The 46,484-nt window shown below is 74.2% G+C and carries 36 protein-coding genes and 1 pseudogene; 13 read left to right on the top strand and 24 right to left on the bottom strand.

Annotated elements, in window-relative coordinates:
* Positions 1-540 precede the first annotated feature (540 nt).
* Positions 541-990 carry a PTS sugar transporter subunit IIA gene (locus ACWCSV_RS13900; protein WP_451141781.1) on the top strand — a complete coding sequence of 150 codons (450 nt, stop codon included), beginning with the start codon at positions 541-543 and terminating at the stop codon, positions 988-990.
* 73 nt (positions 991-1,063) lie between these two features.
* Entirely contained in the window at positions 1,064-2,734 is a 1,671-nt protein-coding gene (gene ptsP / locus ACWCSV_RS13895; protein ID WP_451141779.1) for a phosphoenolpyruvate--protein phosphotransferase, read from the top strand.
* Between the two features lie 102 nt (positions 2,735-2,836).
* Here the strand turns inward: ptsP and ACWCSV_RS13890 are convergent, their stop codons facing one another.
* Together ACWCSV_RS13890 and ACWCSV_RS13885 are read right to left on the bottom strand one after the other, a co-directional pair.
* A complete protein-coding gene (locus ACWCSV_RS13890; RefSeq protein ID WP_451141777.1) occupies positions 2,837-3,799 on the bottom strand; it encodes a hypothetical protein in 963 nt (320 codons plus the stop codon).
* A 136-nt stretch (positions 3,800-3,935) separates the two neighbouring features.
* Positions 3,936-5,912 (bottom strand): acetoacetate--CoA ligase, encoded by a 1,977-nt coding sequence (locus tag ACWCSV_RS13885; protein WP_451141775.1) that lies wholly within the window; start codon positions 5,910-5,912, stop codon positions 3,936-3,938.
* Between the two features lie 253 nt (positions 5,913-6,165).
* Between ACWCSV_RS13885 and ACWCSV_RS13880 the strand changes: the two genes are divergently transcribed.
* Complete coding sequence (locus ACWCSV_RS13880; RefSeq protein WP_451141773.1) at positions 6,166-7,887, top strand: TIM-barrel domain-containing protein; 1,722 nt, start codon at positions 6,166-6,168, stop codon at positions 7,885-7,887.
* A 46-nt stretch (positions 7,888-7,933) separates the two neighbouring features.
* On the opposite strand, the gene ACWCSV_RS13875 is transcribed toward ACWCSV_RS13880, so the two are convergent.
* Entirely contained in the window at positions 7,934-8,470 is a 537-nt protein-coding gene (locus tag ACWCSV_RS13875) for an NUDIX domain-containing protein (protein ID WP_451141771.1), read from the bottom strand.
* A 60-nt stretch (positions 8,471-8,530) separates the two neighbouring features.
* Between ACWCSV_RS13875 and ACWCSV_RS13870 the strand changes: the two genes are divergently transcribed.
* Entirely contained in the window at positions 8,531-9,346 is an 816-nt protein-coding gene (locus ACWCSV_RS13870) for a M15 family metallopeptidase (RefSeq protein ID WP_451141769.1), read from the top strand.
* A 101-nt stretch (positions 9,347-9,447) separates the two neighbouring features.
* Positions 9,448-9,813, top strand: a complete 366-nt coding sequence (locus tag ACWCSV_RS13865) for an Mpo1-like protein (RefSeq protein WP_451141767.1) — start codon at positions 9,448-9,450, stop codon at positions 9,811-9,813.
* An 18-nt stretch (positions 9,814-9,831) separates the two neighbouring features.
* Here the strand turns inward: ACWCSV_RS13865 and ACWCSV_RS13860 are convergent, their stop codons facing one another.
* Genes ACWCSV_RS13860 through ACWCSV_RS13845 form a run of 4 tightly spaced genes read right to left on the bottom strand, consistent with a single transcriptional unit; the run spans position 9,832 to position 14,043 of the window.
* The gene (locus tag ACWCSV_RS13860; RefSeq protein WP_451141765.1) at positions 9,832-10,437 is read right to left on the bottom strand and encodes a GTP-binding protein; all 606 of its coding nucleotides are present in this window, start codon (positions 10,435-10,437) and stop codon (positions 9,832-9,834) included.
* A complete protein-coding gene (locus ACWCSV_RS13855) occupies positions 10,418-10,855 on the bottom strand; it encodes a DUF742 domain-containing protein (RefSeq protein WP_451141763.1) in 438 nt (145 codons plus the stop codon). The genes ACWCSV_RS13860 and ACWCSV_RS13855 overlap by 20 nt, the downstream gene beginning before the upstream one ends.
* Before the next feature lie 9 nt (positions 10,856-10,864).
* Positions 10,865-11,308 carry a roadblock/LC7 domain-containing protein gene (locus ACWCSV_RS13850; protein ID WP_327174612.1) on the bottom strand — a complete coding sequence of 148 codons (444 nt, stop codon included), beginning with the start codon at positions 11,306-11,308 and terminating at the stop codon, positions 10,865-10,867.
* Positions 11,305-14,043 carry a sensor histidine kinase gene (locus ACWCSV_RS13845; protein ID WP_451141761.1) on the bottom strand — a complete coding sequence of 913 codons (2,739 nt, stop codon included), beginning with the start codon at positions 14,041-14,043 and terminating at the stop codon, positions 11,305-11,307. Before ACWCSV_RS13845 ends, ACWCSV_RS13850 begins: the two co-directional genes overlap by 4 nt.
* Before the next feature lie 498 nt (positions 14,044-14,541).
* On the opposite strand from ACWCSV_RS13845, the gene ACWCSV_RS13840 reads away from it, so the two are divergent.
* On the top strand, positions 14,542-14,970 hold the full coding sequence (locus tag ACWCSV_RS13840; RefSeq protein ID WP_451141799.1) for a hypothetical protein: 429 nt from the start codon (positions 14,542-14,544) through the stop codon (positions 14,968-14,970).
* Between the two features lie 79 nt (positions 14,971-15,049).
* Here the strand turns inward: ACWCSV_RS13840 and ACWCSV_RS13835 are convergent, their stop codons facing one another.
* The 8 genes from ACWCSV_RS13835 to ACWCSV_RS13800 form a co-directional block, all read right to left on the bottom strand.
* Positions 15,050-19,765: a hypothetical protein gene (locus ACWCSV_RS13835; RefSeq protein WP_451141759.1), complete on the bottom strand. Its 4,716-nt coding sequence runs from the start codon at positions 19,763-19,765 to the stop codon at positions 15,050-15,052.
* A gap of 75 nt (positions 19,766-19,840) precedes the next feature.
* On the bottom strand, positions 19,841-20,752 hold the full coding sequence (locus ACWCSV_RS13830) for a hypothetical protein (protein ID WP_451141757.1): 912 nt from the start codon (positions 20,750-20,752) through the stop codon (positions 19,841-19,843).
* 112 nt (positions 20,753-20,864) lie between these two features.
* Entirely contained in the window at positions 20,865-22,400 is a 1,536-nt protein-coding gene (locus ACWCSV_RS13825; protein ID WP_451141755.1) for a hypothetical protein, read from the bottom strand.
* Between the two features lie 263 nt (positions 22,401-22,663).
* The gene (locus ACWCSV_RS13820; protein WP_451141753.1) at positions 22,664-23,569 is read right to left on the bottom strand and encodes an SGNH/GDSL hydrolase family protein; all 906 of its coding nucleotides are present in this window, start codon (positions 23,567-23,569) and stop codon (positions 22,664-22,666) included.
* Complete coding sequence (locus ACWCSV_RS13815; RefSeq protein WP_451141751.1) at positions 23,566-24,720, bottom strand: glycosyltransferase; 1,155 nt, start codon at positions 24,718-24,720, stop codon at positions 23,566-23,568. Before ACWCSV_RS13815 ends, ACWCSV_RS13820 begins: the two co-directional genes overlap by 4 nt.
* Entirely contained in the window at positions 24,717-25,853 is a 1,137-nt protein-coding gene (locus tag ACWCSV_RS13810) for a glycosyltransferase family 4 protein (RefSeq protein ID WP_451141749.1), read from the bottom strand. The genes ACWCSV_RS13815 and ACWCSV_RS13810 overlap by 4 nt, the downstream gene beginning before the upstream one ends.
* A gap of 178 nt (positions 25,854-26,031) precedes the next feature.
* Positions 26,032-27,450 carry a HEAT repeat domain-containing protein gene (locus ACWCSV_RS13805; protein ID WP_451141747.1) on the bottom strand — a complete coding sequence of 473 codons (1,419 nt, stop codon included), beginning with the start codon at positions 27,448-27,450 and terminating at the stop codon, positions 26,032-26,034.
* Between the two features lie 317 nt (positions 27,451-27,767).
* The gene (locus ACWCSV_RS13800) at positions 27,768-28,160 is read right to left on the bottom strand and encodes an ankyrin repeat domain-containing protein (protein ID WP_451141746.1); all 393 of its coding nucleotides are present in this window, start codon (positions 28,158-28,160) and stop codon (positions 27,768-27,770) included.
* Between the two features lie 383 nt (positions 28,161-28,543).
* Here ACWCSV_RS13800 and ACWCSV_RS13795 point away from each other — a divergent pair, with 383 nt between their 5' ends.
* Positions 28,544-28,738, top strand: coding sequence for a hypothetical protein (locus tag ACWCSV_RS13795; RefSeq protein ID WP_073722514.1), 195 nt, complete (start codon positions 28,544-28,546; stop codon positions 28,736-28,738).
* A gap of 42 nt (positions 28,739-28,780) precedes the next feature.
* The gene (locus ACWCSV_RS13790) at positions 28,781-30,385 is read left to right on the top strand and encodes a hypothetical protein (RefSeq protein WP_451141744.1); all 1,605 of its coding nucleotides are present in this window, start codon (positions 28,781-28,783) and stop codon (positions 30,383-30,385) included.
* An 82-nt stretch (positions 30,386-30,467) separates the two neighbouring features.
* Here ACWCSV_RS13790 and ACWCSV_RS13785 read toward each other — a convergent pair whose 3' ends face one another.
* Complete coding sequence (locus ACWCSV_RS13785; RefSeq protein ID WP_451141742.1) at positions 30,468-31,967, bottom strand: SCO1417 family MocR-like transcription factor; 1,500 nt, start codon at positions 31,965-31,967, stop codon at positions 30,468-30,470.
* A 100-nt stretch (positions 31,968-32,067) separates the two neighbouring features.
* Between ACWCSV_RS13785 and yczE the strand changes: the two genes are divergently transcribed.
* The 4 genes from yczE (at position 32,068) to ACWCSV_RS13765 (ending at position 35,569) form a co-directional block, all read left to right on the top strand.
* Entirely contained in the window at positions 32,068-32,736 is a 669-nt protein-coding gene (gene yczE, locus ACWCSV_RS13780) for a membrane protein YczE (RefSeq protein WP_451141740.1), read from the top strand.
* Positions 32,733-33,497 (top strand): glycerophosphodiester phosphodiesterase, encoded by a 765-nt coding sequence (locus ACWCSV_RS13775; RefSeq protein ID WP_451141738.1) that lies wholly within the window; start codon positions 32,733-32,735, stop codon positions 33,495-33,497. The genes yczE and ACWCSV_RS13775 overlap by 4 nt, the downstream gene beginning before the upstream one ends.
* Before the next feature lie 49 nt (positions 33,498-33,546).
* Positions 33,547-34,929, top strand: a complete 1,383-nt coding sequence (locus ACWCSV_RS13770; RefSeq protein ID WP_451141736.1) for an MFS transporter — start codon at positions 33,547-33,549, stop codon at positions 34,927-34,929.
* A 265-nt stretch (positions 34,930-35,194) separates the two neighbouring features.
* Positions 35,195-35,569, top strand: a complete 375-nt coding sequence (locus ACWCSV_RS13765; protein ID WP_007262928.1) for an RNA polymerase-binding protein RbpA — start codon at positions 35,195-35,197, stop codon at positions 35,567-35,569.
* Between the two features lie 118 nt (positions 35,570-35,687).
* On the opposite strand, the gene fxsA is transcribed toward ACWCSV_RS13765, so the two are convergent.
* The 4 genes from fxsA to ACWCSV_RS13745 form a co-directional block, all read right to left on the bottom strand.
* A complete protein-coding gene (gene fxsA / locus ACWCSV_RS13760; RefSeq protein ID WP_451141734.1) occupies positions 35,688-36,287 on the bottom strand; it encodes an FxsA family membrane protein in 600 nt (199 codons plus the stop codon).
* Positions 36,288-36,427: 140 nt separating this feature from the next.
* On the bottom strand, positions 36,428-37,327 hold the full coding sequence (locus ACWCSV_RS13755; RefSeq protein WP_451141732.1) for a polyprenol monophosphomannose synthase: 900 nt from the start codon (positions 37,325-37,327) through the stop codon (positions 36,428-36,430).
* A gap of 608 nt (positions 37,328-37,935) precedes the next feature.
* Complete coding sequence (locus ACWCSV_RS13750) at positions 37,936-39,582, bottom strand: amidohydrolase (RefSeq protein WP_451141730.1); 1,647 nt, start codon at positions 39,580-39,582, stop codon at positions 37,936-37,938.
* A gap of 145 nt (positions 39,583-39,727) precedes the next feature.
* A complete protein-coding gene (locus tag ACWCSV_RS13745; protein WP_327174629.1) occupies positions 39,728-40,168 on the bottom strand; it encodes an Lrp/AsnC family transcriptional regulator in 441 nt (146 codons plus the stop codon).
* Between the two features lie 377 nt (positions 40,169-40,545).
* Between ACWCSV_RS13745 and ACWCSV_RS13740 the strand changes: the two genes are divergently transcribed.
* Positions 40,546-40,941: a hypothetical protein gene (locus ACWCSV_RS13740; protein WP_328722830.1), complete on the top strand. Its 396-nt coding sequence runs from the start codon at positions 40,546-40,548 to the stop codon at positions 40,939-40,941.
* Positions 40,942-41,408: 467 nt separating this feature from the next.
* Here ACWCSV_RS13740 and ACWCSV_RS13735 read toward each other — a convergent pair whose 3' ends face one another.
* The 4 genes and pseudogenes from ACWCSV_RS13735 to ACWCSV_RS13720 form a co-directional block, all read right to left on the bottom strand.
* A complete protein-coding gene (locus ACWCSV_RS13735; RefSeq protein ID WP_451141728.1) occupies positions 41,409-42,581 on the bottom strand; it encodes an acyl-CoA dehydrogenase family protein in 1,173 nt (390 codons plus the stop codon).
* Positions 42,582-42,943: 362 nt separating this feature from the next.
* Positions 42,944-43,117, bottom strand: coding sequence for an SCO1431 family membrane protein (locus ACWCSV_RS13730; RefSeq protein WP_451141726.1), 174 nt, complete (start codon positions 43,115-43,117; stop codon positions 42,944-42,946).
* Between the two features lie 436 nt (positions 43,118-43,553).
* Positions 43,554-44,174, bottom strand: a pseudogene (locus tag ACWCSV_RS13725) (TetR/AcrR family transcriptional regulator); the annotation flags it as partial.
* A gap of 75 nt (positions 44,175-44,249) precedes the next feature.
* On the bottom strand, positions 44,250-46,268 hold the full coding sequence (locus tag ACWCSV_RS13720; protein ID WP_451141724.1) for a CASTOR/POLLUX-related putative ion channel: 2,019 nt from the start codon (positions 46,266-46,268) through the stop codon (positions 44,250-44,252).
* Positions 46,269-46,484 lie beyond the last annotated feature (216 nt).

Below are 46,484 nucleotides of genomic sequence, written 5' to 3'. Positions count from 1 at the left end.
AACATATCTGGCGTTGACTTTTGGCACGCTGTTGAGTTCTCAAGGAACGGACGCTTCCTTCGGTCCCGTTTCACCGGGGCCCTCCGGGCGCTTCCTTCGTTCTTGCGTTTCCGACTCTATCAGACTCTTATCTGTCCGATTCCCGGTCGAAGCGGGTCGAGCAGTTTTCGCTTTCCAGTTCTTCGCTTTCGCGTTTCCCTTTCCGGCGAGTCCGACTCTATCAGGCAATCCCTTTCCCTCCGACCAGGCCCCCGCAGGCATGCGGAAGCCCTTATCGGGCAAGGTTTCGCTGGAGAGTCGCCACCGACCCCAGGACCAGAAGTCACGGTGGGGCCAGGCAGATCTACGACAGTACAGCCTCGTCGGGAGACGAGGCAAATCGTTCGCGGTGCACTTCTACGTCAGCCAAACGGGACATCTCGGGCAGAATCGCGACTTGCCATGACTTACTCTGCTGAGGAACGCGCCGCCCTGTGACACCAGGGGACGGCCATCGAGCAACCAGGCCAGGCGCCCCAGCTCCACCTCCCGGAGGCATCCATGACCCACGTGACGTCCCCCCTCAACGGACAGGCCATCGGACTGGCCGCGGTCCCCGACCCGGTCTTCTCGGGCGCGATGGTGGGGCCCGGCACGGCCATCGACCCCGTCCGGGAGCCCGGCGAGGCGGTCTCGCCGGTCGACGGCGTCGTGGTCTCCCTCCACCCGCACGCGTTCGTGGTGGTCGACAGCGAGGGGCACGGTGTACTGACACACCTGGGGATCGACACCGTCCAGCTCAACGGCGAAGGGTTCGAGCTCCTCATCAACAAGGGGGACACCGTCACCCGCGGGCAGGGCATCGTGCGGTGGAACCCGGTCGAGGTCGAGGCGGCGGGGAAGTCCCCGATCTGTCCCGTCGTGGCGCTGGAGGCCACGGCCGACTCCCTCTCGGACGTCCGGGAGTCCGGTGACGTGGAAGCGGGAGGCACCCTCTTCGACTGGCAGTGACCCTGCCCTTCCGTGACGAGCCAGTCGGACATCCACCGCGGGGGTTCCCGCCGCACGAACGGAGACGGGTGACATGGAGACAACGCTGCGAGGCGTCGGTGTGAGCCACGGGGTGGCCATCGGCGAGGTCCGGCACATGGGGACGGCGGTCCTGGAGCCGCCCGTCAGGAAGATTCCACCGGAGGAGGCGGCGCGGGAACAGGGACGCGCCAGGCAGGCCGTGGAGGCCGTCGCCGCCGACCTCGTCGCGCGCGGCAATCTCGCCGGCGGTGAGGCGCAGGGGGTGCTGGAAGCGCAGGCCATGATGGCGCAGGACCCGGAGCTGATGACCGACGTGGAGCGGCGCATCGCCGAGGGGAGCACGGCCGAGCGCGGTCTCTACGACGCCTTCGCCGCCTACCGCGCGCTGCTGGCCAACGCCGGGGAGTACCTCGCGGGGCGGGTCGCCGATCTCGACGACGTACGCAACCGGATCGTGGCCCGGTTGCTCGGGGTGCCGATGCCGGGGGTGCCGGACAGCGACCATCCGTACGTGCTGATCGCTCGGGATCTGGCTCCCGCGGACACCGCGCTGCTCGATCCCACGCTGGTGCTCGGGTTCGTCACCGAGGAGGGCGGGCCGACCAGTCACAGCGCGATCCTGGCGCGGGCGCTCGGGGTGCCGGCCGTGGTCGCGCTGCCCGGCGCCGGTGAGCTGGCCGAGGGCGTGGTGGTGGCGGTCGACGGCGGCACCGGCGAGGTGTTCGTCGAACCCGGCGCGGAGAAGCGGGCCGCGCTGGAGGGGGCTGCTGCGGCGCGCGAGGCGGCGCTCGCCGCCTCCAGCGGGCCGGGTGCCACCTCCGACGGGCACAGGATGCCGCTGCTGGCCAACATCGGCGGTCCGGGGGACGTGCAGGCTGCGGTGGAGGCGGGCGCGGAGGGCATCGGGCTCTTCCGAACGGAGTTCCTGTTCCTGGACGACAGTGAGCGGGCACCCTCCGAGGAGAAGCAGGTCGCGGCGTACCGCGCCGTGCTGGAGGCCTTTCCCGAGGGCCGGGTCGTCGTCCGGGTGCTCGATGCCGGAGCGGACAAGCCGCTGGCGTTCCTCACCCCGGCCGACGAGCCGAACCCCGCGCTCGGGGTGCGGGGTCTGCGCAGCCTTCTGGACCACCCGGACGTCCTGCGCACCCAGCTGACCGCTCTGGCCAAGGCCGCCGAAGGGCAGTCGGCGCAGTTGGAGGTCATGGCGCCGATGGTCGCCGACCGGAGCGACGCGAAGGACTTCGCCGACGCGTGCCGCGAGGCGGGGCTGCGGGCGAAGGTCGGGGCGATGGTGGAGATCCCGTCGGCCGCGCTGCGGGCACGCTCGGTGCTCCAGGAGGTGGAGTTCCTCTCGCTCGGTACCAACGACCTGGCGCAGTACACCTTCGCCGCCGACCGGCAGGTGGGCGCGGTGTCACGGTTGCAGGACCCGTGGCAGCCGGCGCTCCTGGACCTGGTGGCGCTGTCGGCGGACGGGGCGCGCGCCGAGGGCAGGAGCTGCGGGGTCTGCGGTGAGGCGGCGGCCGATCCGCTGCTCGCCTGTGTGCTGACCGGGCTCGGGGTCACCTCGCTGTCGATGGGCGCGGCTTCGCTCCCCTACGTACGGGCGACGCTCGCGCGGTACACGCTGGCGCAGTGCGAGCGGGCCGCGGCGGCGGCGCGGGCCGCGGACTCCGCGGAGGACGCGCGGAGCGCGGCCCGGGCGGTGCTGGAGGGCGCGTAGCCGCGCCCGAGTTCCGGGCGACCGGACGCAGGGGCTTTCCGCCGTGGTGGCGGGGAGCCCCTGCGCGTCGGGGCCTGCTCGTCGTGGCCTGTGCTGGGCGGATCAGTGGTGGGGCCGGGGGTCCTCCGCTCCGATGTCGAAGCCGGCGCGGTAGTCCACGCCCGGTTCCGGACCGACCGGTTCGCCGGTCCCGGCGTCGGTGCAGTAGGCGGAGAACACCTCTCCCGCGGTCAGGGGCAGCAGGCTGCCCCGGTCGAGCCGCCAGCCGTGGACCCGGTCCGGGGCGTCGGGGGCCGTGGTGCGCAGGACGACGCCTCCGGGGGCCTCCAGCGCGACGCCCACCGCGAGTACGGTCGCGAGCTCCGTGCCTTCGGCGGGTGAGAGGACGGGCGGGCGTCCCCCTTCCTGGCGGGTGTGGAGAACGGCGAGGAGCCGGTCGTCGGTGGAGCGGATGGAGCAGACGATGTGGTGAGTGCCTGGACCGGCGGCCTCCAGGAGCCGGAGCAGCAGGTGCGAGGCACGGTCGAAAGCGGCCCCGCCGATGTCCTGGCCGCAGTCCGCGCAGGCCCCGAGGTCCGCCAGGAGCACGGTGGCGTACTCCCAGGTCGCGCGGCGTACGACGCGGGAGACGAGGAGCGGGAGAATCCGGTCGAGCGGCTGCCCGGTGTAGGGGACCGTGGCGCCGGCGGCCGCGATCTCGGCCGTGAAACGGGTGCGGGCGTCGGCGCTGTCGGGGTCGAGCCGGTGCTCCGCGCAGAATTCACCGAACTCCGACGGGTCGAAGAGCGCGAGGCTGGTGTGGAGTCCCTCGGCCTCGAAGCCTTTCAGCAGGCCCTCGACCTCGTGGAGATAGGCGGCGTGGTCGTCGAAGGGGAAGGTGCGGTAGGCGCGCATCGCCGCGAAGTCCTGGGGGTCGACCAGGACGCCGACGGTGCCGGGCACTTCGCGGCGCAGGGCGCGGCGGGTGGACCGGGGCCGCCGGTCCGGCGGGGCCCCGGTGCGGCGGGTGCGGCGGGTCGTGTCGGTCGCGCGGTCGGTGCGTCCGTTGCGTCCGGTGCGGTTCATGAGCGGTGCTCCCCCTGAGTGAGACGGTCCGAGTACGACGGTCCGGGCCGTACGGTCTGCGTGCGTGCCGCGTGTGCAGACGTACGGTCGACTGGCGCTCACTCAGCGTAACCGGGGGGACTGACAACGGGCCGTCTCAGTGGCGGGTGCGAGCCAGTCCGGCGTAGAAGCGGAGGAGGCCGACGTCATCGATGGAGCCGACGTTGACCGCCTTGTCCAGGGGGGTTCCCTGGAGGAGACGCTTGACCGGGACTTCGATGCGCTTGCCGGTGAGGGTGTGCGGGATGCCGGGGACCTGGATGACCTCGTCGGGTACGTGGCGCGGGGAGAGGTTCTCGCGGAGCGTGCGGGCGATCGCGGTGCGCAGGTCGTCGTCGAGCACGGCTCCGTCGGCGAGGTGGACGAAGAGCGGCATCCAGTAGCCGCCGTCGGGCTCTTCGATGCCCACGACGAGGGATTCGCGGATCTGCGGCAGCCGCTCCACGGCCTCGTAGATGTCGGCGGAGCCCATGCGTACGCCCTGGCGGTTGAGGGTGGAGTCGGAGCGGCCGTGGATGATCACCGAGCCGCGTCCGGTGAGGGTGATCCAGTCGCCGTGGCGCCAGACGCCGGGATACGTGGCGAAGTAGCTGTCGTGGTAGCGGCTGCCGTCCGGGTCGTTCCAGAACCGCAGCGGCATGGAGGGCATGGGCGCGGTGACGACGAGTTCGCCGACCTCCCCCAGGTGCGGTTCGCCGTCGGCGTCCCAGGACTGGAGGTCGGTGCCCAGGCAGGGGGCCTGGAGCTCCCCGATGTGGACGGGGAGGGTGGCCACGGCGCCCGCGAAGCAGCTGCAGACGTCGGTGCCGCCGCTGACCGAGGCGATCCAGAGGTCGTCGGTGATCTCTCCGTGCAGCCAGCGGAACCCGTCCGGGGGCAGGGGCGAGCCGGTGGTGGCCACGCACTGCACGCGGCTGAGGTCGAAGTCGCGTCCGGGGTGGGCGCCGGCCTTGCGGCAGGCCATGACGTAGGCGGCCGAGGTGCCGAAGAAGGTGGCTCCGGTCTGTTCGGCGACGCGCCACTGGGCGCTGATGTCGGGGTGTCCGGGGCTGCCGTCGTACAGCACGACGGTGGTGCCGGTGAGGAGGCCGGAGACGAGGAAGTTCCACATCATCCAGCCGGTGGAGGTGTACCAGAAGAAGCGGTCCTCCGGGCCGAGGTCGCAGTGGAGCCCGAGCTGCTTGTAGTGCTCCAGCAGGATGCCGCCCTGGGACTGCACGATCGCCTTGGGCAGTCCGGTGGTGCCGGAGGAGTAGAGGACCCAGAGCGGGTGGGCGAAAGGTACCTGCTCGAAGCGGGGTTCGGTGTCGGCGCCGGTGAGGTCGGCCCAGGCGAGGGTGCCTTCCGGGGCCGGGGTGCCGAGCAGGGGGACGTGGACGACGGCGCGCAGGGTGGGGAGTTCGCGGCGGAGTTCGGTGACGGTGGCGGTCCGGTCGTGCTCCTTGCCGCCGTACCGGTATCCGTCGACCGTGAACAGGACGACGGGTTCGACCTGCTGGAAGCGGTCGAGGACGCTGCGGGCACCGAAGTCGGGGGCGCAGGAGGTCCAGACCCCGCCGACGGCGGCGGTGGCGAGGAAGGCGACGACGGCCTGCGGGATGTTCGGGAGGTAGCCGCTGACCCGGTCGCCGGGGGTGACGCCGAGAGCGCGCAGTTCCGCGGCGAGGGAGCCGACCTGGCGGCGGAGTTCGGACCAGCTCATGACCGCCTGGGCCTGCGTCTCGTCGACGTGGAAGAGCGCGGGCGCGTCGGCGCGGAGCGGGTCCTCGGCGGTGCGCAGGGCGTGTTCGGCGTAGTTGAGGGTGGCGCCGGGGAACCACTCGGCGCCGGGCATGGCGCGGCTCGCGAGGACGGTCTCGTACGGGGTGGAGAACCGGACGTCGAACCATTCGGCGACCGCCTGCCAGAAGGTGTCGAGCTCCTCGACGGACCAGCGGTGCAGGGCCGGGTATCCCCCCTCGGCGGGGGCCCCGTGGTGTTCGGCCGCCCAGCTCTGGAAGCGGGTGACGGCTGCGGCGGCGACGCGCTCGGGGCCGGGCTGCCAGAGGGGTGCTTCGTCGGCTGCTGCGGTCATGGGGCGGCTCCTGGCTGACGGGTGCGCGGGGTGGGCGCCGGCGCGCACGGGCAGGGGTGGTGCGCGCGAGCACTGAGGACGATGCCATGTGATCGTCCCCGGCACCAGGGCCGGCAGGAGGGCACCGGGGCGTGGCGGGCGGCGGGCGGTCGCGGCGCACGGTGCGGGGTGTTCATGTACGACCGCCGGGCCTCGGGTGAACGGAAGTTGAACGAAACGCTCGCCGGGTTCGGCTGGTGGCAAGGTGTGCGCCATGGACGGTCATGGCCTGGTGCGCTCGGTGAAGTTGATGGGTTCGGTCGATGGCATGCGGACGGCCTGGCGGTCGTGGCGCGGGGACTCCTGGGCGCCGCGGCAGAGCGGTCCGGAGCTGGCCAGGGTGCCCGGACCCCTGCTGGGAGCGGATCCCGGGCCCGGGGGCGGCGTGGTGCGGTTCGCCCGTTCGGAGCTGAGCATCCGGGTGGCCGCGGGCGGGGCGGTGTTCTGGGCGTGGGACGGGGCCGGGTGGCTTCCCTCGTACGGTCTGCCGGGGACGGAACCGGTGCCCGATCCGCGGGCGCGGCTGGAGCCCGGTACGGACGGTGGCTGGCAGGTGGTGTCGGAGCGTCTGACGGTGTCGGTGTCGCGCGTCGGGGCGGTGGAGCTGCGGACCCCGGGCGGTGTCCGGCTGCGGCGGGAGCTGCCGCCGCGCTGGTGGGAGGCGGCCGGCGGGGGTCCCGCGCGGTGGGTGCAGCGGGCGGAACTCCCTGCCGACGCGCGGTTCTTCGGGCTGGGCGGGCCGCCGTCGGGCCCCCGGTTGCGGAGCGGCGCGTACCCGCTGGGCGCCCCGGGCACGGGTCGGGCGGGCCGGGGGGACGGGGCGGACGGTCCGTCGGCGCCGGGGCTGCCGGCGCAGTTCGTGGTCTCGGACGCGGGGACGCATCTGGCGTTCTACGACAGCACCGGGACGGGGCGGATGACCATCCGCGAGGGTGAGGAGGGTGCGGGCTCGGGGCACGACCGGCCGGGCGGCAGCGAGGTCCGGATGGACGGCGGACCGTTGCGGTGCTGGGCGGTGGCGGGGACGCCGGCCCGGGTGCTGCGCGGCTGGACCGGGCTCACGGGTGCTCCGGCGCTCCCGTCGCCGGGGGCGCCCGAGACGTGGCCCGCCGTGGAGGGCGGGGCGGGCGGGGAAGGCGAACGGCATGTGCGGCGGACCGTGTCCGGGGGTGCGGCGGACGGCTGGCCGGGGTTGCGCGCGGCGCTGGCCACGGTCGTCGGGCTCGGGCTTTGCGGGGTGCCGTACTCGGGGCCGGACCTGGGTGCGTTCGAGGACGCGGACTCGCCCGAGCTGTATCTGCGCCGGCTCCAACTGGGCGCACGCCTGCCCTTGTTCCGCGCGGGGGCCGGGCCCCGGGAGTTCGGGGAGGAGGTGCTGGGGCATGCGCGAGCGGCGTTGCTGGAGCGGGAGCGGCTGGGCCCGTACTTCCTGACGCTGGCGCACGTGGCGCGGCTGACGGGCGCACCGTACGTACGACCCCTCTGGTGGGACGCTCCCCGTGACCGGGCGCTGCGGGACTGCGAGGACGCGTTCCTGCTGGGCGACGCGCTGCTGGTGGCGCCGGTGCTGGAGCCGGGCATGGTCCGGCGGACCGTACGGCTGCCGCGCGGGCGCTGGTACGACACGGGGACGGGCCGGTCGTACGAGGGGCCGGGACGGGTGACGGTGGAGGCGCCGTTGTCGCGGATTCCGGTGCTGGCGCGGGCGGGGGTGGTGATTCCGGTGCGGGGCGACGACGGGGGGACGGAGCTGGAGGCGTGGGCGCCGCGGCCGGGGCGGCGCGGTGGCGGGGTGCTGGTGCGGGGCGCCGGCACGGGGCGGGGGAAGCCGGTGGTGGAGCGTTTCCGCACCCGGTGGGAGGACGGCCGGGTGGTGGTGGAGCGGGACGGCCACGCGGGGCCGGTGCCGTATCCGGTGCGGGTGCGGGGGGTGTGACCAGGCGGTGCGGTGGTGGCCGTGGCGCGTCGACCCGCCGGGGTCCTCAGGCGTAACGGCCCGCGAACCAGGCGCGGGTGGCCTCGGTGTGCAGCGGGAACGCCAGCTCCCGGGGCGCGCGCAGCACGTCGTACCCGGCCGTCTCGTCGGTCGGTACGGACGGTGGGAGCCGGTCGGCGGCACGGGCGGGGAGGAGGCCGAAGAGGAGGAGGTGGCCGTCCGGGGAGCTGAGCGCGTCGGCGAGGGTCACCTCGTCGGCTCCGGCCTCGATGCCGGTCTCCTCGCGGAGTTCGCGGACGACGGCGTGCCGCCAGTCCTCCCCGTGGTCGATGAACCCGCCGGGCAGGGCGAGTCCGCCGCGCCGGGGTGCGATGGTCCGGGTGATGACGACCAGGCCGTCGCCCGCGTGGCCGGTGACCGGAAGCAGGGCGACCGCGACGGGAAGCGGGTTGCGGTAGGCGGTCGTACCGCAGGCGGCGCAGGGGCGGGGCCAGGCGTCGGCGCGGAGTACGGACGCGGCGTACGGGGCTCCGCAGGCGGCGCAGTGGGAGTCGCGTACGGGCGGTGCGGTGGGCTCGGACACGGGCCGGACTGTATCCGATCACGCTTCCCCGGGGGGCCGGAACCTGATAGCGATGTGCACATGACAACAACGACCGCATCCGGTTCCGTGCTCCGCACGCTCACCGTCGTCGCCGCCATCCTGCTCGCCGCGACCATGTCCACCCCTCCGGCGCGGGCGCGGCCCGAGCCGAAGGCGCCGGACGGTTTCGTCGCGCTGCGCTCCGTGGACCCCAGCATCATCGAGGAGATCCGGTACGCCACGCCGCACACCTTCCTGGGCGTCCCGGTGGACGGCTACCGGAAGCCGGTGTGCCTCGTGACCCGCCCCGCCGCCGAAGCCCTGCACCGGGCGCAGACCGCGCTGCGACGCCAGGGCTACTCCCTGAAGGTGTACGACTGTTACCGGCCGCAGCGGGCGGTGGACCACTTCGTCCGCTGGGCGAAGGACCTCGACGACCAGACCATGAAGGACGAGTTCTATCCCCGCGTCGACAAGACGCGGCTGTTCGAGGACGGTTACATCGCCGAGAAGTCCGGGCACAGCCGGGGCAGCACGGTCGACCTGACCCTGGTGAGGCTGCCCGCCGTACCGACGAGGGCGTACCGGCCGGGCGAGCCGCTCGCTCCCTGCTACGGGCCCCGGGACGCGCGGTTCCCCGACAACTCGGTGGACATGGGCACGGGTTACGACTGCTTCGACACCCTCGCGCACACCGACGATCCGCGCGTCCAGGGCGCCCAGCGGGCCAACCGGCAGCTGCTCAAGGGGACGCTCACCGGTCTCGGGTTCGTCAACCTGGCCGAGGAGTGGTGGCACTACACCTTCGCCCCGGAGCTCTTCCCGGACACGTATTTCGACTTCCCGGTGGACGGGCGCTCGGTGCGCGGCCGCTGACGGCGTCGGGCGGACGGCACAGGACGGTCCCGCCGGTCACTCCCCCGCGTCTGGCCGACGGGACCGTTTCCCGGCGGGGCGGGAGCCGATACCTTGCCCCCATGACGCAGCAGACGTTCGATTCGTACGAGGAGTTCTGGCCCTACTACGTCGCGATGCACTCCAGGGCCGCGACCCGCTGGGTCCATCTGACCGGGACCCTGACCGGGCTCGCGATCACCGCCTACGGGCTGGCGCGCGGCCGGAAGCGGTACGCGGCGGCGCTGCCGCTGATCGGGTACGGGACGGCCTGGCCCGCGCACTTCCTGATCGAGGGGAACAACCCGGCCACCTTCGGCCACCCCGCCTGGTCGCTGCGCGGGGACGCGCAGATGATCCTGACGATGCTCGCCGGACGGGACGCCGAGCTGGCGGAGACCGCCGCCAAGTGGCTCGCGGAGAACGCGGACCGGCCCGCCGCGAGGTGACCGGCGCGGACGGACCCCTCAGGTGCCGGCCGGTTCCCTGAGCCGCCCGGTCCGGGCCAGCGCGTGTTCGACGAGCTCGACCAGCACGTCCCGGACCGAGGACCGTTCGCGGGCGTCGCAGAGCAGGACCGGGGTGTCCGGCCCGAGGTCGAGGGCGGCCCGCACGATGCCGGTGGGGTAGGTCTCCGCGCCCTCGAAACAGTTGACGGCGACCGCGAACGGGATCGCCCGGCGCTCGAAGTAGTCGACGGCCGCGAAGCACTCCTCCAGGCGGCGGGTGTCGGCGAGGACGACCGCGCCGAGGGAGCCCTGGGCCAGTTCGTCCCAGAGGAACCAGAAACGTTCCTGCCCGGGGGTGCCGAAGAGGTAGAGCACCAGCTCCTCGCGGAGGGTGATGCGCCCGAAGTCCATCGCCACGGTGGTGGTCCGCTTGGTCTCCACGCCGGAGACGTCGTCGACGGGCCGCCCGGCCTCGGTGAGGTGCTCCTCGGTGCGCAGCGGCCTGATCTCGCTGACCGCGCCCACCAGCGTCGTCTTGCCCACGCCGAAACCGCCCGCCACCAGGATCTTCAGGGTGACGGGCGCGACGGCCCGCTTGCGGCGGTTAGAGCGCCCGAAGGCCATTGATCACCTCGCGCAGAAGGTTCACGTCCGGCAGTTCGGCCGGCGGAACGGGTCGGGTCACCTGCACCAGCTCCTCCTCGACGAGATCGGCCACCAGGACCCGTACCACTCCCACCGGGAGGTCCAGGCCGGCGGCGAGCTCGGCGATCGACTGGGGTACGGCGCAGCAGAGTTCGACGATCTCCACGTGCTCCGGGGAGAGGGCCGCGTCCCTGTCGGGGTCGTCGGCGGCGGGCTCGGGGACGACGACCGCTATCAGGTCGAGCCGGAGGCTGACCGCGCCGCCGGTGCGTCCGCGGGTCATCGCGTACGGGCGTACGACCGGCCCCGCGTCCGCGTCGAACCAGGGCAGGGACCGGACGCCGGGGGCGGCGGCCGGTGATCCGGGGACGGTGTCGCGGGCCGGTTCTGCGCTCATGCCATCCCCTCACCCTCCGGCGGACGTACCGGACGTACGGGGTGCGTTGACCAGGTGGGCCCCCACGCGCTTGACCATGAGCGTCATCTCGTACGCCACCTGGCCCACGTCGGAGTCCGCGTCGGCCAGTACGGCGAGACAGCTCCCGTCCCCTGCCGCGGTGACGAAGAGGAACGCCTCGTCGAGCTCCACGACGGTCTGGCGCACCTGGCCGGCGTCGAAGTGGCGGCCCACGCCCTTGGCGAGGCTATGGAAGCCGGAGGCGACGGCGGCGAGGTGTTCGCCGTCCTCGCGGCTCAGGTCCCGGGAGGTGCCGGTGGCGAGGCCGTCCCGGGACAGGACCAGGGCCTGGCGGATGCTGGACACCCGGTCCACGAGTTCGTCGAGCAGCCAGTTGAGTTCGCCGGACCCCCTGCGTTCGGAGTCGTGTGCGGCGGCGTGCGGTGCGGTCATCGACCGTCCCCTCCCGGTGGTGTTCCTGGGTCTGAGTCGCCCGTGTCGGTCGTCTCGCCTGCGTTCTGCCGGCGCCCGCGCTGCCAGCCGCGCTGGAGCGAGGCCATGCGGTCGCGGACGTGTTCGGCCTCGCGCTGGATGTCGTCGCGTTCGAGGGCGGGGGCCTCAGGCTCGGTGCGGGCCTCCGTCTCCTCGCGGAGCTGCGGTACGAGGCTCGCCTGGCGGATGCGCCGGGGCAGGCCGCCGACGGTGTCCACGGACCGGATCGTCACGGGCTCGGCATCCGGCCGCGGGAGCGCGGGTGCCGGGACCGCGGGCGGTACGGGGGCCGTCGCGGGGGCGGGTACGGAAGCCGGGTCGGCCGGCCGGGGGACCGAGCGGGTCGGCCCGCCGGAGCGGGGGGCGCCGATGCGGCGGCCGTGCTCCGCGACGAGGGTCGGGGGCGTACGGCGGGGCAGGGGCGCGGGTCCGTCGAACCGCATCGGGCGGACCGGCGGCACCGGACCCTCGCGTTCGTCGCCCGCCTGCTGGTGCTGCTCCGGTCCGTCGCCCCGGCGCGTGTCGCGGGCACGGAAGAGGCCGCCGCGTTCGCTGTCGCTGTCCTCCAGGTCGCCGAGGCTGCCGAGGACGGGGGCGAGGGCCGGGTCGAGCGCCCGGTCGCGGTCGCGTTCGAAGGCCGCGCGCTCGCGGGGGCCCATCGGCGCCTCCAGCTCGACCGGGCCGTCGATCGGGCCCGGCGGGAGCGAGGACGCCGCACCGGCCGCGTTCTGCTCGGAGCGCGGCCCGGGCAGGGCGCGCTCGGTCCTGCGGTCGAGCCGGAACCCGGTGCCATGGGTGTCCGGCGCCTCGGTGAGCAGGTTGGCCGGGATGAAGACGACCGCCGTGGTGCCGCCGTACGGGGACTTCTGCAGGGAGACCCGCACCTTCTGGCGCTGGGCCAGCCGGCTGACGACGAAGAGGCCGAGCCGGTCGGTGTCGGAGAGTTCGAAGTCGGGGGTCTCGGCGAGCCGGAGGTTCGCGTCCAGCAGGATCTCGGGGGTCATGCCGAGTCCGCGGTCGTGGATCTCGAGGGTGAAGCCGTTGGAGACGCGGTCTCCGTGCACCTGCACGCCGGTGTGCGGCGGCGAGAACGCCGTGGCGTTCTCGAGGAGTTCGGCGATGAGGTGGGTCAGGTCGGCGACGGCGGGTCCGCCGACGCCGATGCGCGGGAGTCTGCGGACCTCGATCCGTTCGTAGTCCTCGACCTCCGCGACGGCGGCGCGCACCACGTCCATCAGCTGGACAGGCTTGCGCCACTGGCGGGAGGGGGCGGCGCCGGAGAGGATCACCAGGCCCTCGGCGTGCCGGCGCATACGGGTGGTGAGGTGGTCGAGGCGGAAGAGGTCGGCGAGTTCCGCGTCACTCTCGGTACGCCGTTCCATCGCGTCGAGCAGCGTCAGCTGGCGGTGCAGCAGCACCTGGTTGCGGCGGGCCAGGTTGACGAAGACCTCGGAGACGCCGCGCCGCATGTCGGCCTGTTTGACGGCGGCTTCGACGGCGGCCCGCTGGAGGGTGTTGAGCGCCTGGCCGACCTGGCCGATCTCGTCGGGCTCGTAGCTCAGGTGCGGGGCCTCGGTCTCCACGTCGATCTGCTCCCCCGCCGCGAGCCGCCGCATGACGCCCGGCAGGCGTACGCCCGAGGCCTCGTGGGCCTCCTTGCGGAGCCGGGAGAGGTCACGGACCAGTTCGCGGCCGATGCGTACCGACACGAAGACGGAGACGAGCAGGGCCAGGAAGCCGAGGACCCCCGCGACGCCCGCGAGGACGAGCACCCGGTAGCCGGCCGGATCGGCGCGGTCCTGGAAACGGTTGGTCATCTCGGTGTAGTCGTTGGCCAGCCGGTCCAGCACGGGGGGCGCGGCCCGCTGCCAGCGCGCCGTGTCGATGCCGGCACGGTCCCGTGCCTCGCCGCCCGCGATCAGGGCGTTCTCGGCGGTGCGCAGGGGTTCGGTCTCGGGACTGGCCCAGAACCGTTCGACGCGCAGGCGTTCGTCGCTGGGGAGCATGTCCAGGTTGACCTGGTAGAGCAGTTGGCGCTGGGCGACGAGGGCGGCGAGCTGGCGCAGATCGGCGTCGGTGAGCCGGGAGGTGAGGAGGCCGGAGGCGACCAGCGCGTCCTCGCGGGAGAGGAGTTCGCGGGCCCGGGAGACGCCGACGAGCGCGCGGACCTGCTTGTCCAGGGAGACGTGCTCCATGGTGCTCAGACCGTTGAGGAACCGGTAGGCGGGGTCCACGAGTCCGTCGTAGAAGTCCATGGCGCGCAGCCGGGAGATGCCGCGGTTCTCCACGGACTGCCGGAGGGCGGGGAGTCCGTCGGCCGCGCTGAGCACGGCGTCGAGTCGGCCCTGGGCGTCGCTGCTCAGCCCGTCGCGGATGCCGCCGCGGCCTGCGCCGTCCCTGATCTCGGCCACCGTCCGGTCCGTGATGGCCTGTTGGCGGTGGAGGAGCGGCAGCGCGTCGGAGGCGCGCGGGTCGGCGAGGAAGACGAGCGTCTGGCGGCGCTCGTCCTGGAGGGAGCGGACCGCCTGCTCCAGCGGGTGGCCGACCTTTTCGACCGTGGCGCCCGCGTCCATCATCTGGCTCGCCTGGCGCCCGGTCACGTAAGTGGCGAACGCCCAGAGCGCGGTGAGGGAGACGAGGGGCACGAGAAGCAGTGCCGCGATCTTCCTGCGGATGGACTTCCCGCGAAAGCGCATGGCCTCCCCCAGCTCGACCCCCGCACGCAGGGGTGTGTCCGTCGGTCCCGCCTCTGCGAACGGCGCGAGCCTACTACTGACACTCTGACAACTCGAAGGACCGTCCGGGCGATTTTCGGCCTTCCCGCGCGGAGTTGACGCGAATCATTCCCGCATTCCCGGCCGCGGAGCTCGGCGTGCGGCAGAAATGCAGACGGCGGGCACCCGGAAATCCGGTACCGGACACTTGGCCGGAATTACGTGTTTCGTGACCCTTGACCGTGCTGATCGTTGCCAACTCGCGGGAATCTTCGTACCCACGTATTCGTCCGTACGTACGGGGCAGGAGTCACGCCGGAGGCCGGTGTGGCAGGCCGGCGGGGTCCGTCGTGCGGTTGGCCCGGCCGGCCCGCGTAGAACGGCGGCAGGCCGGGCAGTCACCCTCAAGTCGGTCAGCGGTGGGGAGTTGAAGGTCCTTTGAGCACTCGGGAACGCCGGGGCGTCGCGTCGTCGGACGCCATGCCGGTGCAGGACGTGCGTGTGCCTCGGCAGTTGTGGGTGGAGGAGCCGGCGGTCCGCAGACGGATGCCCGATCCCGTCCGCACGGCGGCGGTGCGCGCGGTGATGATCGTGTCGCTGACGCTCATCCAGGCCATGGTGGCGTTCCTGTGCACCATGGCGGGGTCCTGGCTCGCCTTCCCGATGGTGCTCGGCGGGGTGGCAGGCACGGTCGGGGCGACCTGGTCGGTGCTGGACGTCTGGGTGACCCGCCAGGTGTGGAACCAGCGCCACGGTGTGGTGTCGGTGCCGAGCAGCACCGCGCGGCAGATGCGCCGTGAGCGCCGGCGGGCCCGCCGCGCGGAGCGCCGGGCCACGCGCGAGGGCGGCGCGGGCATAGGAGGACACGGACACAGCCGTACGGGCCGGGGGCGGCTCTCCCGGGTGTGACCCCCGGGCCGGCAGCGCCCCCAGCACCGCAGGGACGCGCCGACCGCCGTACGGGCGCCCCCCGTGCCGTCCTGCCGGATCAGGCCGTGGCCTGCTCCGTGCTCCGCTTGAACATCCGGGTGGCCGTGATCTCCCCGTGCACGGTCTCGCCCTCCGGGTCCTGCTGGGGCAGTCCCGGCCGCAGGTGCTCCTCGACGCTGATGTACTTCAGCCCGGCCCGCAGGTCCGCGTCGTTGCGGAGCCTGATCACGAGCGGGAACTCGGCGAGCGCCGTGGTGTCGAACAGCCCGGTCGTGTAGAGGAGCTGGACGCCGAGCGCGTCCGAGACCGCGCGCTGGAGCTCCAGCAGGTACGTGGCGTTGGCGCGGCCGATGGGGTTGTCCAGGAAGAGGGTGCCGGCGTGCCGGTGCTTGTCGCGGCCCCGGTCGTTGCTGCGGAGCGCGGCCATGGTGCAGTACAGCGCGATGGCCGCGGTGAGCAGCTGGCCACCGGAGAAGACGTCCCCCATCTGTCCGACGGGTACGCGTTCGGCGCGGAGCACCGCGTCGGGCTTGAGGATCTCCACGGCGATGCCCTTGGGCCTCAGCGCCGCCTCGACCCCGCGCAGCAGCAGGGACATGCCGTCGCGGCGCAGGTCGGCGTTCTTCTTGAGGGCCGAGTGGGTCGCCTCGTCGATCACCTCGCCGAGGCGCTCGGTCAGGGTGGCCTGGTCGGGTTCCTCGAAGCGGATGCGGAGGAACTCCTGGCCGGACCACTCCCCCAGTCCCTCGGGCAGCCGGGACAGCCGCTGCGCGGAACGCAGGGTGGCGAGGGAGGATTCCACCAGGCCCCGCAGCCGGTCGACGATGGAGTCCCGGTTGCGTTCCAGCTGGGCGAGTTCGTCGGTGAGGACGCGGAGCCGGGGGGCGAAGGCGTCGGCCCACTTCTGCGCGTGCTCGGGCAGGGCGGAGGCCGGGAGCTCGCGGATCTGCTGGCGGGCGGGGGTGCGTACCTGTTCGTACCGCGTGGAGTTGGCGTGCCGTACGAGGATGTCGCTCGCCTCGCGGACCGCGGCCTCGGCGGCGGAGAGGTCGGCCGCGCAGGCGCGCAGGGAGCGGCGGGCCTCGGTGGCGGAGGTCCTGGCCTCTTCGAGGGTGCCGGGGTGGGGCTCGGGGCCGTCGTCCTCGTCCTCGGTGCCGTGGTCGCGCAGGAGGTCGCGCAGCAGGGCGGCGGTCTCCTCGAAGCCGCCCGCGGAGTCCTCGGCGGTGCGGTGGGCGTGCAGCAGCTCGGCGTGGGCGGCGCGCGCGGTGTCCAGGGCCGCGGTGGCGGCGGAGAGTTCGCCGGTGGCGGTCCGCAGCAGGGTCTGGGCCTGTTCGGCGTCGGCCGGGACGAGCTCCTCGGGCAGGTCGGTGTGGTGGGGCGACTCGTCCTCGGGGGCGAGGCGTTCGGCCTCGCCGCGCAGCCGGCCCAGCTGCTCGCTGGCGGTGGAGGCGCGGGTCTCCAGGAGCTGGACGAGCGATTCGGCGCGGGCTGCCGCCGCCTGCCGGGAAGGGCCGTCGGCACCGTCGGTGCCTTCGAGGAGCTGGGCGGCGCGGGTGCGCACCTTGTTGCTGAGGCGGTCGAGTTCGGAGAGCGCGGCACTCTCGTCGCTCTCGGCGCGGGCCTGTTCGGCGCGGAGGTCGGCGCCGACGCCGACCTTCTCGTACAGCTGGGAGGCGGCGCGGTAGGCCTCGCGGAGGGTGGGCAGTGCCTGGCGGGCGGTGTGCTCGCCGGGCTCGGGCAGGGGCTCCGGGGCGCCCGCGATCTCGGCGCGCTCGGCGCGCAGCGCACGGGCGGTGCGGCGGGCGTCGTCGGCGGCGCGCTGGGCGGCCCGGCGGTCCTCGTCGGCGGCGCGGGCGCGGTCCAGGAAGGTCCCCGCGCGGGCCTCCGACTCGGCGCCCTCGTCGATGAGTTCGCGGAGCCGGATCTGCCAGCCGGCGCGTTCGCGGAGCCGGTGGGCGAGACCGGCCAGGGCGTCGGCGGCGCGGCGGGCGCGCTGGGCGGCCTCCTGGCGCTCCTCGCGGACCCGGGCGGTGTCGGCGGCCGCCTCGTCGGCCTCGGCGCGGACGGTCCGGGCTTCGGCGAGGGCTTCCTCGGCGGTCTCGGCCACCGTCCGCGCGGTGGCGGCGGCGGTGGCGAGTTCGGCGAGCGTGCCGGGCGGGCAGTCGGCGCGCCAGGCTCCGATACGGGCGGCCAGCGCGCGGTCGCCGGCCAGCCGGGCGGCGAGGGCGCGGATGTCCTCGTCGCGGTCGGCGGCCCGGGCGCGCAGGGCCTGGCGTTCCTCGTCGGCGGCGAGTTCGTCGTGCATGGCCGGGTTCGGCGGTACGAGGAACACGTCGTCGGTTCCGCCGGCCGGGTCGGGCACGGGGGCGAGCAGCGCGGCGGCGGTGCCGACCGCGACGGTGGAGCGGGGCAGCAGGGCGGCCCCGCCGAGGACCTCGCGGGCCCGGGCGTGGGCGCCGGGGTCGGTGATGACGACGCCGTCGACCAGTTCGGGGCGGGCGGCGAGGACGCGGGCGTGGTCGGCGGGGTCGACGGCCTGGGCGAGGTAGCGCCAGCCGGGCAGGGCGGGGATGCCGTGCTCGCCGAGGTACTCGACGGTGGCCAGTACGTCGGGGCCGGGCGGCAGCAGTCCGCCGTCGCCCAGGGCGCCGAGGATGCGGGAGTCGTCGGCGGCGGCCGTACGCAGGTCGAAGAGGCGGCGTTCCGCGGTGGCGATGCCCTGGTCGAGGAGTTCCCGCAGTTCGTCGGCGCCGCGGTCGAAGTCCTCGGTCGTCAGGGAGCGGGCGGTGCGGCGGTCGGCCAGGGCGACCTGGCGGTCGGTGCCGTGCTGGGCGGACCCGGTCTCGCCGGGGTTGCGGGCGCCTCCCGGCGCGGTGCCGTGCGGTTCGTCGGGTCCGGTGCCGCTGCGGGGCTGGGGGACGCCGGTGGCGGAGGGCAGGCCGAGGAGGTCGGCGAGGCGGCTCTCGGCGGCGAGGGCGTCGGCGGCGGCGCGCTCGTCCTCGTAGGACTGCCCGGCGGCCTTGGCGGCGTCGGCGGCGCGGGCGGCGGCGAGTTCGGCGCGGCTCTCGGCGGCGGCGGCCTCCCGGGCGTGGTCGGCGGACGCGCGGGCGGCGTCGCGCGCGGTGTCCCAGGCGGCGACCGCGGCCTGTTCGGCGTCGCTCGCGGCGAGCGCGGCGCGGGCCGGGTCCGCGTCGGGGGCGGTGTCGTCGAGCCAGCCGGCCCGGACGGCCTCGGCGGTCTCCTGCTCGACCTCGGCGAGGCGCTGGCGCAGGTGGCCGGCCTCGCTGCGGGCGCGCTGGGCCTCGGTGGCGGCGGTGGTGGCGTCGCGGTGGGCGCGCTCGCCCTCGGCCTGGAGGGTGCCGGAGCGCTCCTCCTCCTCGTTGGCGACCCGCTCGCCGTCCTCGGCGGCGGTGTGCAGGGCGCGTACCAGGTCGGCGGCGGCGGTGGCGCGGGCGGCGAGCGCGGGCGCCGCGTCGCGTTCGGCCTCGCGGATGGCGGCGGCGACGCGCGCCGAGCGGTCGGCGGCGGCGCGGTGGCGCAGCACGGCCTCGGCGGCCTGCCAGGCGGCGTGCAGCGTACGGGCGTCGCCGAGCTCGCGGCGCTGTGCGGCGGCGGACTTCTCGGCGGCGGCCAGCGCGAGGGAGGCGTTGCGGTAGGCGAGTTCGGCCGCGACGAGGGCGCGGTTGCCCCGGGTGCGTTCGGCCTCGGTGACGGTGTGGGCGGCGGCGGTGACGTGCTGGGCCAGCTCGGCGGTTCGGCCGCGTTCCTCGGTGGCGCGGGCGGAGAGCCGGCGTGCGAGGGTGCGGGTGCGGCGTTCCGCCCCCGCGTGGACGTCGCGGCTGCGGGACCGGGCGGCGGTGGCCTCGACGATCCGGCCGAGGAGGTCGGCGGAGCCGGCGGTGAAGTCGCGTTCGGCGGTGAGTTCGGCGCGGCGGCCGAGCTTGTTGCCGAAGCCGCTGACGAGGTCGGCGAGGCCGTCGGTGTCGCGGGTGTCGGTCACGGCGCGCAGCAGCAGGTCGGTGAAGTCGGAGTCCTTCTTGACCGCGAAGAGGCCGGCGGCCTCGCCCTCGTCGGCGTTCATCTCGCGCTGGTAGCGGAAGAGTTCGGGGTCGAGTCCGAGGTCGCCGAGGTGTTCGTTCCACCGGTCGTGGATCTCTTCCCAGTGCACGTCGAGGTGCTGGTAGAACTTCCCGGCGTCCATCAGGGCGTCGCGGAAGCCCTTCATGGTGCGGCGGCGTCCCCGGGCGCCGGAGGTGCCTTCGGCGGGGCGGCCGACGGTGGTGGCCTCGGCGACGGGGAGGTTGTCGAGGCTGAGCCCCGGTCCGGGGCGGAACGAGTACCAGGCCTCGGCGAACCGGCGCGGGTCGTTGGAGACCTGGTGGCCGCGCCACTCGCTGACCTTGCCGACGACGACGCACTCGCCGGTGAGGGTGTGCTGCCATTCCAGGGCGACGTGCCCGCAGTCGTCGGCGAGCAGGAACTTGCGGAGCACGCCGGAGCTGGCGCCGCCGAGGGTGTTGCGGTGGCCGGGCAGCATCACCGAGAAGATCAGCTTCAGCAGGACCGACTTGCCGCCGCCGTTCTCCAGGAAGAGGACACCCGCGGGGGCGGGCCGGCGCGGCGGGCCGACCGGCTCGTCCTCGAAGAACTCGGCCTGGGCCGGGGCTGGTTCGGGTACGGGCGCTCCGACGCCGCGCAGATCGAGAACGGTGTCGGCATAGCGCGCACCGGCCGGTCCGATGGAGTAGAGGCGGACCCGGGACAACTCGTACATGGCGGCGGACTCTCGTCGTTCGTGAAGCGGAACGGGCAGAACAGGTGGGGCGAGGGGGCGGGCGCGCCGGGCGCGTCAGCCGTGGAAGGGCAGGCCGGCGTCGGCCGCGAGGTCCAGGTCCTCGGTGTCGCGCGGGGGCAGCAGGGTGGCGGCCCCGTCGGTGACGGGGACGACCCCGAGCTCGAGGAGTTCGGCCATGGCGGCGCTGCCCGCCATGTCGCGGACCTGAAGCTGGTAGCGCGCGGTGGTGCGGTAGGTGCCGCCCGCGTCGTCGCCGGTGCGCTGGAGGAAGCCGGAGTCGGTGAGGAAGGCGACGGCCTTGCCGATGATGCCGGTGGTCGATCCGGCGAGGCGGCGGGCGTCCTTGGTGGCGCCGGTCGCGCTGCGGCGGGCGTAGATCCGCCAGCCGGCTTCGAGGCCGGGGGCGTCGCTGGTGGGGTCGGTGTTCTCGCCCTGCTCGGCGGCGCGTTCCTCCAGCCGCACGCACGCCTGGCGGACGAACGCGTCGACGCCGTTGACGGTGATGCGGCCGATGTAGGCGTCGTCGGCGAGGTCCTCGGGCCGGGGGAACGCCATGGCGGCGACGGCGAGGTGGGCGAGGCCGTGCAGGAACCGGTCGGCGGCGTCGGAGGAGGCGCGGCGGGCGTAGTCGCCCATCCGTACGGCGAAGACCGAGTCCTCGTCGGCGGTGACGGCCATCCCGGCCCGGGTGGAGACCTCCAGGACGACCAGGCCGAGGCCGGTGGCGACGGCGTCGGCGAGCCGTCCGAAGGCGGGTTCCTCGCGGTAGCGGCGGAGCAGGTCGGCGTACTCGGCGTCCCGGGCGGGCACCAGCTTGGGCTGGAGTCCGAAGGAGACCAGGCGTGCGGCGTCGGCGGCGTCGGCCGGGGTGACGGCCGCCTGCCCCGGGGCGGGAGCGGGCTCCACGGCGGGGGTGACGGCGGGTTCGTCCCACGCGTCGGTGTGCTCGGCGCGGTGGTCGCTCACGGCTGGGGCTCCTCGGTGCGCAGTTGCTTCGGTACGGGTACGGGTACGGGTGCGGATGCGGGTTCACGCGTGAAGGCGCGTACGGGGGCGCCTACGGGGCTGCGCGAGGCGCTCATGACGCCTCCTTGCGGTCGGCGGCCATGCCCACCGCGTCCAGCAGGGCGGTCCCCACGATGAGGTCGGCGCCGCCGAACTCGGGGTCGTCGAGCTCGGCGCCGTCGTCCACGGCGAACAGCAGGCGCCGCTCCCCCTGGCGGTAGGCGGTGCCGACCGGCGGGCTCGCCGCGTGGACCGCCATCAGGGCCACCAGGTAGGGAAGTTCGGGGTCGTCCCGGTGGGTGGCACGGGCCTCGGCCAGCAGTCCGGAGAGCCGGCGGGGGGCGTCGTACTCCAGGTCGAGCAGGGCCGTCGCACGGGCGAGCTGGTCCTCGCTGAACCGGCTGTCGTCGGGGGTGGCGATCAGGTCGGGCTCGGGCATCTCGGCGCCCAGGTGCTCGCGCTCCACGGGCGGGGCGAGCAGCAGGTCGACGAGGTCGCCGACGCGTACGGAGGTGGGGGTGCGCAGTCCGGTGCCCCGGGCGAAGAACGCGTCGGTGGCCCGGATGGACTGTTCGACGGGGAGCGGCAGGATCGGCGCGAGGAGCTGCCCGTAGAGGTCGAGGCCGGTGCGCGAGGCCGGGGTGGCGAAGGCCTGCCGGTCCTGTTCGGCGCGGAAGAGGGGGCCGGCTTCGAGGAGCCGGGACTGGAGCTGGGTGTGGCGGCGGATGCAGTCCTTGACGATGTCGACGAGTTCCGCGGCACGGCGCTTGTTCTCGGGTTCCTCGGCCTCGTCGCGCGCCTTGCGGATGTTGGTGAGGATCGCGTTCTCGTGGCGGTAGCGGTCGGCGACGTGGTCGAGCGCCTCGGCGATCATGTCGGGGACGGCGTTGAGCCAGTCGACGGCGCGGACGTTGCGGCGGGTCGCCTCCAGCGTGCGGCGGAGCGTCTCGGCGTACTGCACGGTGCGGTAGCGGGCCTGTTCGGCGGCGAGTTGCGCGTCCGCGAGGCGGCCGCGGCTGACCAGCACCTCCAGCTTGACCTCGGCGGCGATCTGCGCGCTGGTGACGTCGGTGTCCAGGGCGCCGACGAGGACGTTGACGGCCTCGTCGGTCGCCCGGAGGAAGACGGTGCCGCCGTGGCCGGGCACCTCCTCGACGAGCTTGAAGTCGTAGTCCCTGCGGACGTACACCCCGTCGGGCCCGAAGGTGCCGTAGACCGCGCGGAAGCCGCGGTCGACGCTGCCGACGTTGATGAGGTTGTCCAGCACCCAGCGGGCGACCCGCTCGTGCTCGGCGGCGGGGCGGTGGGGTGCCTGGGCATGGACCCGGGGCAGCAGTCTGGTCACTATCTGTTCGTGGTCGGCGCCGGTGTCGAAGTCCATGTTGAGGGTGACCACGTCGATCGCGGCGAGGGCGACCTCGGCCATCGCGTAGACGGTGTACTCACCGGCGAGGTTCGCCTTGCGCACGTCGAGGTCGTGCAGCGGCGCGGTGCAGGCGAGCGCGCGGAGCCGCCGCGCGAGCCCCTCGTCGGCGGCCGGGCCGGGTGCGGGCCGCGGGCCCGCGCTGAGCTGGGGCGCGGCGTTGTCCGTATCGGCAGGCGAAGTCACGCGTCACAGATTAGGTCCTCACCCCGACAACGGTCGAAACGGCGCAGATCCGACCGCCCCGCCCGGGATGCGTCCGCCCTCGTGGGAGGGCTCCGGCGGGCACCCGCGGACAGCCCGGGACGCCGGTTCACCGGCGGTCGCGGACGTGGCCGCCACCCCCTCGGGACCCGGCCGGAGCCGGTCGCGGGCCGCCCTCGGTCCGGCTCCTCGCCCACGCACGGTGAGCGGAGGCGGAGCCGGGGGCCAGGAAGGGGCGCCCGGTTCTACCGGGGCGGCCGTACGGCGGTCAACGCGGCGAGCACCGTACGGCGGTGCTCCTGGTCGAGGCGGGCGGTGGTGCCGAGCGCGGCGTGGCCGGCCTCCCGGGCGGCCAGCAGGAGGAGCTGGGGCAGCAGGTCGGTGGAGCGGCGGGCCAGCCATCCCGCGCCCTCGGTGACGAGCAGCCGTACCGAGGCGGCGCGGCCGGGGCGGGGCAGCCGGGGTTCGGGGCCGGGCGGCACTCCGGTCGCCAGGCCGCGCGCGGCGAGCAGCCCGTGGAAGTCGGCGGCGACCTTGCGGTGGCCGCGTTCGGCGGGGTGGAGGCGGTCCGGGCTCCACAGCGAGCGGTCGGTCACCCAGGCGGGGTCGCAGGCGTGGAGGTGGACCGCCGCGTACCGGGCCGAGAGGTGGTGCACCACCGCGTTCACACCGTTCTGGCGGCGTGCGAGCGGGCGGCCGAGGGTGGCGGGCAGCCCCAGGACGGCTCCCGGGTCCGGAAGGCAGGCCGTCAGGAGTACGGCTCCGCCCGCCGCCAGCCGCCCGCAGACCTCGTCCATGCGGTGGGCGAGGCGGTCCAGGTCGAAGGGGTGGCGCAGGGTGTCGTTGGTGCCGAAGACGACGGAGGCCAGGTGCGGGCGGAACGCGGCGGCGGCCGGGGCCTGGTGGTCGCACACCTCGGCCGAGAGCGAGCCGCTCACCGCGTAGTTGCGGAACTCCACGCCCCGGGACCCGTCGTCGAGCGAGTCCGCGAGGAGTCCGGCCCATCCCCGCCGCCCCTGGGCGACCGGGTCGCCGACCCCGGCCGTGAAGGAGTCGCCGAGTGCCGCGAACCGCAGCGGGCCGGGCGCGGGCCCCGCGCCGCCGGGGACGGGGACGTCGTCCCGGGCCGTGACGTCCGTGGGCGCGCTCATGTCCGGGCCTCCCGTGCCCCTTCGCGGCGCGGTACGTCGTGTGCCTCCAGGAACGCGGCGACCGAGCGGTCCCAGCCGTAGAGCTCGGCCCGCTCGCGGGCGGCGGCCCGGCGTTCCTGCTCCGGGCGGGCGAGCAGCTCCCGCACCGCGGCGGCGAACGCCTCGCCCGTGTCGGCGGCGGACAGCCCAGCGGCGCCCAGGACCTCGGGGAGCGCGGAGGCGGCGCTCGCCACCACCGGGGTGCCGCAGGCGAGTGCCTCCAGGGCGGAGAGACCGAAGGTCTCGGCGGGACCGGGGGCGACCACGATGTCGGCCGATGCCTGGAGGCCGGCCAGCCGGTCGCGGGAGGCGATGTGCCCGAGGAACAGCGCGGGGAGGCGTTCGGTCCTGGCCCGGCGTTCCAGCGCGGTCCGCAGCGGGCCGTTCCCGGCCACCACCAGGCCGGCCCGGACCCCGCCGTGCGCGCGGAGCGCGGCGAGGGCGTCCAGGGCGCGCCCGGGTCGCTTCTCCACCGAGAGGCGGGAGCAGAGCAGGAGGAGGACGTCCTGGCCCCGGAGCAGCCGGGTCCGCAGCCGCGGGTCGTGGCGTCCGGGGGTGTGGTGCCGCAGGTCGACGCCGAGGGGGGCGAGGACCACGTTGCCGGCGCCGGTCCGCAGGAACTCGCGGGCGGCCCATTCGGTGGTGCAGACGATGCGGGTGAAGGCGTGCGCGCTGCGGGTGTTGAGGCGGTCGGCGGCGAGCCCCGCGGGGCGGTCCGGGACGCCCCAGGTGCGCAGAACGCCGTGGGCGGTCTCGTGGGAGACCATGACGGCGGGGACCCGGGCGCGTCGGGCCCACTCTCCGGTCCAGCGCAGGGTGGTGCGGTCGGACACCTCCAGCCGGTCGGGGCGCAGTTCCTCCAGCAGGGCGGTGAGCCGGCGGCGGCCGAGCAGGACGCGGTAGCCGCCGGTGCCGGGCAGTACGGGTCCGGGCAGGGTGATCACCCGGCCGGCCGGGGTGCGGTGGTCGGCGGCCTCGGCGCCCGGGACGACCAGGACGGGGTCGTGTCCGGCTTCGCGGTAGCCGCGGCCGAGTTCGTCGAGGGCGGTGCGCAGTCCGCCGGAGGCGGGGGTGACGAAGTTGGCGAGTCTGACGATCCTGAGCCCGTTCACGCGGCCACCGCCGTGCGGTCGTGCAGCACTTCGTCGTAGTGGCGCAGGAGCAGGTCGCCGACGGCTTCCCAGGTGCGGCCGCGCACCGACGCGCGTCCGGCCCGCCCGTGGGCGGCGGCGCGTTCGGGGTCGGTGGTCAACGCGTGGACGGCGTCGCGGACGGCTCCGGCGTCGAGCGGCGGGACCAGCAGTCCGGTACGGCCGTGGTCGACCAGGTCGAGCGGCCCGCCCGCGGCGGGGGCGACGACCGGCAGCCCGGAGGCCATCGCCTCCTGGACGGTCTGGCAGAAGGTCTCATACGGGCCGGTGTGGACGAACAGGTCCAACGAGGCGTAGAGCCGGGCGAGTTCGTCGCCGGTGAGGCGGCCGAGGAAGACGGCTCCCGGAAGGGCTCCCCGCAGCGGGGCGGCGCTCGGCCCGTCGCCGACGACGACGACCTTGACGCCGGGCACGGTGCAGGCGCCGGCGAGGAGTTCGACGTGCTTCTCGGGCGCGAGGCGTCCGACGTACCCCACGAGGCGTTCGCCGCCCGGGGCGAGGGTCCGGCGCAGCCGTTCGTCGCGCCGGCCCGGGTGGAACCGTACGGCGTCGACGCCCCGGGGCCAGAGGTGGACGCGCGGTACGCCGTGCGCGACGAGGTCGCCCAGTGCGGCGGTGGAGGGGGCGAGGGTGCGGTCGGCGGCGGTGTGGACGGCGCGCATGCGGCGCCAGGCGGTCTGCTCGCCGGTCCCGAGGTAGGTGCGGGCGTAGCCGGCGAGGTCGGTCTGGTAGACGGCGACGGCGGGCAGCCCGAGTCGTCCGGCGACGTTCATGCCGCGCGCGCCGAGCACGAACGGGCTTGCGAGGTGGACGAGTTCGGCGCGGTGGGCGGTGAGGGCGGCGGCGAGTCTGCGGCCGGGCAGGGCCACCCGGACCTGCGGGTAGCCGGGGAGCGGGAGGGAGGGGACGCGGACCACCGGGCAGGGGGCGTCGGCGTCGGGGGAGGTTTCCGCCGTGCCCGCCCCGGCCGCGGCCGGGGCGATGACGAGCGGCTGGTGGCCGCGGGCGGCGAGGTGCCGTGCGGTCCGCAGGGTGGTGTGGGCCACGCCGTTGACGTCCGGCGGGAAGGATTCGGTGACGATGACGACACGCATACGGGGGTTGTTCTCACCGTGGGCGTGAACGGGCCGACAAGGATCTGTCCGGCCGGAAAACGTCCTGTGGCCGTTCGCACCCGTGCGGGGCGCACCCCCGGGGCGTCCGGCGGGGCTTCCCGCCGGACGCCCCGGGGGTGTCACGGTCCCCCGGGGCGCTTCGCGCGTACCGGCCGGCTCAGACCCCGGTCGCCTCGGGTTCGATGCGGCTGCGCACCGCGGTCTGCACCTCGGCCTCCTCGGCGGGGTCGGCGGCGAGCCGTCGCAGCCGCTCGGCGACGCGTACGTCCCCGGTCTCCGCGTGCAGCGCGGCGATCTCGCGGGTGGTCTCCTCGCAGTCCCACAGGCACTCGACGGCGAAGCCGGTCGCGAAGGACGGGTCGGTGGCGGCGAGCGCGCGGGCCGCGCGGCCCCTCAGGTGCGAGGAGGGGGTCTCCCGGTAGACGTGGCGCAGGACGGGGGCGGCGCAGGCGATGCCGAGGCGGCCCGCTCCGTCCACCAGCGGTCCGAGCCGCAGGGTGTCGGGCCGGCCCGCGCGCACGGCCTCGCGCAGCGCGCCGAGGACGAGGGGGGCGTCGGCGGGGGTACCGCGGCGGGCGAGGGTGCCGGCGGCCGAGGCGCCCAGCGCGTCGGGCCGGTGCGCCCAGCGGCGGGCCCGCTCGACGGCGGCGCGGCCGGGCATCCGCTCGAAGGCGGCGACGGCGGCCTCGGCGACCGTGTGCGAGGGGTCGGCGGCGGCGGCGTCGATCAGGTCGAGCACGGCGGGGTCCTCGGCCTCGGCGAGGTAGTGCAGGGCGGCGCAGCGGGCGCCCTCGGGACCGCTGCGGGCCGCTGCCACGATCGCGGGCCGGTCCTCGGCGCCCGCGACGGCGGCGAGGCAGCGGGCGGCGGGCACGTGCAGGGCCTTGCCGCGTTCCAGGGCCTGCTGGGCCCAGTCCAGGACGGCCTGGACGCTCCATCCGGGGCGGGGGCCGCCGGGTGACATCTGGCGTTGCCAGCGGTCGAACGAGCCGCGCTCGGTGGCGGTGCGGATGCGGGCGCCGACGGCGGCGCGCGGGTCGTCGGACCAGAGCCGCCAGGGGCGCGGTTCGAAGGCGTCGCGTACGGCGGCGGCGAGCTCGGCGGCGCCTTCGGGGGTGTCGGCGAACCGGGCGAGGACGGGCAGCGCGAGGGCGCGCAGGCCGGCGTCGTCGTCGCGCAGGGCGAGCTCGTCGAGCGCCCAGGACCAGTTGGCGCCGGTGGCGGCGTACGTCCGCAGCAGTGCCAGGGCGTCGCCGCGTCCGTACGAGGCGAGGTGGCCGAGGACCGCGAGGGCCAGGCCCGTGCGCGAGTCGTCGGTGTCGAGGTGGTCCTCGGGATCGGCGAGGTGCCGCTCGATCTCCTCCAGACCGCCGTCGAGGTCGATGTAGAGCCGGGCGTAGTACAGGGAGCGGTTCTCGACCTGCCAGTCGTGGCGGGGATCGCTCAGAACGCAGTGGTTGAGTGCCGCGAGCGCCTCGGTACGGGGTGCGGCGAGCGCGTGGAGCGTGCCGTCGCCGCGGCCCCTCTGCAGCAGGCCGAGCAGGGTGCCGCTCGGCGCTATGAATGGATCGAACATGGAGAAAGCCTCACATCAAGCTGTCGACGCAACCGGGACTGTGCAGTTCCTGGGTGGTGTCCGGAGGATCAGGGCCGGGAAGGGCGCAGCCCTTGCCGCGGCCCGAGGAACACCGCCTGGTGCCGGAGCACTAGACCGCGCAGCGACATGATCGGCCGACCGCCGTCTTCTGCCTGGTGTAGAGCATCTTCCTCTGCCTCTCGTCGGTGGTCCGGAGCGGACCCGCGACGTCATGATGACCCAGCCATTTCGCCACCGCGACCACATTTCCGACGGACCGGTCGCCGTGGGCCGCGCCGCCCGTGCGGGCGGCCGTCTCAGCGGGCACCGAACAGTTCCAGCAGGTCCGCCTTGCCGAACATGCGCGCGGTGTCCACCGCGGAGGGGGTCCCTCCGGCCGGATCGGCGCCCGCGGCGAGCAGTGCCTCGATGACGGCGCTCTCACCCTTGAAGACGGCTCCGGCCAGCGGGGTCTGGCCCCGGTCGTTGGCGCGGTCGGGGTCGGCGCCCCGGGCGACGAGGGCGGTGACGGCCGGCGCGTGGCCGTGGTACGCGGCGAGCATGAGCAGCGAGTCGCCCCGGTCGTTGGTGAGGTTGGCGGGCACGCCCGCGTCCACGTAGGCGGCGAGGGTGTCCGTCTCGCCGCGGCGGGCGAGGTCGAAGACCTTCGTGGCCAGCTCGACCACCTCGGGGCCGGGGGTTTCGCTCATCGGTCGGACCGCCTTCCTTGACCGCTGTCGTTGCCGTTGTCGTCGCCGCTGCCCCGCCGGGGCGTACGGCCGGGGGGGCCGCGCGGGTAAACCGTCAGGGTACTGTCCCGCAACCGCGCGGGTCCGGGACACCTGGAGGGCCGGGTCCGGGGGCGTGGCGGGGCCTGGGTCCCGGGGCGCGGATGCGGTCCCGCGGTGCGGTCTTCCTCACATCCGGGGCGGGGTCGGGGCGCACACGGCGTACGGCCGAGTGGCCACCTTTCCTGGACCGGTCGGGTGAAAACACCACCTTCTCACCCGAATGCATCTTTTATCGTATAGATACACCGGGTGAGCCTGGAAGGACTCATGGTGACCGTCCCTCTCACCCAGGAGAACCGCTCATGATCCTTTCCATCTCGGGCGTGGTACTGCTCGGCATCATCGTCTTCCTCTTCTTCAAGAAGGACGGGCTGAAGGCGTCCCACGCACTGATCTGCGCCCTCTTCGGCTTCTACCTCGCCGGCACCGCCATCGCGCCCAGCATCACGGCGGGCGGGGCGAGCCTCGCCGGCCTGCTGGGCGGGATCAAGTTCTGACCCTCCACACCGAACCCACACCCCCCCACCCAGGAGACAGACGTGGCCCGGCGACCACTTCCCCGCATTCTGAGCAGCGGCGGCGCTTCGATCACTCGCGGTCGCGAGTTCGCGCGCACGGCCGCCGACAGCGCCACCGACGTCCTCCACCCGCTGATCACGATCACCCGTGGTCTGCGGCTGCTGGCCGTCGCAGGACGGCAGAGATGGGCCGCGACGCCCAAGGACCGGCGCGGTTCCAAGCTGTTCCTCGTCGCGGCCTGCCTGACCGCGGTGGCGCTCATCCCGCACGGGCCGGTGCTGGCCCTGATCGCGGTGATGGGCGCCGCCGCCTGGAAGGGCCGTGGCCGGGCCCCCGTGAAGACCGGCCCGGGCGAGGCGGAGGAGACCCGGCTGCGCACCCTGTACGAGGCGCTGGTCCCGTACTTCTCGGTGGCGGACGACCCCGCGCCGCTCTTCGCCCACGGCGGCGACTGGGAGCAGTCCTTCGGCGACTACGCCTTCGACGGCGACGGCCGGCTCCTCCGGCTCCGGGTCACCTATCCGGCCTGGTTCACCGACGGCGAGAGCGAGGCCCGGACCCGGATCGAACAGGTGGTGCACGCCAAGTCCGGCCGGGGCCGCGAGTACCACTTCGTGTGGGACGAGGAGTCCAACGAGCTCGCCATGACCGTGCTCGGCCCGCTCCCGGCCACGATCGGCGCCCAGCGGTTCGTCACCGCCCCCGGCGAGACCGTCCTCGGCTTCACCGACCCGGGCTCGGTCGGGCGCACCGTGCCGGTCCAGGACGGCGACGCGCACCACGACGCCTCCCCCGTCGTCTGGCGGACCGGCCCCCGCTCCGCGGAACCGCATCTGCTCGCCGTCGGGACGCCCGGCAGCGGTACGACGACGCTGCTGCGCTCCATCGCGCTGCAGGCGCTCCGGGACGGCGACGTGCTGGTCGTCGACGGCGGCGGCACCGGCGAGTACGGGTTCCTGGCCGGGCGCGAGGGCGTCCTCGCCGTCGAGTGCGGGCTGGCGGGCGCGCTGGCGACGCTCGAATGGGCGGCGCACGAGACGGAACGGCGGCTCATCGACGCCAACCGCGAACGCCAGGCCGGACGCCACGCCTCCGGGACCACCGGGCGGCCCCTCTGGATCCTGCTGGACCGCCCGTCCGTCCTCGGGCACCTGGCGGCGGCGGACGGCCGGCCCGACCCGCAGGATTTCCTCCAGGTGCCGCTGCGGCACGGCCGGGCGGCCGGGGTCACCGTGGTGCTCGCCGACCAGTTCGACGCCGTGGACGGCCTCACGGACGCCGTACTGGCCCACACCCGGGCCCGCGCCGTCCTCGGTGCCGCCTCCCGCGAGCAGGTGGCGGCCGTCCTCGGCGCCGAACCGCACACCACGCCCGTACCCGGGGTCCCCGCCGGCCGCGGCTACGCCCGGCTGGGGGCGGGCGAGGTGCTGAGACTCCAGGTACCGGCCACTCCCGACCCGTACGACGAGGCCGCCGGCGAGGCGGACCGCACGGCCGTGCTCGCCCTGCTCCCGGAGCGCACTCCCGGGGAGGCCGTCCCCGGGGCCCCCGGGGTTCCGGCGGACGACCCCTTCGGGAAGCGGGACGCGTTCCGCGCGCCGCAGCCGGCGGTCGCGGAGGGCTGACGGTCGGTACCGCGCGTACGACGGGCGGGTAAGGACCCCACAGGTCCCTGCCCGCCCGTCGCCCGTTTCCGTCCCGGGGTCCTCAGGCCACGAAGGTCCGCGGCACGTCGGCGCCCGCCCCCGCGCCGGCCCGGACCAGCGCCGCGGCCGCGGCCAGCCGTGCCGCCGCCTCGTCCGCCACCGGGCCGCCCACCGTGAACGGCAGCCGGACGTACCCCTCGAACGCCCCGTCCACCCCGAAGCGCGGCCCGGACGGCACCCGTACGCCGACCCGCTCGCCCGCCACCGCCAGGCGCGACCCGGAGAGGCCGCCGGTGCGCACCCAGAGGGTCAGGCCCCCGCGCGGCACCTGGAACTCCCAGTCGGGCAGCTCCCTGCGCACCGCGGCGACCAGGGCGTCACGGTTGTCCCGGGCCTGCTCGCGCCGGAGCCCGACCGCGTCGGCCCAGCCGCCGGTGTTCAGAAGCCAGTTGATGGCGAGCTGCTCCAGGACGGGCGTCCCCATGTCCGCGTAGGCGCGGGCGGCGACGAGGCTGCGGATGGTGTCGGGCGCCGCCCGGACCCAGCCGATCCGCATCCCGGCCCAGAACGCCTTGCTGGCCGATCCCACGGTGATCACCGTGCTGCCGGCCGGGTCGAACGCGCAGACCCTGCGGGGCATCTCCACGTCCTCGTCGAGGACCAGCTCGTGCATCGTCTCGTCGACGACCAGGACCGTGCCGGCCGAGCGCGCCGCCTCCACCAGACCGCGCCGCTGCTGCTCGTCGGCGAGCGCGCCGGTGGGGTTGTGGAAGTCGGCGACGACGTAGGCGAGGCGGGGGGCGGCATCGCGCAGGACCTGTCGCCAGCGGTTCATGTCCCAGCCGCCGAGCCCGTCCCGCATGGCGACGGGCACCAGCCTGGCGCCCGTCTCCCGCATCAGCTGGAGGATGTTGGCGTAGCTAGGGGACTCGACGGCGATGCGTTCGCCGCGCCCGGCGAAGAGATGGCAGATGGCGTCGATGGCACCCATGGCACCGGTGGTCACCATGATCTGCTCCGGCATGGTGGGGATGCCGCTCCCGGTGTAGCGGTCCGCGATCATCCGGCGCAGGGCGGGCAGTCCGGCGGGGTAGTCGCCGTGCGTGTGGGCGTACGGCGGCAGCTCCTCCAGGGCGCCCTGGACGGCCCGGGTCAGCCAGGGTTCGGGGGCCGGCAGCGAGGCGCAGCCCAGGTCGATCATCGCGCCGAGCGCCTCGGGGGGCAGTGGTTCCAGGCCCCGGGCGGGCAGCGGGTTGCCCGCGGGGACGGCGGTCCAGCTGCCCGCGCCGCGCCGGGACTCCAGGAAGCCCTCGGCGCGCAGCGCCTCGTAGGCCGCGGCGACGGTGGTGCGGCTGACGGCCAGGGCGAGGGCGAGCTCGCGTTCGGCGGGGAGGCGCGCGGCGACGGGTACCCGGCCTTCCAGCACCAGCAGCCGTACCCCGTCCGCGAGAGCGCGGTAGGCGGGCGGTTTCCGGGTTCCGGGGAGGCTGGGACGGGAGAGCGGGGCCTGGAGCTGGCGCGCGAGCTGGGCGGCCCCGACGGTCGAAGTCCACTGAGCCATGAAATCAGTCCACCTTCCTCGGATTGGCCATGGCTTGCGGCCAATCTCCCGCCACAGAGTGACATGAGCCGGTCCACCACGATCACAGCAGGGTGCAGCCATGTCCGCCACCGCCGTCCCGCACCACTCCTCTCTCCTCCGCCGCCTGGTGCGGCTCTACGCAGGCCTGGTCCTGTACGGCGTGAGTTCGGCGCTGCTGGTCGTCGCCGGGCTGGGGCTGGAGCCCTGGGGCGTGCTGCACCAGGGGATCTCGGAGCTCACCGGCGTCGCCATCGGGACGGTGTCGATCGGGGTCGGCGCGATCGTGCTGCTGCTGTGGATCCCGCTGCGGCAGCGCCCGGGGCTGGGCACGGTCTCCAACGTCTTCGTGCTGGGCCTGACGATGGACGTCACGCTGGCGCTCGTCCCCGAGGCGCACGGCCGGCTGGTCCGGACCGCGGTGATGGTGGTGGCGGTCGTCCTGAACGGGATGGCGACCGGCCTCTACATCACGGCCCGGTTCGGTCCGGGCCCGCGCGACGGACTGATGACCGGTCTGCACCGGGTGACCGGCCGGTCGGTGCGCCTGGTGCGCACCGTGATCGAGGTGGCCGTCGTGGCGGCCGGGTTCGCGCTCGGGGGCTCGCTCGGGATCGGGACGGTCGTGTACGCGCTGGCCATCGGGCCGCTCGCCCAGTTCTTCCTGCGCCTGTTCGCCGCCCCCGGGCCGCCCGAAGCGACCGGGGCCGTTGCCGGGCGGTCACCGGAGGCGGTCATACTTCCGCGGTGACCTCAGGACGCCACCCGTACCTCGACCATCCGTCGACGATCCCGTTCGCCCACCGCGGCGGCGCGGCCGGCGGGCTGGAGAACACCGCCGCCGCCTTCCGCCGGGCGGCGGCCGAGGGGTACCGCTATTTCGAGACGGATGTGCACACCACGGCGGACGGCCGGCTCGTCGCCTTCCACGATCCGACCCTGGACCGGGTCACCGACGCCGGGGGCCGGATAGCGGACCTGCCGTGGAGCGAGGTCCGGCGGGCCCGGGTGGACGGGCGGGAGCCCCTGCCGCTCTTCGAGGACCTGCTGGAGGAGTTCCCCGGGGCCCGCTGGAACGTCGACGTGAAGGCCGAGTCCTCGCTCATCCCCCTCCTCGCGCTGATCCGCCGGACGGACGCCTGGGACCGGGTGTGCGTCGGCTCGTTCTCGGAGGCCCGGGTGGCCCGCGCGCAGCGGCTCGGCGGCCCCCGCCTGGCCACGTCGTACGGCGTGCGGGGCGTACTGGCCCTGCGGCTGCGCTCGCTCGGGATCCCGGCGCCGCTGCGCCGTGGGGCGGTGTGCGCGCAGGTGCCGGTGAGCCAGAACGGCATCCGGGTCGTCGACCGCCGTTTCGTCCGAACCGCGCACGCACTGGGCCTCCAGGTCCATGTCTGGACGATCGACGAGGCGGCCGAGATGACCGCCCTTCTCGACCTGGGCGTGGATGGCATCATGACCGATCACATCGGAACGCTGCGTACGGTGCTGAGCGAGCGCGGGACCTGGTCCTGACGCCGGTCCGGCCGGACATGATCCGAACAGACCGAGCAGGGGGCGCGGGTTGAGTACCGGAACCACAGGAACGGCGGAGCCGACGGAACCTGCCGGGCGGCCGGGGGACGCGGCGGAGGCCGTCGCGCGCAAACGGGAGCAGCGGGGCTGGTACTTCTACGACTTCGCGTGTTCGGTGTACTCCACGAGCGTGGTCACCGTCTTCATCGGGCCCTATCTGACCTCGGTGGCGAAGGCGGCCTCCGACTCCGAGGGGTTCGTGCATCCCTTCGGCATACCCGTGCGGGCCGGGTCGCTCTTCGCGTACGCGGTCTCCGCTTCGGTGGTCCTCGCGGTCGTGCTCATGCCGATCGTGGGGGCGGCCGCGGACCGTTCGGGCCGCAAGAAGCCGCTGCTCGCGGCCGCCGCCTACACGGGTGCGGCGGCCACGACCGGGATGTTCTTCCTGGACGGCCACCGGTATCTGCTCGGCGCCCTCCTGCTGATCGTGGCCAACGCGGCGATCTCGGTGTCGATGGTGCTGTACAACTCCTACCTGCCGCAGATCGCGGGACCCGACGAGCGGGACGAGGTCTCCTCGCGGGGCTGGGCGTTCGGCTACACCTCGGGCGCGTTCGTCCTCGTCCTCAACCTGGTCCTCTACTCCGGGCACGACTCCTTCGGCCTGACCGAGTCGGAGTCGGTGCGCGTCTGCCTGGCCTCCGCCGGTCTGTGGTGGGGCGCTTTCACGGTGGTGCCGCTGCGTCGGCTGCGCGACCGCCGGACCGCGCCGGGCGGCGAGGGCGCCGTCGGCTCGGGCTGGCGGCAGCTGCTCGCCACTCTGCGCGACATGCGGCGCCACCCGCTGACGCTCGCGTTCCTGCTGGCGTACCTCATCTACAACGACGGGGTGCAGACCGTCATCACCCAGGCCTCGGTGTTCGGCTCCGAGGAGCTCGGCCTCGACCAGACGACGCTGATCACCGCCGTCCTGCTGGTGCAGATCCTGGCGGTGGCGGGCGCGCTCTGGATGGGGCGGCTCGCCCGGTTGTACGGCGCGCAGCGCACGATCCTGGCGTCGCTGGTGGTCTGGACGCTGATCCTGGTCGCCGCCTGGTTCCTGCCGTCCGGGGCGCCGGTCTTCTTCTACGTCCTGGCGGCGGCGATCGGGCTCGTCCTCGGCGGGAGCCAGGCCCTCTCCCGCTCCCTTTTCTCGCATCTGGTCCCGCGAGGCAAGGAAGCCGAGTATTTTTCCGCGTACGAGATGAGTGACCGCGGACTCAGCTGGCTGGGCCCGCTGGTGTTCGGCCTGGCGTACCAGCTGACCGGCAGCTATCGGCAGGCGATCATCTCGTTGGTGGTGTTCTTCGTCGTCGGTTCGGTACTGCTCGCCAGGGTGCCGGTACGGGCCGCCGTGGCCGCCGCGGGCAATCCCGTACCGGAACGGATTTAGACGTTGAAGTAAAAGGCCGGTAGTGTACGCCTTTGGCCTGCCCGGAAAGACCGTTACTGCGCGTGGATGACGTCAAGCTGTTGAGTGACACATCCGTTCAAAAGTGACAAACCGGGCAGCGGTGGGTATTCAACCCTGATACAGCAGCGGCAAGACGGGCGACGCATGGCCGGCAACGGGAATCTTTACCGCCGAGCGGACGTTGACCGGATGACGACGACAGCGACACCTGTCCTGTGGGCGACAAGCCCGGGAGGCACGATTCATGAGTGAGCGAGCTCTCCGCGGCACGCGACTCGTGGTTACCAGCTACGAGACGGACCGCGGCATCGATCTGGCCCCGCGCCAGGCGGTGGAGTACGCATGCCAGAACGGGCATCGATTTGAGATGCCCTTCTCGGTAGAGGCGGAAATTCCGCCGGAGTGGGAGTGCAAGGCGTGCGGCGCCATGGCACTCCTGGTGGACGGGGATGGCCCCGAGGAGAAGAAGGGCAAGCCTGCGCGTACGCACTGGGACATGCTCATGGAGCGGCGCACCCGCGAGGAGCTGGAGGAGGTGCTGGCCGAGAGGCTGGCTGTCCTGCGCTCCGGTGCCATGAACATCGCCGTGCATCCGCGGGACAGCAGGAAGTCCGCCTGATCCGCGCAAGCACCGAACGGACGGCCGCACCGCATGCGGCCACTACAGCCGCGGGCCGTGACACAGAACATGTGTCACGGCCCGCGGCTTTGTGCGTCCCGGTGTTTTCGCAGGCCCCTCAGGGGGTCAGCGGGGGCCGGGGGCCCTGGGGTCCGTCGTCGCCGCGCGGGGGCGGCTGCGTGCCGTCCTCGCGGATGACCTCACCCTGGACCACCTTGCCGTCCGGGCGGTGCATACGGGCCTGCTGGAACGTGCCGGAGAGGCTTCCCGGGGCGGCGGCGCCCATCCGGCGCTCCAGGGCCCGCTCGGTGAGCCCGCTGAGGGCCTTGCGGACGGGCGGCACCAGGAGCAGGAGGCCGGCCAGGTCGGAGAGCATGCCGGGGATCATGATCAGGATCCCGCCCAGCATGAGGAAGCCGTTGCCCCGGGCCGCCGGCTGCGGCTCCGGCGGCTCCGTCCCGCCGCCGGGCTGCCCCGGCGCCTGCCGGAGGGTCTCGGTGAGGTTCGAGAAGGCGCGACGTCCGGCCTTCTTGACCACGGCCGCGCCGCCCACGAAGCCCGCCGCCAGGAGCAGCAGGACGGTGAACCCGCCGGCCGCGTCGGCCACCAGGATCAGCAGCCAGATCTCCAGCACCAGCCAGGCGGCGATGGAAAGCGGCAGGAATCTGCGGACGCGCGAGCGCCGGGGACGGTTCGTGGGCGGTGTGCCGGTCGTCATGCCCCCAGTGTGCCTGCACGGCGCTGCGAGCGGCGCGGGCGGGGGGCGCCCCGGTGATCTTCCGCCCCGGTTGCCGGCCCGGTTCCGCCCCGGTTCCGCCCCGGTTCCGCCCCGGTTCCGCCCCGGGGCGGGCGCGCGCGTCAGGAGGGGTCGGCGTCCGGGGCGGTGGAGGCCGGGGCTTCCGGGGTGGTGTCGACTTGGGTCGCGGCGGCGGCGCCCGGTGCGGCCTCGGCCCGGGCTTCCGGGCCGGCGTCGGCGGGGCGGGCGGGCTTGCGGCCGAGCACCTTGTCGGTGACCTTGTTGGTCCGGGCGGTGATGCCCCAGCCGGTGACCCGGAACAGCGCCTCGACCAGGATGTCGCGGCTCATCTTGGAGTCGCCGACCTCCCGGTCCACGAAGGTGATCGGCACCTCCACCACGTGGAATCCGGCCTCCACCGCGCGGCGGGCCAGATCGACCTGGAAGCAGTACCCCTGGGAGGCGACCTCGTCCAGGCCGAGCCCCTCGAGGGTTTCGGTGCGGAAGGCCCGGTAACCGCCGGTCACGTCGCGTACGTCCAGGCCGAGCGCGAGCCGCGAGTAGAGGCTGCCGCCGCGGGAGATGACCTCCCGGCTCTTGGGCCAGTTCACCACCCGGCCGCCCGGCACCCAGCGCGAGCCGAGGACGAGGTCGGCGCCCTTGAGGGCGGTGAGCAGGCGGGGCAGCTCCTCGGGCTGGTGGGAGCCGTCCGCGTCCATCTCGACGAGGACGCCGTAGCCGTGCTCGGCACCCCAGGCGAATCCGGCCAGATAGGCGGCGCCCAGTCCTTCCTTGCCCTTGCGGTGCAGCACGTGCACGTGGGCGTCCTCGGCCGCGATCTCGTCGACGATCTTGCCGGTGCCGTCGGGGCTGTTGTCGTCGGCGACCAGGATGTCGGCCTCCGGGACGGCGGAACGCACCCGGTCGACGATCGGCTTGATGTTCTCGGCCTCGTTGTAGGTCGGGATGATCACCAGGACTCTGCCGAGCGGGTCGTACCGCCGCTGACCGCCGTCGTTCACTAACTGCCCCTTAAAGGTCCGTACGCAGATGCACACCATATCGACCGTCCGGGACCCGTCGTGCGCCCCGGGCGTACGGCGGCGCCCGGACCGCGGGACAGACCCGTGGAAGTGAGGACAGATCAGCGCCGGACCGCGGCGGCTTTCCGGTGAACGAGTGGCGAACCCTCCGACGGGATCCCGGTCCGCACACCGACGGCGGTCCTGCGGATCGGGGCCCGGCGCCCTTCGGGCCGACCTGGCGCCCGCTGGCTGCGGGTCGACCGAAAGCCGTTGTCTACTGGACGTCCGGGCCCCACCCGGGTCGCACCCGCCGACCGGCGAAACCTTCCCTCGCCCCCGAGGCGCGGGCGCTGAACCTGGCTGTCAGTGACGGTGGGCCGGTGCGGCTCACCACCCCGTGACCCAGCGGCGTTCGACGACTGCATGGAGGTTCGACCGGTGGACGTCCTGTGGTGGACCCGGCCGAACCTACCGGCCGGTGACCGCTTTCTGTCAACAACGGCCTGACCAGCGGTCTTGTCTCATATTGCCTGGTCAGCGGCGAAGATCCGCAGGTCGCGTGCGACCGCTCCCCCCATCGATCGGCGGTACGGAAGATCGTCTCATCACTCGTTCGGTCGTACGTAGACAGTCTGTCCGCCCACGACGGTGCTCAGGCAGACGGGGAGATCGGCCTCCGGAGAGAGATCGGGCAGGCCAGGGGTGCCGGAGCGAGGGTCGGTCGACCACCGGGCGACCCGGTCGTCGGGCGCCTGGACGACCAGTTCCGAGGTACGCCAGATCGCGTAGTCGGCCGGAGCTCCGGGCACCAGGATTCCCGCGTCGTCGCGGCCCGCGGCACGCCAGCCGCCCCGGGTGTGGGCGGTGAATCCGGCGCGTACGGAGATCCGGTGCTCCGGGTTCCGGTGGAAGGCGGCGGCTCGCACGGTGCCCCACGGGTCGAGCGGGGTGACCGGGCTGTCCGAGCCGAAGGCGAGCGGCACGCCCGCGCGCAGCAGGGCCGCGTAGGGGTTGAGCGTCGCTGCGCGCTCGGTGCCGAGGCGGCGGGCGTACATGCCGTCCTCGCCGCCCCAGGCCGCGTCGAAGGCGGGCTGCACGGAGGCGGTCAGGCCGAGTTCGGCGAAGGCGGCGATCGTCTCCGGGGTGAGCATCTCCGCGTGCTCGACGCGGTGGCGCGCGGCCCGGACGCGGGCCAGGCCGACCCGCTCGACGGCGGCGCGGATGCCGTCCACGACGGCGGTGATCGCGGCGTCGCCGATGGCGTGGAACCCGGCCTGGAGCCCCGCTTCGGTGCAGGCCGCGACGTGGGTGGCGATCCGGGCGGCGTCCAGGTGGGCGGAGCCGGTGTGCGGGGCGTCGGCGTACGGCTCGTGCAGGCAGGCGGTGTGCGAGCCGAGCGAACCGTCCGCGAAGAGGTCGCCTGCCGCGCCGACGGCGCCGAGCTCACGGATGCGCGCGGCCCCCTTCTCATCCTCGACGTGCTCGGCCCAGAGCCCGAGGACCCGGGGGCCGGGCTCGGCGCCGGCCAGGGCCAGCAGCGAGGTGAAGTCGTCCTCGTCGGAGATGTCGGGGCCGCCGCACTCGTGGACCGTACCGATGCCGAGCGAGGCGGCGTGGCGCAGGGCCGCGCGCTGGGCGTCGGCCCGCTGCCGCACGGTCACGGAGGCGTGCGCGGCGGCGCGTACCGCGTGGTGGGCGTCGCCGGTCAGCGGGCCGTCGGCGCGGTAGCCGGACATCGCCGTGACCCCCGGGACGCGCTCCAGGAGAGCCGTGGTGACGACTGCGGAGTGCACGTCGATACGGGTCAGGTAGAGGGCCCTGCCGCCGGCCGCCTCGTCCAGCTCACGGCGCGACGGGGGCTGCCGCTCGGGCCAGCGCGCGGCGTCCCAGCCGTGGCCGAGCAGGACCGCGTCGGCGGGCCGGCCGTCGGCGAAGGCGCGGACGAGGTCCAGCGCCTCGGACAGGCCGCGGGCGCCCGACAGGTCGAGCCCGGTGAGCGCGAGACCGGTGGAGGTGGTGTGCACGTGGGCGTCGGTGAAGGCAGGGGTGACCAGGGCGCCTTCCAGGTCGACGACCTCGTCGGCGGCGCCCGCGAACGCGTCGGCGGCCCCCTCGGAGCCCACCCAGGCGACATGCCCTCGTTCGACGACCATCGCGGTGGCGAACGGGTCGGCGGGGCTGTGGACGTCTCCACCGCGCAGCAGCACGGTGCGGTGTTCGGGGGCGCTTCGACGGGCGGTGCTCTGGGTCATGGGACCAGTCTCCCGCGTGCCCCCGCGGCACCGGTCCGCGCCCCTCCCGGAACGGCGCGCCGGAGGGGCCGGCGTGGACCGGCGTACGCCCGGCACGGAGCGGTCGGATGCGCGAAGGGCCGGGGCTTCGTACGGGGTGAACCGGTCAGATGCGCGGGGGCCGGGCCTCGTACGGGGTGGACAGGACCACGGTGGTCCGGGTGGAGACCCCGGCCAGCGAGCGGATGCGGGTGAGCAGGTGCTCAAGCTCCAGCGGCGTGGCCACCCGCACCTTGAGGATGTAGTTCTCGTCACCGGCGACGCTGTGGCAGGCCTCCAGCTCGGGCACGCCGGTGAGCCGCTCGGCGATGTCGTCCGGGGCGCTGGGGTCGAACGGTTTCACCGAGATGAACGCGGTGAGGGGCAGGCCGACGGCCTCGGGGTCGACGACCGCGGCGTAACCCCGGATCACCCCGCGCTGCTCCAGCCTGCGGACACGCTGATGAACAGCCGATGTGGACAGGCCCGTGGCCTTGCCCAGGTCGGTGTAGCTCATCCGCCCGTCCTTGACGAGCAACTCCACGATCTGACGGTCCAGCTCCTCCATGCGGTCAACCTATTGCCCAGGGTCCTGTCCGCAAAGTCCCGCGACACGCCCGGCGGGGCCACCGCGGGGTGCCCGGTACGCGGGGACGCGGAGCGGAGGATCGCCCACGCACCGGACATGTACGGGCATTTGCGATGATTGACCACTCGGGCGGGCCGGGTTCGACGGGCCTGGCGTGACTTTGCGGACACGGCCCCGGCCGCTCGGGGGACGGTCCGGAGAAGGCCGGAAGGACCCTTGCGGACCCCATGTGACCAAGGCCACATGTTTACCGCCTGTTGTCCACCCCGCCGGCGGTTACAGCGGAGTCACGGAGGGAAGTGCTTGCTGTGGTCGGGGCCACAGTGCCTCACCGGCCCACTGAGGGGGGACTTCCCATGCAGAGCCTGAAGCTCACCGGTCACAGCGAACCGGAGCCCGTCGATACGGACGAGGACAGCCTGTCCGACGCGTACGACACCTTTGAGATGTACCGGGTCTTCTGCCCGGACTGCGAGCAGCCGATCGCGCTCCTGGCCGACGAGGACGTGTTCCCCGAGCACGCACTCTGCCCGACCCCCTGGAACCCGTTCGTGCTCACCGTCTGCGCCGGGACGGGCCGCGACGCGGCCGAGGCCGAGCCCGCCGACGAGACGCTGGAGGTGCAGGAGCAGGAGACCGCGCTGCTGCTGACGCTCCCCCAGGGGCTCGACTGGCGCATGCAGCCGTTCTCGCACGCCGGGGGTCCCGGCTCGCGCCCGATGCGCATGCCGCAGATGCGCCGCGCCGCCTGAGCTCCCGAGTCCGCCGATCCCGTACCCCGCGCACCGCGACGGCGCCGCCGGCGTGGTGCGGGTACCGGTCCGTGAACCGACTCGAACATCGGCGCGCATCTTTCGTACAGTGACCCGACGCCGCCCCGGGCGTTGGTCCGGTATGACCATCCCGGACACCGCGGCGGGCTCCGGTCGTCGCCGTCTCGTCGCACCGCCATCCGAAGAATCGGTTCCCCGGCCCACGGCACCGCTCCGCCCGCAGCCGGAACCCCGCGCCGCCGCGGGTCGCCCCGGTGCGGGCGCTCCCCCGGCGGGGATGCCGCCCGCCGTCCGGACCCCGTCGGCCGCGCCGCCCTCCGATTCCCCCATCTACGTCGCGCTGCTCCGCGACTGGGAGGGGTCCGGGCGAACCCTGCCGGGCGGTCACGACCGGGAATGGACCCGGATCGTGACCACGCCGGTGTGGTCGGGGCTGCCCCAGCGGATCAGTGCGTTTCGGGGCCGGCGAGGTGGCGGGCGATGACCATCCGCTGGATCTGATTGGTGCCCTCCACGATCTGGAGCACCTTGGCCTCCCGCATCAGGCGTTCGACGGGGAAGTCACGGGTGTAGCCGTAGCCGCCCAGTACCTGCACGGCGTCGATGGTGACGCGCATGGCCGCGTCCGTGCAGAACAGTTTCGCCATGGCGGCCTGCCGGGAGAAGGGCTGTCCGGCGTCGCGGAGCCGGGCGGCCTCCAGGTAGAGCGCCCGGCCGGCCTCGATCTGGGTGGCCATGTCCGCGAGCAGGAAGCGCAGCCCCTGGAAGTCCGCGATCGGGCGCCCGAACTGCCGCCGGTCCGTGGCGTATCGGATGGCCTCGTCCAGTGCGGCCTGGGCGACGCCGATCGCGCAGGCGGCGATGCCCAGGCGGCCGGAGTCGAGCGCGGAGAGCGCGATGGCGAAGCCCTGGCCCTCCTCGCCGACCCGGCGGCCGTCCGGGACCCGTACGCCGTCGAAGTTGAGCTGGGCGGTGGGCGATCCCTTCATGCCCATCTTCCGCTCGGGGGCCGCCGCGTTCAGCCCCTCGGCGTCGCCGGGGACCAGGAAGGCGGTGATGCCCCGGGGGCCGTCGACGCCGGTGCGGGCCAGCACCGTGCAGAAGTCGGCGATGCCGCCGTGGGTGATCCACGCCTTGGTGCCGGTGAGAACCCAGTCGTCACCGTCCTTCACCGCCCTGGTGTGCAGCGAGGCGGCGTCGGAGCCGGACGCGGGCTCGGAGAGGCAGTAGGCGCCCAGGAGGCCGCCGGAGAGCATCGCGGGCAGGTGCGCCTTCCTCTGCTCCTCGGTGCCGAACCCGGCGAGCGCGTGGCAGGCGAGCGAGTGGACGCTGACCCCGAGTCCCACGGTCAGCCGGGCGGCGGCCAGTTCCTCCAGGACCTGGAGGTAGACCTCGTACGGCTGGTCGCCGCCGCCGAAGGCGGAGTCGTACGGCAGACCCAGAAGGCCCGATTCGGACAGGAGGGAAAAAAGCTCGCGCGGGAAGTGGCCCGCCTCCTCCTCGTCGGCCGCCCTGGGCGCGATCTCGTTGGCGACGATGTCGCGGACCAGCATGAGCAGTTGCCGGGACTCCTCGGTGGGCAGACGGCGTTCCACCTGCTGCGGGGCTCGGTCGGGCATGACGGCGCTCTCCTCCCTGTCGGGCGTGACGGCGGACGGGCCCGGGGTGGGGAACCGCGTTCGCCGAGTGGTCCGGGCGGGGCCCGGCACAAGCGGTGCGTGCCCAGCCGATCCTGCCCTTCCGGATCGCGGAAGATGCCGGTCAGCGGCTGTGGCGCGTCGAGTATGCCCGATCGGGGCGCCGCCGTCACGGGGCCGCGGAGGCTGTGATCATCCGTCAGGGGAAGCTGCCCGGCGGCTCGTGCGCGTCACGGCCGGACGCCGCGTGCGTCACGGCCGGCCGTCCCGGTGCGTCACGGTCGGCCGTCCCTGTGCGTCACGGTCGGCCGTCCCTGTGCGTCAGGGTCGGCCGGACGCGGCAGTCACATGAGTCCCGCCCGGGTGACGAGAAGGGCGAGGACGACGACGAGGGTCCAGCCGAGGACGTGTTCCAGGACCTTCGGCCCCCGCTCCTCCGGACCGCCGGTACGGGCGCGACGCGCGCGGCGGGAGAGGTGGAGGTGGAGCTGTTCGGCGGCTGCGGTGGTCGCGGTCATGGCATCTCGCTCGGTCGTGCGGCAGTGGAGTGTCCCCCGACCGCACCACAGTGCCCGAGAGCCGCCGCCCTGCGGAAGGAGATCCCCGTCACCCCGGCCCCGCGCGCACCGGCCTCCGGGGACGGACGCACCAGCGGGCACAAGGGGCGGGGCGCGGAGGGGTATCCGGTGCGGGGCAGCGGCTGTGCCCGACACCACATGCGGCACACGCCGGGTGGGGGGGGTGAGCGGGCGCGCGGAGGGCGGGCCGGGCGCCGGAGCGTCAGCCGGTGGCGGGAGTGCCGCCGCGGTCGGACGGCGCTCCGTGCGCGGTCTCGTGCGCCTCGTCACGCGCTGCCTCGTGCGCGGTGCCGTGCGCCGCTTCACGCGCTGCTTCGCGCGCTGCCTCGCGCGCGGTTCCGTGCGCCGTCTCCGGCGCGGCTCCGAGGGTGGCGAGGCCGCGGCTCAGCAGGGAGAAGGCGTGGTCGGCGTCGGCGAGGGCTTCGGGGCGGACGTCCTCGGCGGACCTGCCGTCCACGATCCGCTGCCAGTTCGCCATGGCCAGGATGCGCTGGGTGGCGACCAGTTGGCCGGCCAGCAGCCGGGGCGTGATCTCCCGGGATTCCCCGTCGAGGGTCTCGGTGAGGGCGCGGGCCAGCTCCTCCTCGGCGCGGGCGAGGTACTGCGCGGAGCGCGCGACGAGGCCGGGGGTGGAGTGGAGGAGGCGGTGGAAGGCGAGGACGGCCTCGTGGTCACTGAGTCCCGTGACGGGGTCGCCGGCTTCCAGCCCCTCCACGAAGTGCCGGTGCAGGGCGTCGAGCGGGCCCACTCCGGCCGGACGGTTCCGCACCACCTCGGCGGCCTCGTCCTGGTGGTCGGCGAACCGCTGGACGACCAGGTCCTCCTTGGTGGGGAAGTACCGGAAGAGCGTCGGCTTGGAGACCTCGGCGGCGGCGGCGACGTCGGCGACGGAGACCTGGTCGAATCCGTGCTCGAGGAAGAGCGCGATCGCGACCTCGGAGATGGTCTCCCGCGTCCGCTGCTTCTTGCGCTCCCGCAACCCCATAGACCCGTCCACCCGGCAAGTCTAGGACGTGTCGTCGAAGTGCCGTCGTCCGGCCGGAGACCGGCGGAAGGCACTCGGCGAGACGTCTCAGAGGCGGCCCTTGCCGACGGGACCGGCCCGGTAGGTGTCCCGGTACGCGCCCCGGCGCGGCGGTCCGGACCCGGCGGCGGTGTTCCCATGAGGCGTCCCCACCACGACCACCTGGTCCCCGGCACTCCACACGCGCCGCTCGCCCTTGGGCGGATTGAGCCGGACGCCGTGGTCCGTACCCGGGGCGGACCGGTCGTGGCAGCGGTAGCCGATCGCGCAGTCGCCGCGGTCGCGGGCGGCTGCGACGACGGTGGCGAAGGTGGTCTCGGCGCCCGTACGGACGTACGTACTGGCGGGGCGCAGCAGGACGTTCGCTCCGTCGCCGGCGAACAGCTCGTCGAAGACCGGGGCCAGATGCCGGTTCTGGGTGATCTGGGCCATCAGCAGTCCGGTGAGTTTGCCGCTGACGATGACGTCGGAGCCGTGGTTGACGGGGGCCAGCGGGCGGTTGCGGTCGTCGGTGAGCTCGGTGACGACGCGCAGCTCCCGTCCGGCGCGCTCCTCCAGCAGCCGCAGGGCCAGCAGAGTGACGAGAGTCCAGTCGTCGGGGTGGTCCGGGCCCTCGCCCGGATCGGGTCCGAGGACGACCAGTCCGTCGTACGGGGTGAGGTCGAGCCCGAGCAGTGCCTCGGGCCGTGACAGCGCGGCGGACCGGAACCGCACGGCAGCGCCTTCGGGTGTGCCGTTCACCGACGGGGGCGCCGTCGGTGTGCCGATCCCGGGTTCCCTCGGCGCGGGGACCGCGCTGTCGGTGATCACGTCCAGGACGGAACCGGGGCGGGCGGTGTCCCGCAGCTGGCCGACGACGAGCGGGGCGCGCCGGTTCCAGCCGAGCACCAGCAGGCGGGTCGGGTCGTCGGGCGGGGGGTCGCCCGTGGCGGTCGCGGCGGGATCGACCAGATGCCGGCAGTCCTCCACCCGTGTGCTGCCGTCGTCGCGGGCGAGCACGATCAGGCGGCTGCCCGGCTCGACCGGGGTGCCGGCCGGTGGGCTGAGCAGCGTACGGCCGTCGGGCGTGAGGAGACCGACCGCGCAGGAGTCCGGATGGCCCAGCAGGGCGTTGCCGAAGGTGTCCCCGTGGAAGGCGGTGGCGTCGGCGAGGTGGAACTCGTCGCCGGCGAAGTCGAGGAGGTCGCGGAGTACGAGGGAGAGTCCCGGTCTGCCGACGCACTGGGCGATCAGCCGGGCGGTGACGGTGTCGGTCTCCAGGACCGTGCCGCGCGGGCCGGCGGCCAGTCGCGCGGGGGCGCGGTACCGGTCGTCGCGCACCGCGGCGAGCACCGGCGGCCCGTCGGTGTCCTCGCCGAGCACGGCGCGCAGCGACAGCAGGACCCGGAGCACCTCCGCGTCCGCCGCGGGTTCCCCCGAGGGCAGCACCAGTACGGTGCTCGCCGTGTGCGGGCTGACGAGCGCGAGCACGTCGGGATCGCTCGCGGGGCCGCTGCGGCAGACGAGGCGCCCGCGGGCGGACGGCGGGAGGTGGGCGGCGAGCGCGCGTTCCATCTCCGCCTTGTCCCGGTCGGCGAGCAGGACGACGGCCCGCGGCCGGTGCGGGGCCTGGGCCGCAACCAGCTCGCTCACCACGGTGGTCGCCTGGTCCGACCAGCCGAGTACGACGACGTGCCCGTGCTCCAGGACCCGCGACCGGCCCCGGCTCAGCTCCGCCATACGGTCGGCGAGACCGGTGGTGACCACCCCCACCAGGGTCGACACGCCGAGCAGGGCGACCAGCCCAAGCAGGGCCGACAGGGCCAGCCGGAGCGGGGCGCCGGTGGCCGAACCCAGGCGGAGCGTCTCGGCGCTGGTCCGCCACACCGCGGTCAGCCGGTCCGCCAGCGACCTGGGCACGGCCGGGTCGGTCCACACCAGCACCGTGCTCACCGGGACCACGACTGCCAGGCAGATCAGGACCAGCCAGCCCATCAGGGTGCCGGTGGACCGTGCCAGCGTCCGGTCGAACCGGTAGCGCGCCCGGTCCCGCAGCGGTGCCGGTGGCCTCCCCTTGACTGGTTCCACGGTCACTCCCCTCACGCCCGCTCCCGCGCCGCCCGCGCCCGGCGCGGGGGTGACGGCACCACCCGCCCCTCCCGCACCGTGGCGCCTCCGATGTCGGGACACGCCGCATTCGGGGGTAGGTTCACCCTTTCGAGCGGGGCGCCACGGGCCGGTGGGGCTGCGATCCGGTCCACCGGGGCCGTATCCGGGTCCGGTCCGTATGGCCGTATCCGGGTT

Source organism: Streptomyces sp. NPDC001770 (assembly GCF_053596135.1).
This window is presented reverse-complemented; position numbering and strand designations above follow the sequence as displayed.

Coding starts and splice junctions, on each gene's coding strand:
- ACWCSV_RS13900 (WP_451141781.1), top strand. CDS start 541: ATGACCCACGTGACGTCCCCCCTCAACGGACAGGCCATCGGACTGGCC.
- ptsP (WP_451141779.1), top strand. CDS start 1,064: ATGGAGACAACGCTGCGAGGCGTCGGTGTGAGCCACGGGGTGGCCATC.
- ACWCSV_RS13890 (WP_451141777.1), bottom strand. CDS start 3,799: ATGAACCGCACCGGACGCAACGGACGCACCGACCGCGCGACCGACACG.
- ACWCSV_RS13885 (WP_451141775.1), bottom strand. CDS start 5,912: ATGACCGCAGCAGCCGACGAAGCACCCCTCTGGCAGCCCGGCCCCGAG.
- ACWCSV_RS13880 (WP_451141773.1), top strand. CDS start 6,166: ATGGACGGTCATGGCCTGGTGCGCTCGGTGAAGTTGATGGGTTCGGTC.
- ACWCSV_RS13870 (WP_451141769.1), top strand. CDS start 8,531: ATGACAACAACGACCGCATCCGGTTCCGTGCTCCGCACGCTCACCGTC.
- ACWCSV_RS13865 (WP_451141767.1), top strand. CDS start 9,448: ATGACGCAGCAGACGTTCGATTCGTACGAGGAGTTCTGGCCCTACTAC.
- ACWCSV_RS13860 (WP_451141765.1), bottom strand. CDS start 10,437: ATGGCCTTCGGGCGCTCTAACCGCCGCAAGCGGGCCGTCGCGCCCGTC.
- ACWCSV_RS13855 (WP_451141763.1), bottom strand. CDS start 10,855: ATGAGCGCAGAACCGGCCCGCGACACCGTCCCCGGATCACCGGCCGCC.
- ACWCSV_RS13850 (WP_327174612.1), bottom strand. CDS start 11,308: ATGACCGCACCGCACGCCGCCGCACACGACTCCGAACGCAGGGGGTCC.
- ACWCSV_RS13845 (WP_451141761.1), bottom strand. CDS start 14,043: ATGCGCTTTCGCGGGAAGTCCATCCGCAGGAAGATCGCGGCACTGCTT.
- ACWCSV_RS13840 (WP_451141799.1), top strand. CDS start 14,542: ATGCCGGTGCAGGACGTGCGTGTGCCTCGGCAGTTGTGGGTGGAGGAG.
- ACWCSV_RS13835 (WP_451141759.1), bottom strand. CDS start 19,765: ATGTACGAGTTGTCCCGGGTCCGCCTCTACTCCATCGGACCGGCCGGT.
- ACWCSV_RS13820 (WP_451141753.1), bottom strand. CDS start 23,569: ATGAGCGCGCCCACGGACGTCACGGCCCGGGACGACGTCCCCGTCCCC.
- ACWCSV_RS13810 (WP_451141749.1), bottom strand. CDS start 25,853: ATGCGTGTCGTCATCGTCACCGAATCCTTCCCGCCGGACGTCAACGGC.
- ACWCSV_RS13805 (WP_451141747.1), bottom strand. CDS start 27,450: ATGTTCGATCCATTCATAGCGCCGAGCGGCACCCTGCTCGGCCTGCTG.
- ACWCSV_RS13800 (WP_451141746.1), bottom strand. CDS start 28,160: ATGAGCGAAACCCCCGGCCCCGAGGTGGTCGAGCTGGCCACGAAGGTC.
- ACWCSV_RS13795 (WP_073722514.1), top strand. CDS start 28,544: ATGATCCTTTCCATCTCGGGCGTGGTACTGCTCGGCATCATCGTCTTC.
- ACWCSV_RS13785 (WP_451141742.1), bottom strand. CDS start 31,967: ATGGCTCAGTGGACTTCGACCGTCGGGGCCGCCCAGCTCGCGCGCCAG.
- yczE (WP_451141740.1), top strand. CDS start 32,068: ATGTCCGCCACCGCCGTCCCGCACCACTCCTCTCTCCTCCGCCGCCTG.
- ACWCSV_RS13765 (WP_007262928.1), top strand. CDS start 35,195: ATGAGTGAGCGAGCTCTCCGCGGCACGCGACTCGTGGTTACCAGCTAC.
- fxsA (WP_451141734.1), bottom strand. CDS start 36,287: ATGACGACCGGCACACCGCCCACGAACCGTCCCCGGCGCTCGCGCGTC.
- ACWCSV_RS13750 (WP_451141730.1), bottom strand. CDS start 39,582: ATGACCCAGAGCACCGCCCGTCGAAGCGCCCCCGAACACCGCACCGTG.
- ACWCSV_RS13745 (WP_327174629.1), bottom strand. CDS start 40,168: ATGGAGGAGCTGGACCGTCAGATCGTGGAGTTGCTCGTCAAGGACGGG.
- ACWCSV_RS13740 (WP_328722830.1), top strand. CDS start 40,546: ATGCAGAGCCTGAAGCTCACCGGTCACAGCGAACCGGAGCCCGTCGAT.
- ACWCSV_RS13735 (WP_451141728.1), bottom strand. CDS start 42,581: ATGCCCGACCGAGCCCCGCAGCAGGTGGAACGCCGTCTGCCCACCGAG.
- ACWCSV_RS13730 (WP_451141726.1), bottom strand. CDS start 43,117: ATGACCGCGACCACCGCAGCCGCCGAACAGCTCCACCTCCACCTCTCC.